A 57,671-nucleotide genomic window follows, 5' to 3' on the forward strand; every position below is an offset into this window, starting at 1 on the left:
AGATGATCAGAGATGTTCAGGTTGTTTTTTTTATGGTATGTTCTTTTACTTGGCGGAACAGATGCTAAAAAATCCTGAAAGCCCATGCTGTTCAGGATTTTTCCATTGGTTCGTATAAGTAACGCTTCTTACGCTTGTGCGGAAAGAGCGTTCAGTTTTTTCGCCAAGCGAGACTTTTTGCGTGCAGCTGCATTTTTGTGAACCAGACCTTTAGTTACAGCCTTGTCCAGCTTTTTGGAAGCAGCTTGAATCGCAGCTTTAGCAGTGTCAACTTCGTTGCTTACCAGAGCAGCATCAGCAGCTTTAACAGCTGTGCGGAGTGCAGACTTCTGAGAAGCGTTGAGTGCGCGGCGCTTGTCGCTCGTTTTTACGCGTTTAACAGCGGATTTGATGTTTGGCATTACATTCACCTCCTGTAAGGCATTCGCATGAATACAAACGTTTCACAACTTAAAATATTCTATCACGCTAGCATGTAAATTGCAACAGATTTTGCATCGTTGTTTGGTATGTTGCATAAAGCCCGCCTTTTTCCCACACAATATGCTCAAATGGAATAAGGGAGGCAGGGACACAGATGACACTGGATTTACAAAATTATACCGTACGTACCGATTTGGCCATTGACTCCAAAGAAATGGCACAAGGCAGTCAGAAACAGACGATCCCCGGATTACGTGAGGATGTAGATAAGAAAGAGGGCATTACGATTACACGGATTGATGTGTTGAATGATGAAGCAGCGAAAGCCATAGGGCGTGTAAAAGGCCATTATGTCACACTTGAGGTGCCCTCCCTTCGCAACGGAGATACTGAACTGCAGGAACGGGTAGCCGCCGAATTCACACGAGAAATGGAAGCGTTTATGACCAAGGCGGGCATCGGCAAGGATTCCAAGGTACTGATCGTAGGTCTCGGCAACCTGAATGTAACTCCAGATTCTCTTGGTCCGTTGGTTGTAGAGAATTTGATGGTTACCCGGCAGTATTTTGAATTGGTACCAGATCAGGTGGCGCCTGGATATCGTGAGGTCAGTGCTATTGCTCCGGGTGTGCTTGGTACAACGGGAATCGAGTCAAGTGACATTGTGCAGGGCATTGTTGAGCGTACCCGTCCTGATGCCATTATCGCCATTGATGCGCTCGCTTCCCGCTCACTTGAACGAGTGAATACAACGATTCAGGTGGCTGATATCGGGATTCATCCTGGTTCTGGTATTGGTAACAAACGTCGCGGATTAACGAAGGAAATTCTGGGTGTTCCCTGCATTGCCATCGGTGTGCCAACGGTATGTTATGCTTCGACCATCGTGAACAACGTCATCGAAATGATGCGTTCTCACTTTCGTCAGGAAACCGATCAGACAAAACAAATCATGGGTATGCTCGATGACATCGGTGAAGAGGATCGTTTGAGTCTGGTAAAAGAAGTGCTTGAACCGCTCGGACATGACCTGATCGTAACTCCGAAAGAAATTGATGAGTTCATTGAAGGCATAGCCAATGTCATTGCAACCGGACTTAATGCGGCTCTTCACGAAGCAGTAAACCCTGATAACGTTGCGGCTTACACACACTAGAGCGAATCCCCTAATATGGAACGGAGAAGAAGGTCCGAATCTATCGGACTTTCTTTTTTTTGTTCACTTTATCTTTCTACTTCCTGTTCTATCAGATTGAATACTCTCATAGAGTTGAAGTATAAGAGTTGTTCTGCAAGGGAAGGAGACATAGGAATGAACAAGATATTGGCATGGAACATTGGTAAGTGGAAAAAAAGATGTCTGCATGTGCTGGCCATGGGCCGTACACTGTTGCTGCTTATGATCATATCTGCCCTCTTTTTTGTTGCACTCGGGCTCGGAGGCATGGCGGAGAAAAGGTTGAATAGTTCCCCGGTTTCTTCCATGAAGGGATTTGCAGGTTCAGTCTCAAGCCGCTTTTTTGTGGACATGTTGGGTATGGAAGTACCTCATCTCACTCAGAAGGAACAGAACACTGCAATTTCCGGTGAAAATCTAACTTCTTTTGTGTTTCAATTGCTCACGAATGTGAATCCTCAAGATCCCAAAAGTTTAATTGCACGTGAAATGCCAGGCATGGGTGCAAATCAGCCCGTTCTGCTTAGACCAGGCTCTGGCAATACCAAGGCAGAAGCACCTGAAGATTATCAGCCAGGTCCAGGCCTGACAGAAACAGCCTCATCAGGTGAAGGTAAGCCAGGAAGTGAACTGCATGTTCCTCCGGGTAAGGATGATCCAGACGTTTCCAGTGAGGATGATCCGGGAAAGGGTACAGTCGATGAAGATCCACCAGCAAAAGGGAATGGGCAAGACAAGGGGAATCCGGCCATTACGAGAAAATCCGTCCTTATCTATCACTCTCATCCGCGTGAAGGATATAATCCACTGCTAGGCACGGATAGCGATAATCCATCTTCCGGTAAAGCGACAGGTAATGTTTTTCAAGTGGGAACCTATCTATCGGATAGCTTGGAGAAGCTGGGCATCGGAGTAGAGCATGCGAAGGAAGATTATCAAACGAAAATCAAAGATTACAATTGGAACTTTTCCTATAAATATTCCAGACAGACTGTCAAAGCGGCGCTTGCTCAGAATGACGATCTGACCTATCTAATTGATATTCACCGCGATTCCCAGCGGCATAAAAAAACGACAACAACCATCGGTGATCAGAGTTACGCCAAGGTATATTTTATTATAGGGCATGAGAATCCAAATTGGCGTAAAAATGAAGCCTTTGCTGCAAAAATTCACAAAAAGCTGGAAGCCAAGTATCCTGGAGTGTCCCGCGGGGTGTGGGGGAAGAATGGCGGAGGAGGCAACAATGGAGAATATAATCAAACGCTTTCCCCGAACAGCATTCTCATTGAAATTGGTGGCATTGACAATACGGCAGCTGAGCTGAAACGAACCTCCAAAATTCTGGCAGATATGATCGCGGAAGTATATTGGGACGAGCAGAACGTAGATAAAGCAAGTGCAAAACCGGTATCCAAGGGCGGATAAATTATAGAAGAAGGGAGATCTGCGAGATGTCCAGATTCGGCAAAAAAATGCTGTCTGTCAGTCTGCTTATGTTACTTGGTGTATTGCTTGGCATGCAGCTGGCAGGCAGTGGTTTTCAGCATAACAACCCTGTGGAAAGTGTCCCCGTAGTGGCGACCACAGAAACCGCACCTGAGAAAAATACAACTGTATCCACTGAGCCTGTGCAGACCGAGGTTAAAAAGCCGTTTGTTCCTGTCCAGACCCCGAGCCAGGTGCTTGGGGCAGACCAGCACAAGGCCCCGGTGGATGTGCTGGCGGAAAAAACGGCTGGATTGCTGCAAAACTTGTCAAACAGCGGCATCAAGTGGGTGGTCTCTCTTTTTGGCGGAGTAGATGAATAGAAGCGGACGGATTAAAGGAAAACTAAACCTCCGGGGCACTCTTCAAGTAACTTTATTATAAAAGTTAAATCATCATGGGATTGATGCACCTTGAAGCAACTGTTATAATGAAGTGATTGACACTAGGCTGTTTCTGGGGGTAAGGAATGACTGACATTCGGGAAAGACAACGTAAAATTCGTAACTTTTCAATTATTGCACATATAGATCACGGTAAATCAACACTTGCGGACCGGATCTTGGAGTACACAGGTGCGCTGACATCACGTGAAATGCAGGAGCAAGTACTGGATCAGATGGATCTGGAACGCGAACGCGGAATCACCATTAAACTGCAAGCAGTTGCCCTGAATTACAAAGCGGACGACGGTGAAGAGTATCTACTGAATCTCATTGATACGCCTGGACACGTAGACTTTACGTACGAGGTATCACGTAGTCTTGCTGCATGCGAAGGGGCGTTGCTTGTCGTTGACGCGGCTCAAGGGATCGAAGCGCAGACGCTGGCTAACGTATATCTTGCGCTGGATAACAATCTGGAGATTTTGCCGGTTATCAACAAAATTGACTTGCCAAGTGCTGACCCTGAACGGGTGAAGCAGGAAGTTGAAGATGTTATCGGACTGGATACCAGCAACGCTGTATTGGCTTCGGCCAAAGCCGGCATCGGGATCAAAGAGATTTTGGAGCAAGTGGTACAGAGTGTGCCTGCACCTGTAGGCGATCCGGATCAACCGCTTAAAGCGCTGATTTTTGACTCGCACTATGACCCTTACAAAGGGGTTATCGTGTATGTGCGTGTTATTGACGGTAAAATCAAGGCGGGTTCCAAAATCAAAATGATGGCAACAAACAAATCGTTTGAAGTCATCGAAGTAGGAGCGTTCAAGCCGCGCATGACCATTGTGGACGAGCTGAACGTTGGTGACGTAGGATTTATCGTTGCGGGTATCCGTCACGTCGGCGATACTCAAGTCGGGGACACGGTTACTGACGCGAAAAATCCGACACTTGAACCACTGCCCGGTTATCGTAAAATCAATCCAATGGTATATTGCGGTCTGTATCCGATTGAGACATCGGACTATGTGGATCTGCGTGAGGCATTGGAGAAGCTGCAGTTGAACGACGCATCGCTCAGCTTTGAGCCGGAGACTTCCAGCGCGCTGGGCTTTGGATTCCGTTGTGGATTCCTGGGATTGTTGCACATGGACGTTATTCAGGAACGGATTGAGCGCGAGTTCAACATTCCGTTGATCACGACAGCACCGAGCGTAATTTACCACGTAACGCTGACTAACGGCGAGCAGATTCAAATTGATAATCCATCCAACTACCCTGAGGTAGGACGGATTGATTACGTTGAAGAGCCTTATGTGAAGGCTTCAATCATTGTACCGAATGATTACGTGGGAACCATTATGGAATTGTGCCAAAATAAACGTGGCGAATTTATCAATATGGAATATATGGACACAACACGGGTTACGATTACCTATGAGATCCCGTTGTCCGAGATTGTATATGACTTCTTCGACCAGTTGAAATCAAGCACCAAAGGTTATGCTTCGTTTGACTATGAGCTGTCCGGTTACCGCCAGTCGAATCTGGTGAAAATGGACATCCTGCTTAACGGCGAACAAGTCGATGCTTTGTCCTTTATCGTTCACAGAGATCGTGCATACAATCGCGGCCGTATCATCTGTGAGAAACTGCGCGAACTGATTCCGCGGCAAATGTTTGAAGTACCGATTCAGGCGTCTGTGGGCACCAAGGTTGTGGCTCGTGAAACAGTTAAAGCGATGCGTAAAAACGTACTTGCCAAGTGTTACGGCGGTGACATCTCGCGGAAACGGAAACTGCTGGAGAAGCAGAAGGAAGGTAAGAAGCGGATGAAGCAGGTTGGTAACGTTGAGGTGCCACAAGAGGCATTTATGGCGGTACTGAAAATTGATGATTAATAATTTAATTTTGGGTACAGCACAGATTGTGCGTATCAAAATTAAATTCTAAAATGCAATCTCTGGGTACATCAAGACCTTGCGTATCAGAGAATGCATTAATAATGCATTTTAGGTACATCACAGATTGTGCGTATCGAATTACTGGTAATCAAACTATATAAAGTGAACTATTTTTACACATTAACGGAGAGGACAGAAAAAACCTGAAAAAGCGGAGCGTTCGCCTTTATCACCGGATTTTTCCCTTTTGGGAAAGGGAATCAAAAAAATCTGGGGATAACCGCTACTCTCCAGGTTATTCTGTCATTGGAGTGGAATGTGTAAATTGTTAGATCACTTTATATAAATTAACATTTTAGCTGAAAGGGAAGCCAACTGGCTTTCCTTTTTTCAAATCAAGGGGGACTTACCGTGACACTTGCAGCACACAACCAGAAAACAGGTGCGCCCCAAGCGGTGTACCTTCACATTCCATTTTGTACAAATAAATGTTTTTACTGTGACTTTAATTCTTATGTTCTGAAAGATCAGCCCGTGATGCAATACTTGGAGGCGCTGGAACGGGAGATGGAGCATACCGTCAAGGCGAATCCGCCAGGCGAAATTAAAACGATCTTTGTCGGCGGCGGAACGCCAACCGCGTTGAAACCGGACGAGATGGCTTATTTCCTGCGTTCGGTCAAAACCTATTTCCCGAATTGGGCAGACGATATTGAATTTTCGATGGAAGCCAACCCGGGAACGACGGATGCCGAAAAGCTGGCCGCGATGAAAGAAGGCGGCGTGAACCGTGTCAGCTTTGGCGTACAGGCTTTTCAAAATGATCTGCTGACGGGCATTGGCCGGATTCATAATACAGATGATGTATATCGCAGTTTAGAGAACGCACGTAAGGCGGGACTGGATAACCTGTCGATTGACCTGATGTTTGGATTACCAAACCAGACGGTGGAGATGTTGAATGAAAGTATCGACAAAGCGCTGGAACTGGATCTGAAACACTATTCAATCTATAGCCTGAAGGTAGAAGAAAATACACTTTTCCATACCCTGTACCAAAAAAATCAATTACCTCTTCCGCATGAAGATGATGAGTTGCAGATGTATCTTCTATTAATGAAGCGCATGAAAGAAGCAGGTTATGAACAGTATGAGATCAGTAACTTTGCCAAACCTGGCTTCGAGAGCCGTCATAATATCACCTATTGGCGCAATGAGGATTATTACGGACTTGGTGCAGGTGCACATGGTTATGTGGGCCGTGAACGCCATATGAACATTAAAGGGATTAATCCTTATGTGGAAGCATCACGTGCGGGACTGCCTCGTTTGGATCATTTCGAGATTGGCCGTGCGGAAGCGATGGAGGATTACTTAATGGTAGGACTCCGTATGTTGGAGGGCGCTTCATCTTCAAGATTCCATAATCAGTTCGGGGAATCCATGGAGGATGTATTTGCGAAACCGCTGGGCAAAATGTTGCATGCAGGATTGCTTGAGCGGACAGCAGACGGCTTTAAACTGAGTGAACAAGGTATTCTGTTCGGCAATGACGTTTTTGCGGAGTTTATCGGCTCTATATCGCTAAATTCGTAGCTTGAAATTCTATACGCTCTGTTGTATATTTATTCATATTGTTTTACAGGGCGTGTTAATTTAAACAACTACGAAGCTAGCTTTCCTCGGAAAGCGTCGTTATAGGAGGAGAGCTGGATGTCGGTTATATGCAGGAAAGCTGTACCGGAAGATGTTGAACCACTGTTTGAAATGATTAAGGGATATGCAGAGCGTGGGATCATGCTTCCGCGTTCACGGGAAGTACTGCATCGACAGCTGGAGCATTTTATTGTGGCTGAGGTGGATGGAGTTGTCGTAGGCTGCGGCTCATTATGTCGTCTGGGCAATGACCTGGTGGAAGTAAGATCACTGGGCATTTCAGAGGGGTATAAAGGGCTTGGCATCGGTTCCCGTCTACTTGACCGGCTTGTAGAAGAGGCGGAGAGACAACAGATTCCAAAGGTGATGGCTCTCACGTATGAAGTTTCCTTTTTTCTGAAAAATGGTTTTGCTGTTGTGGAAAAAGAAATCTTCCCTGAGAAAGTATGGACGGACTGCGTTCATTGCAGCAAGCAGGATTGCTGTGACGAGATTGCGGTTCTGAAAGAACTGAATGTGTCAGCGTAGTTATACGTTTATATGAATAAAAAGATAAAGATCACAACCCAAGAAACCTAAGGTTTCAAAGGGCTTGTGGTCTTTTTTTGGTGCTCGTTTTTTTCATATACTTTTCACACACTTATTCCATTATTCTCACACATCCTCTTGTTAAGATGAACTTACATAAGCGATCTGCAAAAAACTTCACAGTGGAACAGTTGAAGAACACGGATAAAAACAAGGTTTTCAACGTACGAAGCAGGGAGTATTGCAGATAGCTCAATCTTAAGAATGAGGTGACCGATCATGAAAAAATGGACAAAACATGTAGCAGCTTTGGTAACAGCGATGAGTGTAATTGGTGGAGCAGGTAGTGCTTTTGCCGCAACGCCTGTTGTGAATTCCGTAAAACCGTCTGAAACACAAAAAGCTGGAGCATCGGCTAGCTCAACGAGCAAATCTACAACAACAAAATCAACAACCACTCCAGCAGCCAAATCCACTGTAGCGCCGACAAAAACGACAGGAGCCAAAGCGGCCCCTTCCAAAACAACAGCTACAACCAAGAAGGAAACAACAACTCACAAAGCGAGCGCAGTAACGCATAAAGCCAAAAAGGCTGCTCATAAAGCAAAAGTGGCGAAGCATAAAGCGAAAAAAGCTGTGCACAAATCAAAAGTGACTCACAAAGCAAAAAGGGCTTCTCATAAAACAACAGCAATGCATCACAAGGGCAGAAAAACTGCTCATAAAGCAAAAACAGTAACACACAAAGCAAAAACAACGACACACAAAGCAAAAACAACGACACATAAAGCCAAAGATGCGGCTCATAACGCCAAACAGGCTTCACACAAAGCTTCAGCAACAGCAAAGGCTACTGCGCATCAAGCAAAACAAACGGCACACAAAGCGAAAAAAGCCGCTCACAAAATCGCAGCGCACAAAGCAACTTCGCCAAAAACTGGAGTGAAAACAACAACTCCAAAAACAGCAACACATAAAACAGCTACCGTGACAACTCATAAAGCTGCAACATCTGCTACGAAAGCACCAGCCAAAACAAATGTTACAAACAAAAACGAGGCAGCAAAATCAAGCTCATCCCATAAATAAGAAGTTGTGCTCTGATGACCTCACTGTACCAGATCCAGTCCATAATTTAACGCATCAGTGACATTATGATATACGGCGTACACAGGCGGAGCTCTCTTAGGGGGAACTCCGTCTTTTTCATGTTGAATCGGGTGTTTGTAACGTTATATTTAGGCCATTCATGGAAGTTTGGAATCTGAGTACAGACTCTGTTACATTAGTAGTAATATATTTAATAAAAAACATATCAGAAGTGTTATATTCATGCCGAGGTGAACGCCGATGCCGCATATTTTTGTAGTGGATGATGATCCGTATATTTTGCAACTTATTGCAGGTTATTTGAAGAAGGAACAATATGAAGTGACCTCCTTTGCACACGGCAGAGAGCTGGTCGAGGAAGTGCGCTTGAAAAAGCCGGACTGTTTGATTCTCGACATTATGATGCCAGGGGTTGATGGGCTTACACTCTTGACGGAACTGAGAACCTTCACTGAAATTCCCATTATTATGGTCTCGGCTCGAGGAGAGGAAATCGATCGTTTAAATGGGCTGGAATTGGGATGTAACGATTTTCTGAGCAAACCTTTCAATCCTCGTGAGCTGGTTGCGAGGGTAAAAGGTATGCTTCGTTTGATACACAGCAGTCGTTTATCACAAGGGATTGAACTAAAAGAAACGGAGCGGCATCAGCCTAAGGAAGGGTCGTATTTTAGTATAGGCAACGTGCAGATTTCAGAAGAATTCCGACGTGTCAATGTTAGTGGAGAAGAATTGGGGCTAACCGGAAGGGAATACGAGCTTTTGTTATTTCTATCCCAACACCTGGATCGTCCATTCAGCCGCGAACAGTTGATCCAGCAGGTCTGGAATTATGATTTTTACGGTGAAGTGCGTGTAGTGGATGATCTCGTGAAACGGATTCGTAAAAAGCTTGCACAGGTTCAAGCTACACTGACCATTGATACCGTGTGGGGGTTCGGCTATAAAGCAGCTGTACATACACGATGAAGACAATACGCAGCAAGATGCTGCTCGCCTTGTTCGCAAGTATGCTGGTTACTGTGGCGTTTACGGTACTGTTTTTTATACACCTCTTTGATGATATTTTGCTCAATCAGGTCAAAGAGCAATTAAATGGACAAACGAAGAAGGCTGTCAAGATCATTCGTGTAGATGATCTGGAGGATCTGGACAATGACAGTTTTCGTTTTTTTATTAAAGATATTCTCTTTTATGCGGACTATTTTGTAATTGATGGGCAGGATAAAATTGTCGCCTCAAGCAGTGCGGGACGTGTAGGGATGAAATTGGAAGGATTCCCAGGTACACACGAAGGGTATATGATTTTAAATGGAAAAAAGGTCCTATACAGTGAGGCTGAGTTGTCACATAAACAGTTTCGAGTGATCTTGTATTCTCCGCTATCGTCACTCAGGGCAATGTACATTCCGTTGTTCCGAACAACCCTTCTGTCGATTGCCGCAAGTTTTGTTGTCATTCTGTTGATAGGATTATTCGCCGTGTGGCGAACGGTACAGCCGCTCAATCGGTTGAAAGAGGCTGTTAACAAGTATGAGCCAAACATGCCTGACAGAGATCAATTCCTACAGGCTGACCATACAGAAATCGGCGAATTGATTCAGACCTTTCAATTAATGAGTAACAGAATTGATGACCATCACCGGCATCAGCTGGAGTTTTTGCAAAATGTATCCCATGAACTTAAGACACCATTGATGTCCATTCAAGGTTACGTGTATGCCATTCAGGATCAGGTCGTATCCACGGATCAGGGACTTGATATTATTGCTACCCAGTCGCAACGCCTCATTGACATGGTTGGAAAACTGATTCAGCTCTCCAGACTGGAAACTGTGGATGAGGAATGGCCTGTGGCAGTCATTGACCTGAAAAACATGGCCGAAGAAGCAGTGTATCTGCTTATGCCAACTGCGCTTCAGCGAGGAATACATTTGACAGCGGAAGCCAATTCGTTCATCGTGGAAACAGCAGGTGAGCAATTGTTTCAGATTCTGCTAAACTTGTTGCAAAATGCTGTGCGCCATACCGAAACGCAAGTGAAATTAACATTGGAACTCTCTGGCGATGATCACGCGGACTGGATTTTTCATGTCGATGATGATGGGCCAGGCTTGAATGAGCATGATGGACAGCATATTTTCCGTCGTTTTTACACAGGAAATAATGGTGTGACAGGATTGGGGCTAACCATTAGCAAGCAACTGGCAACGCGTCTCCATGCAGATTTGGTGTATAGTGACTCACCGCTAGGTGGGGCACGTTTCAGTCTGAGACATTATCCTGCGGAGCGAGAAATCCAGCATCAAGGTGCATAATATACGTTATAAGTGAAGGTTATTGGCCTATACTATAAATAGATGATCCCATTCCGCAAACTGACTTGACAATGATCATGTCAGTTTGGTATTTTTGTATTACCGATTAGCACTCATCTAACTGGAGTGCTAACGACATGGGACAGTACAGTCAGAAGGAGGGAATACTCACCATGTTAACAGAGCGTCAACGAATGATTCTGAACGCTATAGTGGATGACTATATCCGTTCAGCTGAGCCCGTAGGGTCCCGAAGTATCTCCAAAAGAGGAGATGTTGGATACAGTCCGGCAACGATTCGTAATGAAATGGCCGACCTTGAAGAAATGGGCTTTCTCGAACAGCCGCATACTTCGGCTGGACGTATACCTTCTCATAAGGGTTATCGATATTATGTCGACCATTTGGTTCCCTGGAATCAGGTGGAGCCACAGGAACTGGATGATCTAAAGTCATTTTTTGCAGAGAAGCTGAATGTTATGGAACAGGTTATTCAGCATGCTTCCAACATTTTGTCTCATATGACCAATTATACTTCGATTCTGCTTGGACCTGAGGTGTTCCACACCTCACTGCGTCACTTCCAGTTGCTCCCGCTGAATGAAAATGAAGCTGTAGCTATTATTGTGACGAACACCGGTCAGGTGGAAAACAAGACAGTTCAGATCCCACCCGAGATTTCGGTTGCTGAGATGGAGAATGTGGTTCGTCTGTTAAACAGCAAATTGGTAGGCGTACCAATCTACAAGCTGAAGTCACGTCTTTATACCGAGCTGGGCCAAGAGATGGAGCGTCACATTACACGTTATGAGGAAGTTATGCAGGTACTTAATAGCGCGTTTGACAATGAGCATGACAATCGTCTATTCCTCAGCGGCGCTACCAATATGTTGACACAACCTGAGTTCAGAGATGTAGAAAAGGTTAAGGACATTCTAGACTTGTTAGATGAGACACCAACATTAATGAAATTGATGATGCCAGTGCCCGGCGGGTCTGGGATTCAGGTGCGAATTGGTACAGAGAATGATCATGAGGCCTTTGCGAACTGTAGCTTGATTACAGCGTCATATTCGTTGGACGGCGAAGCACTTGGCTCCATTGGAATTCTGGGACCAACCCGCATGGATTATGCACGTGTCATCCATATTCTAAATACATTATCCCGTGATCTTACAACGATGCTGACGACTCGCTTCAAATAAGCAACGGGAATTACGATTCATCGATTCATTCTTATAAGGAGGTGAACATCTTGAAAGAGGAGCAATCATTCACAGAAGAGCAAGAAGTAACAGCCGCTGAGCAGGAACCGGTCAATGAGGCTGCAGCTGCAGAAGCACAGGCTGAGGAGATAACGGATCAGGAGCAAAATGAGTTGTCACGTTTGAAAGCAGAGGCTGAGGAAACGCAGCAACGTTTTGTACGTGCGCAAGCTGATTTTGATAACTTCCGTCGTCGCACCCAGAAGGAAAAAGAAGAGCTTGCCAAATACGCTTCGATGAAGCTGGTCACCGAACTGGTTCCAGTTATGGATAATTTCGAGCGCGCTATGGCTACTGTACCGGAAGGTACGGAGACTGAATCTTTTGCCAAAGGATTTCAAATGATCTTGCGTCAATTGGAAACCGTGCTGACGAACGAAGGACTGACTCCAATGGAAACCGTTGGACAACCGTTTAATCCTGAATTCCACCAAGCGATTATGCAAGTGGAGAGCGATGAGCATGAAGAAGGCATCGTTGTGGAAGAAGTTCAAAAAGGCTACATGCTGAAAGATAAAGTGCTTCGTCCGGCTATGGTTAAGGTTAGTTCTTAATCTAAGTGTACTAAATGGCGAAGTTTAATATACAGGTTTTATACACATAGAGTAGTTAACTGACTAACACAATAAGGCTGACAAGTGCCTATTCATTTTAAATTGTCGAGGAGGAAATTTTCGGATGAGCAAAGTAATTGGTATTGACTTAGGAACAACCAACTCATGCGTAGCCGTTATGGAAGGCGGCGAGGCTGTAGTTATTCCAAACCCGGAGGGTGCGCGTACTACTCCTTCCGTTGTAGGTTTCAAAAAAGATGGAGAGCGTGTCGTTGGTGAAACAGCGAAACGTCAAGCGATCACGAACCCGGATCGTACGATCATTTCCATTAAGCGTCACATGGGTACATCCCACAAAGAAACGATCGATAGCAAAGATTATTCTCCACAAGAGATCTCTGCAATCATCCTGCAAAAATTGAAAGCTGATGCAGAAGCATACTTAGGCCAAACGGTAACTCAAGCGGTTATTACCGTTCCAGCTTATTTCAATGACAGTCAGCGTCAAGCGACGAAAGATGCAGGTAAAATCGCAGGTCTGGAAGTACTTCGTATCGTCAATGAGCCAACAGCAGCAGCTTTGGCTTACGGTATGGAAAAATCCGAAGATCAAACGATTCTCGTGTATGACTTGGGTGGCGGTACGTTCGACGTATCCATCTTGGAACTGGGCGATGGTTTCTTCGAAGTTAAAGCGACTAGTGGCGACAACCAACTTGGCGGTGACGACTTCGACCAAGTAATTATCGACTATCTCGTAAATGAATTCAAAAAAGATCAAGGTATTGATCTGAGCAAAGATAAAGCAGCGGTACAACGTTTGAAAGATGCAGCGGAAAAAGCGAAAAAAGAGCTTTCCGGCGTATTGACTACAACGATTTCCCTGCCGTTCATCACGGTTGCTGATGGCGTTCCTCAGCACTTGGAATTAAACCTGAGCCGTGCGAAATTCGAAGAGCTTTCTGCTGGTCTGGTTGAACGTACGCTTGAACCAACTCGCCGTGCATTGAGCGATGCGGGCATGACACCTAACGATATCGATAAAATCGTATTGGTTGGTGGTTCCACTCGTATTCCTGCTGTACAGGAAGCGATCAAAAAACTGACAGGTAAAGAGCCGCACAAAGGTGTTAACCCGGACGAAGTTGTTGCCTTGGGTGCAGCTGTACAAGCGGGCGTACTGACAGGTGACGTGAAAGACGTAGTATTGCTGGACGTAACTCCGCTGTCCCTGGGTATTGAAACTGCAGGTGGCGTATTTACGAAAATGATCGAGCGTAACACGACGATCCCTACAAGCAAATCTCAAGTGTTCTCCACTTATGCAGATAATCAACCTAGCGTTGAGATTCACGTCCTGCAAGGTGAGCGAGAGATGGCAGCTGGCAACAAAACGCTTGGTCGCTTCATGTTGGGAGATATCCCTCCAGCACCACGCGGTGTACCGCAAATCGAAGTTAGCTTCGATATCGATGCTAACGGTATCGTTAACGTGTCTGCAACAGACAAAGGTACAAACAAAACACAAAAAATTACAATCACTTCTTCCAGCGGTCTGAGCGATGCTGAAGTTGAGCAAATGATGAAAGATGCTGAACTTCATGCTGAGGAAGACAGAAAACGTAAAGAGCTTGTAGAAGCGAAAAACAGTGCAGACCAGTTGATCTACTCTGTAGACAAAACAATTAAAGATCTTGGTGAAAAGGCAGATGCAGGCGAAGTAGAAAAAGCAAATGCTGCCAAAGAAAAATTGCAAGGCGTACTGGCTTCCGACAATCTGGAAGACATCAAAGCCGCTACAGAAGAACTGACTGAGATTGTTCAACAGTTGTCTGTTAAATTGTATGAGCAAGCTCAAGCTGATGCACAAGCGACTCAAGGTGCTGAAGAGCAACAAGGTTCTGCTAAACGTGACAACGTCGTAGACGCTGATTACGAAGTTGTAGACGAAGATAAAAAATAATTAATTCGCGATAGCCTGCGAGTTAAAACATCGGTGACGTTCGGATTAAAGGGAAAGTCATAGCCGGGGCTCCCGTGCTTTGACTTTCCTTTTGTCACGATGTGCGATAAGGTGAATGTTATGGGGGTGGAAGAGTGGCTGAAAAACGTGATTATTATGAGGTACTCGGGCTAAGCAAAAATGCAAGCGACGAGGAAATCAAAAAGGCTTACCGCAAGCTCGCCCGTCAGTATCACCCTGACGTAAACAAGGCAGCAGATGCAGAGGCCAAATTTAAAGAAGTAAAAGAAGCTTATGATGTCGTAAGTGACAGCCAGAAGCGTGCTCAGTACGACCAGTATGGTCACATCGATCCGAACCAAGGTGGTTTTGGCGGTGGAGACTTTGGTGGCGGCGGATTTGGCGACATCTTTGATATGTTCTTTGGCGGTGGTGGCGGGCGCCGTGACCCGAATGCTCCGCAACGGGGGAACGATCTGCAATACACCATGACCATTGAGTTCAAGGAAGCTGTATTTGGCAAGGAAACGGATATTACTATTCCGCGTACAGAAGGCTGTGACACTTGTCACGGTTCAGGTGCCAAACCAGGAACGAAGCCGGAAACATGTACGGTCTGCAAGGGTAGTGGACAACAGGAAGTCGTTCAGAATACACCATTTGGTCGTATGGTCAATCGCCGCGCTTGTTCGAACTGTAGCGGTACTGGACAGATTATCAAAGAAAAATGTACAACGTGTAGCGGTAGCGGCAAAGTTCGCAAACAGCGCAAAATCAATGTTCGCATTCCAGCTGGTGTGGATGACGGTGCACAGTTACGTATGACAGGTGAGGGTGAAGGCGGTCTGCGCGGTGGTCCTGCAGGCGACCTGTACATTGTTATTCGTGTGAAGTCTCATGACTTCTTTGAGCGCGAAGGCGATGACATCTACTGTGAAATTCCGTTGACGTTTGCTCAAGCCGCGCTCGGAGACGAGATTGAAATCCCGACACTGACCGAAAAAGTGAAGCTGAAAATTCCGGCGGGTACACAAACCGGAACGTATTTCCGTCTCAAAGGTAAAGGCGTGCCACGCCTGCGCGGTATGGGACAAGGAGATCAGCATGTGAAGGTTGTTGTGGTTACACCAAGTAAGCTGAATGACGAACAGAAAGATCTGCTTCGTCAAATTGCTGCACTGGATGGAGAACAAACTCATGAGCATGAGCAATCGTTCTTTGATCGAGTAAAACGCGCCTTTCGCGGCGACTGATTCATATATGAAGTAGTTATGAGGACACCATCGATGATCTTTGATGATCGATGGTGTCTTTTTGTATGTAAATTAGTTTGCTTCGAAGTGTTCCCAAGTGTTCCCACATGTCAGAAATTCGGTATATTCTGGACTCGGTTGCGGAAAGATAGCATGGCGGGATACAGATTGACAGAATTACAGGAAGCAGGTGAAGCGAATGACGGAGAAAAATATTTTGGCCTATTTTCATAGCCCTGAGCAGGCACAGGGAGCGGTCAAAAAATTGGAGGCGCTGCGAGTGGAAGACTTGTCTATTAATCGTTTTAGCCGTTATGCGGGTATTGGGCCAAGCGGAGCCTCCTATAAACCAGGTATCTCCGGCAGTTACTCATCATGGATACCTGATGCGATGCAAATGAGTGGCAGCTCAGGCATTATGGCTGCGGCAGACCCTGCTGCAAGCGGAATGAGTGATGGCGGACAAGGCGGCCCTACAGGCAGGGACATCCTATTAACTGTCGTTGTAGATGAAGAGGTGCATCACCGAGCAATGTCGATTATCGAACAAGCCGGTGGAATGATCTGATTTTGAAAAGGAGGAAGAACAAGATGGCTAATCGACAACGACCAGGTGAAATTTTAACAAAAACGGAAAAGATGAAGCGTCTGCAGTCTGCGAAAAATGAGGATGTGGAGTTCAGCGCAGAATTGGCCGATCACGAGGATATTGAAGCTTTGCGCCGCAGTGAGGCAGCGGATCGTCGTCAAGGAAGGGAAATCAATGACTGAAGATCGCTCTGCGGTCACACTAGAAGCTGTATTCACGAGTTGGTCTGAAGCTGAATCTGCTCGCAGAGCTCTGGAGTTGCTGCATCCGAACCAGTTACGCATCGAGAGTCTGCGTGAGCATGAAGGAACAGGTGGCTCAACTGATAATAAGGAAGAAGAGCATTCACCAACAGCGGTTGTTGGCGGCTTCAGCGGCGAGCTAAATGTACTCGCTCTAATCAGTGATGAGACCGAGATGCTATCGGGAGGACAGGTGTATGAGCATACACCAGAAGATGCAACGCGAAGTGTGAAGCAGGGCATTTTGCTGACGGTATCCGTTTCTCACGATTCTTTACCGCAAGCTGCAGAGATGATCACACAGAACGGCGGACGTTTTTATTAGTTGTGTTCATGAGAAAGATCGACAGCACCGAAAAATGGGACAGGATATTCGAGCGGTTTCACTGCGGATATCCTGTTTTGTTTTCTTTTACGAGTATGCTTTGTGCTTCGGCTCGCAAGTGTAGTACAATAGTTGGGATGTTTGAATAATGAGGAGGCAAAACCACGTATGTTATGGCATGAACTAACAATACATACCACAGAAGAAGCTGTGGAGATGATTTCGAATTTTTTGCATGAAGCGGGTGCTGGAGGGGTGTCGATTGAAGAGTCCGGTACTTTAAATAAAAAACGGGATACGACGTATGGCGAGTTATATGACGTTCCTTTGAATGATATTCCCGAAGGTTTTGCGGTCATCAAAGGTTATTTCTCCGAAGGTACAGACATGACTGCCTTGCAGGCAGAAGTAAATCCGAGAATTGAAGAATTGCCCGACTTTGGAATTAATGTCGGAGAGATTCGTTACGAAACACGTACGGTGGATGAAAATGACTGGGCAACGGCTTGGAAACAATACTTCAAACCGGTGCGCATATCCGAGCGTCTGACGATCAAGCCAACGTGGGAGGAATATACACCGGAGAGCCCAGATGAAAAAATTATTGAACTTGATCCAGGAATGGCTTTTGGTACCGGGACGCATCCAACGACAACGCTCTGTTTACGTACACTGGAAAAGGTCATTCAGGGTGGCGAGGAAATGATTGATGTGGGTACAGGTTCCGGTATCTTGGCCATCGGCGCGATACATCTAGGTGCTAAGCATGTGCTGGCACTTGATCTTGATCCGGTTGCGGTAACAAGTGCGATGGAAAACGTGGAGCTGAACAAGATGCAGCAGCAGATCACGGTCAAAGAAAGTGATCTATTGTCTGTGCTTGGAAGTCAAGACCCCGCTCTAGGTGTCAAGCTGCCAGTCAAAATTATTGTAGCCAACATCTTGGCTGAAATTATTTTGCTATTCGTTGATGATGTGTATAATGCACTGGAGTCTGGTGGGATCTATATCGTTTCGGGCATTTGGAAGAACAAGGAGCAGGTTGTACATGATGCACTGGTGGCATCAGGATTTGAAGTTCGTGCGATCGAGCGTGAAGAGGACTGGCTAGCCTTTGAAGCCAGAAAGAGGTAGTCTATGGACTTCTTAGATCGGATTTTCCGCCTTCCGCTGGATCAATTGCCGTTTTTCCTGGTGACCATTTTGATTGCATTTACGATTCATGAATTTTCGCATGCGTATTTTGCTAATAAATTCGGTGATCCAACAGCCAAGTTGCTTGGAAGGGTCACCTTGAATCCGGTGGCACACTTTGACCTGCTTGGGGTGCTTTTGCTTGTGATTGCAGGTTTTGGATGGGCACGTCCTGTACCTGTAAACCGTGCGAACTTTGACAAACCAAGACTCATGGGAACGATTGTTTCTGTAGTAGGTCCACTCAGCAATCTGCTACTGGCTATTATTGGGGCAGTAATCTATGGAATATTGTTTGGATCAGGCGTGCTGGGGAACATTGAAAATGAGCGGGTAGTCACAGCTGTGATGACATTTTTGCCGATGTTCAGTGTTACGAACTTTTTCCTGTTTATGTTTAATCTCATCCCGTTACCACCACTGGACGGTTATCGTATTCTTGAAGATGTGTTGCCGCCTTCAATCAGTCGCAAGCTGCAAGGTGTGGAACAATGGTCCATCATTGTCTTTCTATTGATCTTAATTATTCCGCCATTACAGGCAGTCACAATTCAACCCCTATATTTGTTTGCTAATGACATGTACCGGGATTTAGTTGGTCTCGTTATTGAATTATATCTTTAATATAAGCTCATAAATGGTCAGTAATCGAACCGTAGTGCTGGTCATAAGCACATAAAAGTTGTATGATCATCTGTGGCGATTGGATTCTTGCCTGCTTCCAGCAGGAAGAATTCCATTCATAACAGGAAAGAATGGGTGGACAACATATGCAGCGATATTTTGTATCTGCAGAGCAGTTCAGTGAACATGCAGTGGTGATAACAGGCGATGATGCCCGTCATATCGGCAAAGTCATGCGTGGCAAACCCGGAGACAAGCTGATTGTCAGCGACGGAAGCTCCAAAGAAGCATTGGTCGCCATCGATAGTATTGAGGCAGGGGAAGTAAAAGCGACTATCCTGGAACCGCTGGTTATGGATCGCGAAGCAAAGTTGAATGTAACGGTAGCACAAAGCTTGCCCAAAGGGGACAAGATGGAGACGGTCATTCAGAGATGTACGGAGATCGGCGCCGTATCCTTTGTGCCTTTTCTATCCGAACGTACGATTGTGCAATACGACGCTAAGAAAGAAGGCAAACGTCTGGAGCGTTGGCGGAAAATCGCCAAGGAAGCTGCTGAACAAAGCCATCGTAACCGCATTCCAACCGTTGAGCAGCCGCTTTCCTGGAAAGGGCTGTTATCTTCTTTTGGGGACTACGATCTTGTATGTTATTGTTATGAAAAAGAGGACGGCAAACATCTTAGAGATGTTCTGAAGCCGTTTGTGGGAGAGCTTGCTCCTGATGCAGGGGCAAATGTGTTGATTGTTGTTGGACCTGAGGGCGGATTTTCCGAGAAGGAAACGGCTCAGGCCGATGAGGCAGGTGCGATATCTGTTGGACTGGGCAAGCGCATTTTGCGAGCCGAGACGGCTGGTATGGCTGCACTAACTTGTGTTTTATATGAATCTGGAGAAATGGGGGGAATGTAATTATGCCATCCGTGGCGTTTTACACCTTGGGCTGCAAAGTTAACTTTTATGATACAGAGGCGATTTGGCAATTGTTCAAAAACGAGGGCTACGAACAGGTAGACTTCGACGAACAGACAGCCGATGTCTATTTGATTAATACGTGTACCGTAACGAATACAGGTGATAAAAAGAGTCGTCAAATTATCCGCCGTGCCATCCGTCGCAATCCGGATGCGATTGTAGCGGTAACCGGATGTTATGCACAGACATCTCCTGCCGAGATTCTGGATATCCCTGGCGTGGACCTGGTCATCGGAACCCAGGATCGGGATAAAATTTTGCCATATGTAAATGAAATTCAGGAATCCCGTCAGCCCGTCAATGCGGTCCGTAACATTATGAAAACACGTGTATTTGAAGAAATGGATGTACCGGATTTCGCGGACCGTACGCGTGCGTTCCTCAAAATTCAGGATGGTTGCAACAACTTCTGTACCTTCTGCATCATTCCGTGGTCCCGTGGTCTTTCGCGTAGCCGTGAGGCAAACAGCATTGTTCAGCAGGCACATCAGCTCGTACAAGCGGGTTATAAAGAGATTGTCCTGACAGGTATTCATACAGGCGGGTACGGAGATGACATGGATAATTATGATCTGACCGACCTGCTGTGGGATTTGGACAAAGTGGAAGGTCTGGAGCGTATCCGGATCAGCTCGATTGAAGCTAGTCAGATTGATGACCGGATGCTGGATGTAATCAAACGTTCGGATAAACTGGTTCGTCATTTCCATATTCCGTTGCAAGCAGGAGATGACACTGTTCTGAAACGCATGCGCCGCAAATATACAACCGAAGAATTCTATAACAAAATGTTGCGTATACGTGAGGCCATGCCGGATGTTGCGATCACGACCGATGTTATCGTTGGTTTCCCAGGCGAAACAGATGAGATGTATCGTAACGGTTACGAGTTGATGCGTAAAATCGGTTTCTCGGAAATGCACGTATTCCCATACTCTAAACGTACAGGTACTCCGGCAGCACGCATGGAGGACCAAGTGGATGACGAAATCAAAAATGCACGTGTGCATGAGCTGATTGAACTGTCAGAGCAGATGCAACTGGAGTATGCTGAGAAATTCGTTGGGCAAGTGCTAGAGGTTATTCCTGAAGGTGAAGCAAAAGGCCGCGAAGGCAGTGGCAAGTTGCACGGATACAGTGACAACTACATTCAACTGGTGTTCGATGGAACGCCGGATATGGTAGGCAAGGTTTGCCGCGTGAAGTTGACTGAAGCCGGTGCCAATGAAAGCCAAGGTACGCTGGTTCGTGTACTGGAAGAGAATGTGAAACCCGCCGCGATGTAATTCAGGCGCTATGTACAAGGATTTCATTTCCTTGGGGAAAATACCCGAGGAGATGAGGTCCTTCTTTGCCAAGAAAAGAAATTGAAGTCAGATGGGGGAAAACATTATGAACAAAAAAGAAATTTCAGCAGGCGGCGTTGTATACAGAACAGCTGAGGATGGCCAGATTCAAATCCAGCTCATCGTAGACCGTTATGGTAAAACGACACTTGCCAAGGGCAAAATGGAAGATGGAGAAACGATCGAACAGACGGCGCTCCGAGAAATTTTGGAAGAAACGGGTATGGTGGGCCGCATTGTGGAGCCTATTAATATCATTGCCTATACGTACCAGCATGCCGAGTTTGGTCCAGTGGACAAAGAAGTGCACTATTACCTCGTGGCAGCAGAAAGTGGTGACTTGCAGCCCCAGATCGAAGAGATTAAAGGTGTGGATTGGTATGCTCCGGAAGAGGCATGGTCCAAACAGTTGCAGAATGGATACGATAATAACGATGACATTTTGCGCATTGGCCTGAACAAACTGGGCATTAACGTATAAAACAGCATGACATTACGTTTGAATGATGGTCTACTGACCTACACGTTCTGTCGCCAATAATGCGGATATCGTGAGGACTTATTAAGCGACAGGTTTCTTTGCCGACGGGGCAAGCACAGGTGTTTTTTTGTGCCAGATGGGCAAGTAACAGAACGGTAAAGCCAGCAATGAACTGATGATGTTAAAAAGGGTCTGGGCATGCGCAATCTGTGCCCCATGGTCCGCTGACAGCCAGGCTGACGCTGCATGCAGCTGGCTGATCAGCGGCATAAACAGCAGTGCTCCCGCAATGTTGAGTACAACATGGGAGGCTGCTACAAATTTGCCTGCGGAAGCTCCGCCCGCGGCTGCAATAACAGCGGTGATACAGGTCCCGACGTTAGACCCGATCACAATGGCGATGCCGATCTCTACAGGTAGCACGCCTGTCGCTGCTAGTGTAATCGCCATGCTGATAACTGCGGCACTGCTGTGAATCAGCGCAGTCAAGCACGCACCGGCAAGAAAACCCCACCATAGGCTATCGGTCGAACGCTCCAGAAACCATTGGAATACACCCATGCTCCGAAGTGGAACGGCGATGGATTGCATGACTTGAATGCCCGTCATGACGAGAGCAAAACCTGCTGCTGCAAGAAAGTTGAATTGGATCGTCGCTAAAGTACGGCGAGTACGTTCAGGAGCAATCTGGTTGCGTTCACCTAGGACAACAAAAATAGCCCAGCCTGTTAGAGATATAAGCAACAACGGCAGTGAGGCACGTCCGATCTGCAGACCGACAAGCTCTGTCGTTAAGCAAGTTCCAATATTGGTTCCCAAGATAATGCCGAGTGTGCGTCCGTAGGTAATTAAGCGCGTATTAGCTAGTCCTATGGTGAGTACCGTTACGGCAGTGCTGCTCTGTAGTAGAGCGGTCGCGCCTGCACTGAATGCCATGCCCTTCCATGGGGCAGAAGTGGCTCGGTTTAACCAGCCTGCCAGCATCGGTCCCGCCATGCGCTGTAGCGCTGTCTCCATCAGCTTCATACCGCCAAAAAAGATTATAAGCCCATATAACAGAGGCAGAATTACTTCTCTGAACATTCCGAATCATTCCTCCCGTCCCATTCCTTATCACTTATCCTATGAGGAAGCAGAGACAAGCATGACAAGCACAAGAGGAATTGAAACTGCCAGCCCCCAATTCAAAAGGTACGGTGATTCGGCAAACGTAGCGGAGGGGACGAAATTGAATTCGAAGAAGCGAAGCGCTCGCCTGAAAGCTTTCTGAAAGAAAGCTACATCGGAAGCATAGGCTTGTCCTCGGATTTTCCCTTTGGAGAAGGGAATCAGAAAAATCCGAGGACAACAGCGATCGTAGAATCAATTCGTTCCTGGAGCGTCTCGTTGCCGCCCAAACCTATCTTTTCAACTAACTTACGAAAGAAGTGGATCAATCTTGCCATCCGTAACACTGGAACGAAGCCGCAAAAAGCGGCTGGAACATGCGCATCCCTGGATTTTTAATAATGAAATTGCATCCGTAGACGGCAACCCGGAACCGGGTGATATCGTCAATGTACTGAATCATCAAGGTCGCTACTTGGCGACAGGGTATTACAATCCGGCTTCCCAGATTACCGTTCGTGTAGTCTCGTACCAGCCTTTGGAGTTTGAACAGATGGATACCGCCTTTTTTGCGGCTCGTTTCCATGACTGTCTGCGTCACCGGGAACGCTTCATTCAGGATGGCGAAGCCTACCGTCTTGTTTATGGTGAAGCTGATTTCCTACCTGGATTGATCGTTGACCGGTTTGGTAGCATTTTAGTTGTGCAGATCCTTACACTAGGTATGGACCGTTGCCGTGAAGCGATTGTCCAGGCTCTCATTGAAGTGATGCAGCCGGAAGGTATCTTTGAGCGCAGTGATGTATCGATCCGTGAACTCGAAGGCCTGGAGCAGATCAAAGGACCACTCTATGGGGAATGCCCGCGTCATGTGACTGTGACTGAAAATGGGCTACTTATCAAGGTGGATATCGTGGAAGGACAGAAAACAGGTTACTTCTTCGACCAGCGTGAAAACCGGGCTGCCATTGAACCATTGATGAAAGGCTGGGGGTACAAAAGCGGCATCACAGTGCAACAGGTCGAGCATGAAGGAACAGAACAGCTGTTGCCTGTGAACAAGGGTGGCAAAGTGGTTACTTTCCCGTATTGGGACGGTGCCACCGTGCTTGAATGTTTCTCTCATACCGGCAGCTTTACGCTGAATGCGTGCAAATATGGAGCGAAAAAAGTAACCTGCCTCGATATTTCCGAGCATGCGATCGAGAGTGCGCGAACGAATGTGGAGCTAAATGGATTCACGGATCGGGTCGAATTCGTGGTAGCCGACGCTTTTCAATATCTGCGTGAGCAAGTCAAAGGACTTGATGAGCGCAATGCGCGAGCACGAGCATCTGAGCAAAAGGTAGATACTTCCAAAGCGTTGTCCAGTGCTGGAAAAACGTTTGATGTCGTTATCCTTGATCCACCTGCCTTTGCCAAAACAAAATCAGCTGTCAAAGGGGCATGCCGCGGCTACAAGGATATCAACTTGCAGGGCATGAAATTGGTCAACGAGGGTGGATATTTGGTAACCGCAAGCTGTTCCTACCACATGCGTCCTGACCTCTTCCTGGAAACGATTGCGGATGCAGCTGAAGATGCAGGTAAGGTATTACGTTTAATCGACTGGAAAGCAGCCGGTAAGGATCACCCGCAAATTTTGGGCGTAGATGAAGGGCATTACCTGAAATTCGCTATTTTTGAAGTGAGAAGCAAAAAAAATTAAGAATACTCTATTTATAGAATGACACATGTACCCTGTGAGATAGACACTTTAAAAAGTCCATCTTATAGGGTATTTTATTGATGAAGAAAAGCTTGCTCTTGGCGAACAGCTTATATTATTGATTGAAAAGGATACAGTGTTCAGTCTTCATCCCGACTCATTTATATCTAGGTTGGCAACCGCAGGATTTAGTTTGAAAAAAGGAGGAGGTCTGCTCGCTATGGTTACGGGTATGTTATTTGAAACGCGTAATTATAGACGTAGCAGGCGTACATTGATATGAGGAATTTAAAAGAAGGTATTCGAAAACAATTTTATACTGAATTGGGGAAATTCATTGCACCGGAAGGGTATGTAGAACATAGAGAGGCTGATTCCAGCCCGACGGACTATACGTTCAAAAAAAATGTTAAGCCGGGTGTAGTTTGGAGCTTACATAGCCATCTTGGTCATTCAAAACCGCCGTATGCTGTATATACAATCATGGCCTGCCGTTATGAAGCTGCCACTGAACGTTTACGTACTTTTCTTGAAAAGCATCAAATAACGTTGATCTCAAATGCTCCGGTCGGCTTCGGCAATAGTGTTGAAAGGTATACACAGCAAAAACATTCTGTTCTTGTTTCCTCTGAAAATATACAAGAAGCGGCCCAGCAAACAGCAGACAGATTCAAAGAAGCTGAAAGCAAGTATTTGCTGCCGCGCATAGATCAAGCTGTTGCTGTTGATGAATATTTGACCAAACGACCGCATCACTGGCCTACGGGTGATCTTTTTAACTGTTGCGTAACGATTTTAAGCTACGGATTGCTAACCAATGATCAGGCATTAGTGCAAAAGGGGATCGAACGTACATTTGAGATTTTGAATAAGCCTGGATATAGCCAGAGAAACCGGGATTTTTTCGAGGCCTTACAGAAGGCTGTAGAGCATGAATTCATTTAACGAAATTGTAAACTTGAAAACAAATACTAGGCGTATCTGTCACCGAGTTTGGTAATAAACGTCAATCCATAGGGAGCTGCTGGCTGTATTGAACAGGCGGCGGCTCTTTTTAATAGCCATATTGTGTTCTTATTAGGTGGATCATGGCAAACGTATGTTCCGAAGCGGAGAAGGTATGGTATACTGGAAATTAAAATCTTGTACGTGCAGTTTGGAGGATGACACATGTCCGTACGCTTTGTTATTGGCCGGGCAGGCAGTGGTAAGAGCACACTGATTACCCGAGAAATCACATCTCTGCTTAGACAGGAGCCCCAAGGAAAACCGTTGATTTTACTCGTTCCCGAACAAAGCTCGTTCCGGACAGAGCAGGCGTTGGTATCTTCGGGAGATATCAAAGGTACGATGCGTGCCGAAGTTCTTGGATTTCGTCGTCTGGCTTATCGCATCATGCAGGAGGCTGGCGGTTCTGCTCGCGTTCCGATCGGAGCCGAGGGCAAAAAGATGCTTTTATATAAAGTCATTCAGCGTAGGAAAGAAGAACTGAGACTGTTTGCTGCTTCAGGAAGCCAGCTTGGTTTTATCGGGGAATTGACTAATTTATATAGTGAGTTTAAACGTTATGAAGTTCATGCTTCGGCACTCGAAGAAGGGCTTGCAACGTGGAGCATCGCATCGGCCTCACCTATTTTGGAGGATAAGCTCCATGATTTGAATCTGATCTACCATGATTATGAGCAGGAATTGGCGGATTTATATATAGATGATGAAGATACACTGAATGAACTGACAGGTCGTTTGCCAGAAAGTACATGGTTGCAGGGGGCCGAGGTCTGGATTGACGGATTCCATGGATTCACTCCGCAGGAGATGAGTGTAATAGGACAGCTCATGTTACAAGCTTCGTCAGTAACGATTTCCCTGACGCTTGATCGCACGTACGAACAAGGTGTGCTCCCTGGGGAACTTGAATTATTTTATCCAACGGCAAGTGCATATGTGCGTCTCAAAGGAATGGCTGAACATTTGGGTGTGTCTGCCGATACAACTGTTCTCCATGATGAAGTCTTGCCGAGATTCAAGGAGCGGCCAGGGCTTGCCCATCTGGAGGCCGGTTTTGATCGGCGTATTCGCTGGAGAAGTCAGGGTGAGGATTCAGGTATACGCTTGATGGCTGCGGAGAATCGCCGGGCAGAGCTGGAGGGTGCACTACGTGAGATGCGTCGCCTAACCCAAGAAGAAGGAGCAAGATATCGGGATATGGCGGTATTGGTTCGCGGATTGGAGACCTATGCTGATATTGCGGAACCGTTATTCAGGGATTATGATGTTCCGGTCTTTCTGGACCGAAGACGAAGTGAGTTACATCATCCATTATCCGAATTTATTCGTGCTGCATTAGATATCGTCCGCCGTAACTGGCGTTATGAGGATGTTTTTCGCTGTGTCAAGACAGATCTGCTGCTTCCGCTCGATGGTTCCATCACGCGTGAGGATATGGATCAGCTGGAGAACTACGTGCTTGCTTGCGGTATTCATGGATATCGGTGGAACGATGGAAAGCCGTGGAAATATGTGCCGAGTCTCTCACTGGAGGATAATGCACAGGAAGAACGAAGCCGAGGACGAGATGCGGTGTTATCGCTGATGGAAAGCTGCAGAACCTTGATTACGTCGGCACTCGGCACGTTTGAGAAACGAATGAAAAAAGCAAAAACGGCTACTGCTCAGTGTGAGGCATTATTCAGACTGTTAGAGGATGCAGATATTGCGCATAAGCTGGATCAGATGTCTGCTGAAGCCAAGGCGCAGGGAGACCCGGAGCGTTCTAGAGAGCATCGTCAAATGTGGGGGGCCGTGTTGGATCTTCTTGACCAGATGGTCGATATGATGGGCAATGAACGCCTGGACATCACTTTGTTTGCGGGCATGATGGAGACAGGACTGACTGAGCTCAAGCTGGGGCTTGTTCCCCCGGCCCTTGACCAGGTGCTGTTTGGTTCGATGGATCGTACTCGTCTGCGTGATATGAAATATGTATTTATTCTTGGGGCGGTTGATGGGGAATTGCCAGCGATCCCTCAGGACAACGGAGTACTAACGGAGCAGGAAAGATTGTTGCTGACAGAGAGAGGTATGGGTCTGGGACCTGGTGCAACGAGACTGATGCTGGATGAACGTTTTCTCATCTATACCGCTCTGACCGCTGCCAGCAAGCAGTTATGGCTGAGCTATCCTGTCGCAGATGATGAGGGTAAGTCGTTACTCCCTTCCGAGATTGTGCGCCATGTACGCAAAATGTTTGGATTGCAAGAGCAGCCTTTGCTTGCTCAGCCGCCCGTCTCGGATCTGGAATCCGTGCACCTCTCTTACGCGATTCATCCAGAACAAAGCCTCTCCATGCTGATTGGACAATTGCGCAGATGGCGTAGAGGAGAAGACATTCCTGAAATATGGTGGGCCGTCTACAATTGGCATGTGAACCGGGAAGCGAGTCGTCCTCAGCTGGAGCGGTTGCTGGGTTCTGTCTTTTATCGTAACCGTGCGCGGCGACTGGATACTTCGACCAGCCGCAGGCTGTACGGTACGGAGGTGAGAACGAGTGTTTCACGGATGGAGCGGTTTGTAGCCTGTCCATTCTCTCATTTTGCATCACATGGACTGAAGCTGAAGGATCGGCAATTATATCGCCTCCAAGCTCCGGATATCGGGCAACTATTCCATGCTGCACTGAGTCAACTGGCGATGCGCCTGCGTGAGGAAAATCGGAGCTGGGGCAGTCTGACACCCGAACAATGTCGCCAGGAAGCCGAGCAGACGGTGGAGCAGATCGCTCCGCAACTCCAAGGAGAAATTTTGCTTAGCACAAAGCGTTATGGGTATATCTTCCGCAAATTAAAAGATATCGTCAGCCGGGCATCCGTTATTTTGGGCGAACAGTCCAGACGCGGTAGTTTTGAACCGATTGGATTGGAGCTGGATTTTGGTCCAGGGAAACCTTTGCCGCCGTTGCGTTTTGAACTGGAGAATGGGTGTGTACTGGAGATTGTCGGCCGGATCGACCGCGTGGATGTCGCTGAAGGAGAGAACGGTCTGTTGTTAAGAGTAATTGACTACAAATCAAGTCAGACCGATCTCAAGCTTCATGAAGTCTATTACGGGCTATCATTGCAAATGCTCACCTATCTGGAGGTGTTGCTTAGCGCTGCTGAAGAGTGGTTAGGGGAAACGGCGATGCCAGGAGGCACCCTCTATTTCCATGTGCATAATCCACTATTGCAATCCGCAAACGGCATGACATCGGAACAGGCAGAACAAGAACTTCTGAAACGTTTTAAAATGAAGGGTTTGCTGCTCGCTGACCGTGATGCTGTTGCTCAAATGGATAATACCCTTGATAAAGGACATTCCACCATTATTCCGGTGGCATTAAAAGCAGATGGCAGCTTTTATAGCAGTGCTGCTGTCGCGACGCCAGAACAATGGGATACGCTGCTTGCTGCTGTTCGCGGCAATATTCGTGAGATTGGAACTCGTATTACAGATGGAGATACAGCCATTGAACCGTATCGGATACAGCAGGAGATCGCCTGTACGTTCTGTTCATATAAATCACTCTGTCAGTTTGATGAAAATATTGAGGGGAACGACTATAAACTGCTGTCCAAACCGGGCAAACAGCAAGTTTGGGATATGTTGTCTCACAGCAAGGAGGGGGAAACGTTATGATGCATATGCCTAAACCGGAAGGCAGCTTCTGGAGTGATGATCAGTGGAGCGCCATTGCTGAACATGGAGAAGATATTCTGGTCGCCGCGGCTGCAGGATCGGGAAAAACGGCTGTTCTGGTGGAGCGGATTATTCGCAAAATCGCAGACCCTTCCCAAGGATTCAGCGTGGACCGCTTGCTGGTAGCCACGTTCACGAAGGCGGCGGCGGCTGAGATGAAACAGCGTATTCGGGAAGCGCTGGAGCGTGCGCTTGAGGAGCAACCGGAGGAGGAGCATTTGCGCAGGCAGTTGTCGTTGCTTGGACGAGCATCCATTACAACGCTGCACTCCTTTTGTATGGAAGTCATTCGCAAGTATTATCAGCAGATTCCGCTAAATCCGGCTTTTCGAATTCTGAATGAAAATGAGGCTGAGATGCTTCGTCAGGAATTGCTGGAGGAGTTGTTTGAAGAGAAGTATGGCGGAGAAGACGAGGGCAGTACGTTTCGCGAACTGGTGGACTGGTTCAGTGGAGAGCGAAATGATGATGCAATGCACCGGCTAGTACAGCGTTTATACGATTTCTCGCGAAGCCATTCCTGGCCAGATCACTGGCTGATGGAGATGGGTGAAGCTTTTCAGGTGGAAAGTGTAGAGGCACTGGGGCAATCGGCATGGGTACAGAGCATTTTACGGGATGCGGCTCTCGCTTTGAGCGGGGCGGCGGGTTTGTTGCGGCAAGGGGTTCAGATTTCGTTGCAACCGGAGGGTCCTGCACCTTATGCGGAGACACTCAAAGAGGATTTGGCGATGGTTGAAGAGCTTTTATCCGCTGTTGAGGTCATGCCTTGGGATAGGTTGCCTGAGGTGTTCCAGCCAGCTGCATTTGGCAAATTGAAGCCTTGTAAAAAAAATCAGACCGATCCTGGGCTGCAGGAACAGGTGAAGGAGTTGCGGGAAACGGCCAAAAAGGCTGTTGCCGATCTGAAAGGTTCACTTTTTGGAAGGAGTGCCTTCTCCTTCTGGAAGGAGCTGGAACAAGCTGCACCGCTGATGCAGGAGCTTTCCCGTCTGGTTAGCACCTTTGGCGAGCGTTATCTTCAGGCGAAGCAGGAACGCGGACAAGTGGATTTCAACGATCTGGAGCACTATTGTCTGCACATTTTGCGCCATGAGGATTCCACACCTGGACATTCGATGCCTTCGGATGCGGCGATGGAATATCGTGCACGTTTTGATGAAGTACTGCTGGATGAATACCAGGATACCAACACGGTTCAAGAGGATATCGTTAGGCTGATCTCCAGAGAGAATCCAGGTAACCGATTTATGGTCGGTGATGTTAAGCAGAGCATTTACCGTTTTCGCTTGGCTGAACCCGGCCTGTTCATGAACAAGTATCGTAACTATACTCCAAGTATTCATGTGGATACGGAGAACAACGGAGAGAATGGTACAAGAACAGGGATAGCAACGGGAACGGGGAAACGAATCGACCTTGCCCGCAATTTCCGTAGTCGTGCTGAGGTGGTGCATTCCGTCAACGTCATATTCAGACAGTTGATGAATGAAGGGGTCGCTGAGATCGCTTATGATGAACGAGCTCAGCTGGCTTACGGGGCTTCCTTTCCAACAGATACACTTGGAAGTGAGGCCTACACACCTGAGCTTGTGTTAATTGATCGCCAAGGCAGCGGAATCGATGTATCGGAAGGTACGGAAGACGGTGTGGATGCAACCGCAGTTGCAGAACTGGAGAGTGCCGAACTCGAAACGGCTCAATTGGAAGCGCGCGCCATCGCCGGGCGTATTCGAGAGATGGTCGGAGAGACAGACAAGCCTGCGCTGAGTGTGTATGACAAGGCTTTGCAAACGATGCGTCCGGCACGTTATGGAGACATTGTTATTTTGTTGCGTTCCACGCTGATGTGGGCACCGCTGATGATTGAGGAATTCAGACAGCAGGGTATCCCTGCAGGTGGAGAGCAGAGCAAGGGATATTTTCAAGCTACGGAAGTGGAAGTGATGTTATCTCTGTTGCAGCTTGTGGACAATCCAAGACAGGATATTCCTCTGGCCTCCGTACTTCGTTCTCCCATGGTTGGGTTAGATGAAGAAGAGCTTGCTCAGATTCGTCTGGGGGATAAAAGACAGTCCTTCTATGATGCCGTTGTCTCTGCTACAGGAGAGTGGAGAAGTGCCTCCGATATGACTGGTCAACGTTCTCAGCCTGGACAGGGTTCGAATGTGGACGATTTGGTTCAGATGCAGTGGCCAGAAGGCTGGTCAGAAATCGAACAGGCTCAGCGCCAATCAGCCGTTACTGTGGAGATGAATTTTGATTCGGGAGTTGATCTGCACACGGAAGCGAGTGAACAAGAGGCAGGCTTTACGGGTGGAAAAGAAGGAAAAGAACTCGCGCACTCGCAGTTGCAACAGAAACTCATTCATTTCATGCGTCAGTTGGAACAGTGGAGACTCGAGGCAAGACAAGGCAGTTTAAGTGAGCTGATCTGGCGCATTTATAGGGAAACCGGATATTTGGATTGGGTTGGCGGGCTTCCTGGTGGGCAGCAGCGTCAAAGTAATCTGAAGGCTCTGTATGATCGGGCGCGTCAGTATGAGGAAGCAACTGCAAACCGCGGGCTGTTCCGGTTCCTGACATATGTCTCACGACTACGGGAAAATGGCGGGGACTTAGGCACCGTAGCCAGCGGTTCAGGGGAACAGGATAATGCGGTCCGAATTATGACGATCCATCGAAGCAAAGGGTTGGAGTTCCCTATTGTGTTTGTTGGCGGTATCTCCAAAATGTTTAATCAACAAGATCTGCATGCACCGTTTCTGATGCACAAGGAACTTGGCTTTGGGCCGAGGTTTGTGGATCGTGACAACAGGGTGGCCTATCCTACATTAGCCAATCTGGCTATTCGTCGCCGTGCTCAGTTTGAACTGCTGGCGGAAGAAATGCGAGTGCTGTATGTGGCTTTAACCCGTCCAAAAGAAAAGATGGTGCTGGTAGGCACCGTGAAGGACGCTGCCAAAAAGGCACAAACCTGGTCACAGGTTAAAGACAGTCCAGAGCTTGCGCTACCCGATTATCTGCTTGCTGCGGGACGAAATTATCTGGATTGGATCGGGCCAGCTCTGATCAGACACCGGGACGCAGCGGTGTTGCGTGAGCTAGCAGGTGATCGTGATTCTTATGCGGCTTGCCTTGCGAGTGATGAATCACGCTGGAGCATATCCGTGGTTGCTGCGGATCGGGTATCTCTCCAGCAACACGCCGACCTTCTGGAGCGTGAAGAAGATGAATTAACTGAATTGCGGAGAGAACGATTGGATGCTCTGCATGCGGCGAAACCCGTCAGATTAAACCCATCGACAGAAGTGATCGATCATACCGAGGGCGTACAAGCCAATCCGGTTTCAGAGATTGAATCGGTAACGGCAGATCAGAAGACGGATGAACTAGTGGATCTAAAAGCGAACAGTGAAGGGGTTCTGGATGTTAATGCTCAAAATGCGCTTGTACGGGAGATAGATAAGCGGCTTTCCTGGACATATCCGTATGAATCAGCTTCACAAGTGGCGGCGAGCACCTCGGTAACCGAAATCAAGAGTCTGTTATCGACGCAGGAGGATACTTCATACCCCGTTATGGAAGAGCTGCAGGAGCAAGCTTGGACTGGAGGCAGTGATAGTAAGTGGAATGGAAGCAATGATAGTAAGACGAGTCCAGCGACACAAGCTTCGTTCAAACTACACTTGCGTCGTCCCAAATTCATGGGAGAGCGGCAACTGACAGGAACAGAACGGGGAACGGTGTACCACACGCTCATGCAGCATCTCCCTGTAGACGGATCTGTTGTGGATGAAGCGATTGTTGATGAGACGATTTCGCGCCTGCTGGCGATTCAAATATTGCTTCCTTATCAAGCAGAGGCGATTGAACGAAGTGAACTGATTGCTTTTTTTGATACACAACCAGGAATGGAAATGTTGCGTGCGGCGTGGATTCGAAGGGAAATCCCGTTCACGTATGGTCTCCCGGCAGATCAATCTCCTGAGGAATGGATTCGTGGGTTACGGCCAAACGAGGAGCAGGAGATACACAGTGAAAACGATAGAGTACAGGCTGTGCTGCAGGATGAAACGGTGCTCGTCAGGGGGATTATTGACTGTCTCTATGAGGTTGATGGTGAACTTGTTCTGCTAGATTACAAGACGGATCGAGTGCTTGAACATCGCGGAGGAGTGGAACCTCTGGTTGAAAACTATCGTTTCCAGCTACGGCTGTATAAACGGGCAATTGAAGATATATTGGGTCGCCAAGTCGACCACATGTGGCTTTATTTTTTCGATGGCGGTCATGCGGTTAAATTATAAAAGGTTTAGAGAGTTTTTGTGTTTTGAATACCTCTTGTTCAATGAGCGACGGGCGAGAGATGTAATGATAGAAGATGTAGTGGAAAGAGGTGGAGCGGACGATGCGTATCTTGCATACGGGAGACTGGCATCTGGGGAAAACACTGGAGGGACGAAGCCGTCTTCGTGAACAGGAGGATTTCGTCGATGAACTCGTCAAACTAGCCGACGATCAGCAGGCTGATGCCATTTTGATGGCTGGAGATGTGTACGATTCGGTAAATCCGCCTGCGTCGGCGGAACAGCTGTTTTATGAGGCGGCAGCACGTTTGACTGAAAACGGCAGGCCACTTGTTGTCATTGCAGGCAACCACGATCAACCCGAACGTGTAGCCTCGGTAACTCCGCTTGTGAACAGACAAGGAATTACGTTAGTAGGCACACCGGTGTCAGAGGCTGTGACTATTCATACTCGTCGAACCGGGGAGACAGCACATATTGCGGCTTTGCCCTATCCATCAGAAGCGAGATTAAATGAGCTGTTAACTACAGATGGTGACGAAAATGTACTACGTCAAGCATACAGCCGCAGAGTAGGGATGTTAATGCAACGATTGGCTTCTTCCTTTCGTCCGGATACAGTGAATCTCGCTATGAGTCATATATATGTACTAGGCGGAGTAGAGAGCGACTCTGAACGGCCTATCCAGGTGGGGGGAGCGTACACTGTAGATCCTTCTTCCCTGTCTATAGGGGCTCAATACACGGCTCTGGGACATCTCCATCGTGCGCAAGCCGTCAAAGGGGACGGTGTGATTCGGTATAGTGGTTCTCCCCTGGCGTACAGCTTCTCGGAAGCAGGGCAGAGCAAATCCGTTACAATGGTTGATCTTACGCCAGGCGGAGTTGCACAAGTAGAAGAAGTATTGCTTACCTCAGGCAACCCACTTGTTCGTTGGAAGGCGAGAGGTGGCCTGGCAGAAGTGTACCGCTGGCTGGATGAGGGGCGTGACTCACAGGCATACATTGATATGGAGGTCTGGTTGGAGGATGCAATGTCTCTAAAAGAGATTCAGCAGTTGCGTAAAGCTCATGAGGGCATTATCCATATTCGTCCAGTATATCCGGAGATGGAGGCCGCAGGGTTCATAGAACAGCGTTCAGAATTGCCTGTGCATGAACTTTTTCGCAAGTTTTACCAGCGCCAAACGGGTGGAGCCCTACCAGAAGATAGTCTGGTACAGCTTTTCCTGGAGCTGGTCGATGAAGATGAGCCAGGCGTGCGTGAGGAGGTCGAAGGCCGATGAGACCGATTTTATTGAAAGTCGCCGGGCTACAAAGTTATCGTGAGATGCAGGAGATTGATTTTACGGTACTGACCGAAACAGGTTTGTTTGGTATTTTCGGCCCTACCGGTAGCGGAAAATCTTCTTTGCTTGATGCGATCACCCTTGCCATGTATGGCAAGGTGGAACGGGCAGTCAATGGTACACAAGGCATTATGAATCATGCTGAAGATTCGCTATCGGTTGCTTTTACATTTGAGCTTGCTTCGGCAGCGGGAACTCGTAGATTTCGGGTCGAACGGCGTTTTAAGCGTAACAATGAAGTGTCCGTTAGTAATACGGTCAGCAAGTTTATTGAAACGATTGATGGGGAAGATCAAGTGCTTGCTGATAAGCTGGCAGAAGTCAATCGGTGCGTTGAAGACGTCATTGGTCTGAAAATGGATGATTTTACGAGAGCCGTAGTATTACCGCAAGGGAAATTTGCCGAGTTCCTTTCCCTGAAAGGCAGTGAGCGGAGGCAGATGCTGCAACGTCTCTTTCATCTGGAGAAGTATGGGGATCAACTCGCCATTAAATTAAGTCGGCGGGTCAAAGATAATGATATGGCTCATCAATCCCTTGCTGCGGAGCAGCAGGGACTTGGCAATGCCAGTAAAGAAATGCTTGAAGAAACAAAACATTTGCTTAAGGCAGCGGTTCAGCACGCCGAATCCTCACGGAAAGAGCTGGATTCGGCGGTGAAGGAAGCAGAACAATTCGGCCGGATTCGTGAGCTGAGTAAGGAACAACAAGTGCGATTGCAAGAACAGCAACAACTCCATGCCAAGGCGGAACAGATTGAAGCCGATGAGGAGCGTTTGAAACGGTCGGGAGCAGCCGAGAAGATGCTACCTGCGCTTCAGTCAGCTCGGGACGCGTCAGAAGCCCACCAGCAGCGACAGTTGGAGGCAGAAACTGCTGGAAAACAGGCAGCGGAGCATGAACGTTTGGCTGTGCAGGAAGCTGAAAAGGCAGAAGAGGCAAGGCAACAGCTTGGAGCAGAAGAGCCCAAACTGCTCCTGCGTCTGGATCAATTGGAACAGGCCAAAGAGCTGCAACGGGAACGTGATGTTTTGCAGGCGGATTGTTCACGGCTTGCGCAGTTGATGGAGAAAGGGCAGGCCGAACAGGCAACGCTGAGACAACAGCTGGATAAAGAGCAGGAACTGCAAATGCGTGGACGCAAACGGCGTGAGGAATTGCAGGAGAGTCTCAAACCGAATGAAGTGAAGTCTGATGAGCGCAGACGGCTACAAACATCACTTGAGCTGAAACATCGGATCGATACAGCATTCGAGCAGGTGAAACAGCATAAAGCGGACATGCAGACCTATCAACAGTCTGCAGAACAAGGGGCTGCCAAACTGGAGGCGGCGGCTGCGGAAGAGGGACGCCTGACCGAACAGCGCCAGCAATTGGTGGAACAGGCGTCAGCAGGTCTTGAGGCCTTGCTTGCCTGTGAGCAGGATATTAACAGCGAACAGCGCTTGCTGGCCCGTGCGGAGGAGCAACTACGCCGTTCGATGCGTGAGCAGGAGATGCACCGGCTGTCCGCTGCCTTGCGTGCCGAACTGCGGGACGGCGAGCCATGCCCGGTGTGCGGATCCGCACACCACCCGCTCCCGGCTACGCCGCCGGGAGATGGTCCGCACGCAGACGATGCGGACCTGGAACTGCTGCGCAGCCTGCACGCGGAGCTGCAGGAGCTGCGCTTTGGGCTGCGCCAGCAGCTGCACGAACGTCGCAGCCTGCTGACGCAGCTTGGCGCCGCGGCCGGCGATGCCACGGCCGCAGCCGAGGCCGCGCCTGCGGCAGCGGAGCCCGAGCCTGCCGGATCGCCCGAGGATGGGCGATCTCCGGCGGGCTGGGCAGCGCGTGCCGCTGCGCTGCGCGAGGCCGCGCAGGCGCTGGCTGCCGCAGCAGCGCCGCTGCAGAGCGAAGCCGCAGCGTTGCAGCAGGCGGCTTCAGGCGCGCAGCAGCGCCGCATGGAAGCGGCAGCTGCGCAAGAGGCCGGCCGTGCCGGGCTCGCCCAGGCGGAGCGCAAGCTGGCCGAGAGCGAAGCCGCGGCGGCTGCATTGCAGGGCCGCTGGGCCGCGGAACTGCCTGACATCGCACAGGAGGAGGCCGCAGGCCTCTATCAAGCGATGCAGGAGCGCGATGCACGCGCCGAAGACATCAAGGAACGTCTGGCCAAAAGCGTGACGTTCCTTGAGGAGAAAGAGCAGCTTGTCCAGTCATTGCAGCAGAAGCTGGTGGAACTCGACAAGCAGCTGATCCAGTGGCAGACCGAATGGCAAGGCGGCAGCAAACAACTGGCAGAGAAAGAAGAGCGTTTGCGCCAGTGGGTAGGAGAGCAACGGGTAGAAGATCTGATCCGCGAGACACAGGCTCGCCTGGATGGACTGCGCAAGACTGCTGAGCTAGCTGCACAGCGATTCAAACAAGCGGATGCACAGAAGCAGGAATCGGTGAAACGTGACGTAATGGCTGGGCAGGCCGCCGCATCAGCTGCAGAACATCTGGAGCTGGCACAGGAGCGCTGGCGGCTGCTCTTGGAGCAATCCGCGTTCGAGACAGATATCGCTGTCACTCAGGCGGCGCTGGCTGCCGAGGAAGCAGAACGGCTACAGAAAGAAATTCAGCATCATCGTGAACGAGAACGTGAACTTGCTTCTCAGTTACGTGAACTGGAGCGGAAACTGGATGGTGCGGTTGTGACCGAGGAACAGTGGATCGCTTGCACAGAACGTTTGAAACAGGCCAGATATGAGGATGAAACTGCCTTGCAAGTGAAAGCACGTGCCGAAAGGGATCTGGAGGATGTACAGCAACGTCATGTTCGCTGGACGGAGCTGGAGACGAAACGGCTGGAGATCAGTCACCAGGGCGAGTTGCTTAGCAAGTTGCAGACCGCGTTCCGGGGGAATACATTTGTGGAGTACATTGCCGAAGAGCAGTTGATGCAGGTAAGTCACGCGGCTTCACAGCGTCTGCGCTTCCTTACCAAGCAGAGGTATTCCCTTGAAGTGGATTCGGGCGGCGGCTTTGTGATCTGTGACGATGCCAACGGTGGTGTGAAACGTCCGGTATCAACCTTGTCTGGTGGAGAAACGTTCCTGACCTCGTTGTCGCTGGCGCTGGCACTATCCGCCCAGATTCAGTTGCGTGGGCAGTATCCGCTACAATTTTTCTTCCTGGATGAAGGGTTCGGCACATTGGACCCGGAACTGCTGGATACGGTCATTACTTCACTGGAAAAATTGCATGACGATCGATTGGCTGTGGGCATCATCAGTCACGTTCCTGAACTGCGTGCGCGTTTGCAACGCAAACTGGTCGTGATTCCGGCTGGTGATGCGGGGACAGGCTCCAGGGTTGTAATGGAAAACTTATGAGTCCAGGAAGTTAATAAATAATTCATTTGTAAAAATATTTCTTTTTTTGATATCTCACGATAACAAGTGAGTTTCATCACAGATACAGGTTCAACCTGCTGTTATACTACAGCTAAGCCGACAAACTTGTTTTAAGCCCCCCGACGGACATCTGTTCAGGAAGCTTCCTGTATAGATGTCCGCGTAGCCGGACTTCTTCGGAAGGCCGCTCACGAGGGGCTTCTTTTTTCATTCTTTTTCAAATCGTCTTTAACACAGTGTCAATCCGCCCAGAGTTGAATAGGATGAAGGGTGAAGAAGAACTGAACTGGGAGGCGATTAGGCATGGATAAAAGTACGGCAAAGAAACTGTGTAAGGATCATATCCATCGTTATGTATGTATTCAGATGAATGATGGTTCACATTATGATGGCATTGTAGAGAACGTGGATGATGAGATGATTTATTTGGCTGTTCCGGTTGGCAATGAAGTCATGGCAGGCCATGCAAATGGAGCTCCAAATATGATGCCGATGGTTCAGTATCCGGCGACAACTGCTCGTGGATTTTATCCTGGATACGGGTACCCTGCTCCTTACCCTTATTATGGATATGGCCGCAGACGCTTCAACAGGCTGGTTCTGCCTTTATTTGCCCTGACGGCGTTAACCTTACTGCCGTACTATTAAAATGGTTTAAATTCCTTTTTAATCCGTATCAAAGAAATCATAATACAATCACGGTCATACCTCGGCAATGGGATACCCCTGCCTTCAGGTGTGGCTTTTTCTTTTACAGATGATTACAGAGAGGAAAGAAGTTATCTACCAGGCATTGGACGTACGATTTTACTTTTAGTATGATATAGGAGTATACATAATTTGAACTCATAGGAAGGAGGGATTGTACGATGGATTGCTTATTTTGCAAAATTGTAGAGGGCACCATTCCCTCCAACAAAGTACTGGAAAACGATCATGTAGTCGTATTTCACGATATTCATCCTGCGGCACCGACCCATGTGTTGATTGTTCCGAAGAAACATATCGCTTCCATGAATGATGTAACCGCAGAGGATATGCTCTTGATCGGAGAAATCCATATGGCTGCACAGGAGGCTGCCAATCGGCTCGGCGTGCAACAATCTGGATACCGCCTGATTAACAATTGCGGCCAAGATGGCGAGCAGACGGTGCACCATTTGCACTACCATTTGCTGGGCGGAACCAGACTTGGGGCGCTCACAAGTTTGTCTGATTCACACCAATAAGATCACGATATGATGCACTCAGGTTGCAATATTGTTTTTGCACTTGATAAATTGCTGTAGCTCAGCTAATATTAAGGGATCACGTTAAGGTTGACACTTTTATTGCCTTTCGCCTATAATGAAAGATGATGAACCGTGTTATTGCTCTTGGACGGTCTGGTCGGAGGGAGGGAAAACTGGTGTCTGAAACTAAAGTTCGCAAAAACGAGACTATTGATGCTGCACTTCGCCGTTTTAAACGTTCCATCGCTAAAGATGGCGTCTTGGCTGAGGTGAAGAAACGTAAGCATTATGAGAAGCCAAGCGTAAAGCGCAAGAAAAAGTCCGAGGCTGCTCGTAAGAGAAAGTTTTAGGAGGATTTTAACTACATGAATCTTAGCGAACGATTGAACGAAGATATGAAGCAAGCGATGAAGAGTAAGGACAAGTTCAGACTCTCCACCATTCGGTTGATTCGTTCGACGATCAAGAATCTTGAAATAGATTTGAAAAGAGATTTGGATGACAACGAAGTGCTTGATATCCTGAGTCGTGAAATCAAACAGCGCAAAGATGCCCTCCAAGAATTTGGCAAAGCAGGTCGCGAAGAACTCGCGGCAAATGCCGAAGCGGAAATTGAAATACTTATCCAGTATCTTCCTGCACAGCTTACCGAAGAAGAAATTAAAGTTATTGTACAGCAGACCATCCAGGAAACCGGTGCTTCTTCGAAAGCCGAGATGGGGAAAGTGATGGCGGCCCTTATGCCGAAAGTTAAAGGCAAAGCGGACGGCAAACTGGTTAATCAAGCAGTTCAACAATTTCTGCAATAAAGCAAATTCAATAAACACCTCCTGACTTGTCAGGGGGTGTTTTTTCATGCTCCATTCTATCTCTTCCTATCCCATCTCAGTTCATTACCTGTTCATCGACACGTGAGACTGCGGAATAGCTCTTTTGAGAGCGAGGTTTTAAAAAGATGGCAGATAAATAGTCATATAAAATTCTAAATAGGAGGCACTTTTATTTAGATTGCTCTTATCCACTTCTCATCGAATGTACATAAAGATTATAAATATTGGTTATAAAACATGATTTTGGATATATATTTCTTGCATTTGCTGGAGTATTCAAATATAATTTTAAGTTTTTGAAACGTAATGTTGCATTGTACGTAATAAATACCATAAGCTGGACAGTATAACATTATTGGAAAAGGGGGGACTAATGTGAGGGGAAAGCGCCGGAAGAAGCTTACGGGGTCAATGATGCTCTTGATGCTGCTGACGCTTTTACTTCCTGTCTGGATTGGAATACCGTCAGCACATGCAGCTGAGAAAAACGGCGCCGTATACGTAATTCCGGTGGATAAACCAATCGAGCAGGGATTAGGCAAATTCATGGAGCGTGGGTTCAAGGAAGCAGAGGAAATGAATGCTGGTTTGATCATTCTTGATATCAATACGCCTGGAGGCCGTGTGGATACTGCAGATGCGCTAGGCACGATGATTAAAGACAGCCCTATCGAAACGTTGGCATTTGTTCGGGGCGATGCTGCATCGGCAGGGAGTTTTCTTGCGCTAAATGCAGATAAGATCGTAATGTCACCAGGCAGCATGATTGGTGCTGCCGCCATGGTAGACAGCACAGGCAAACATGTTGACGATCCCAAGCTGGTTGCATTCTGGAAGAGCAAAATGCAAGGAGCGGCAGAGAAGAGCGGCCGTGATGGCGAGATCGCAGCTGGCATGACTGACGTCAATATGGTTGTAGAGATGCCGGAGATCAATAAAACCAAACAAAAAGGTGAAATTATTGCTCTCTCTGCTGAGGAAGCGCTGAAAGTGGGTTATGCAGACCATATCAGCAATACACCTGAAGAAGCAGCAACATGGCTTGGGTATAGTCAAGGAGATGTGTTCAAATTGGAACGCACTGCTGCAGAGAATATTTCTACCTTTTTGACCAATCCAATTGTGATGACCATACTGCTGTTCCTTGGTATTGCCGGTGTCATTATTGAACTGATTGTGCCTGGGTTTGGCGTTCCGGGAATCGTTGGGATTGTATGTTTTGTGCTTTATTTCTCTGGAAACTACATTGCGGGGTTTGCAGGGGCTGAGACATGGGTATTATTTACGGTCGGACTTGTCATGATGATTCTGGAGATGTTTATCCCGAGTTTTGGTATCCTGGGCATTTTGGGTTCCATTGCGCTGGTGGCCGGGGTTGTCAGGGCGGCTTACGACACAAGTGATGCATTCGTGTCCTTGGGAATTGCTTTTGGAGCTGCACTGGTCGTAATCGCAATTATCGCTGTAGTCTTTAAGGATCGAGGAATATGGAATCGATTCATATTAAGCGATAAGTTATCAGCTGATCGAGGATACTCCTCGGCGGCAGAGCGTAAAGAGCTGATCGGCTTGCAAGGCATCAGTCTGACACCTCTTCGTCCAGCAGGAACGGCGATGTTTGATGGTGAACGTGTCGATGTGGTCACAGATGGTGCATTTATTCCTGTGGATACACCCGTAATTGTCATCAAAGCGGAAGGTTCCCGGATTGTCGTACAACAGGCTTTGCCGGTGTAATTCTGCGTTTGCCGGAGTGATGATATCGCTTCGGCAAAGTACATAACCTTTTGCCAAGCTGCGGGCAATGTGGTGGAGTAATGTTTCAGCAGCGGATTAATCAGCGTCATTTCTGATGCTCTCTTTTACAAAAAACATATTGCAAACGGAGGAATTAAATCTATGGATCCAATGATCACGATTTTGCTCATCGCGGTGCTGGCTATTATCGTACTGAGCGTCTTTTTCAGCTTTTTCCCGGTTATGCTCTGGATTTCGGCCATTGCATCCGGCGTACGTGTAGGTATCATTACGCTGGTGGCGATGAGATTGAGACGTGTAACACCAAGTCGAATTGTTAACCCGTTGATCAAAGCAACAAAAGCAGGTCTTGGTTTAAATATTAACCAACTGGAAAGTCACTTCCTAGCTGGTGGTAACGTTGACCGCGTTGTTAATGCTTTGATTGCTGCGCAACGTGCAAACATTCCACTCGAATTCGAACGTGCTGCTGCGATTGACCTGGCAGGCCGTGACGTATTGCAAGCCGTGCAAATGAGTGTTAACCCACGTGTTATCGAAACACCAATCGTATCTGCCGTTGCCAAAGACGGTATCGAAGTTAAAGTTAGAGCACGAGTTACGGTTCGTGCCAACATTGATCGCCTCGTCGGTGGTGCTGGTGAAGAAACGATTATTGCTCGTGTCGGCGAAGGTATTGTAAGTACGAACGGTTCTTCGAACTCTCACAAAGATGTCTTGGAAAATCCGGATTTGATCTCTCGTACTGTATTGTCCAAAGGATTGGATGCAGGTACTGCATTTGAAATCCTGTCTATTGATATTGCGGACGTAGACGTAGGTAAAAACATTGGTGCCTTCTTGCAAACCGAGCAGGCGGAAGCAGATAAACGTATTGCGCAAGCAAAAGCGGAAGAGCGTCGTGCGATGGCCGTAGCACAAGAACAAGAGATGAAAGCGCGCGTTGTTGAGATGAGAGCGCGTGTCGTTGAGTCCGAGTCCCAAGTACCACTCGCCATGTCCGAAGCGCTTCGTAGTGGCAAAATTGGCGTAATGGACTATATGAACCTGAAAAACATTGAAGCGGATACTCAGATGCGTAACACTTTGGGGAAACCTGCTGAAAGTTCGAATTCCAATGATCAGGGTGATTCCAAAAACGGAAGATAGGCGGTGAATGTAAATGAGCCTATTTGAATGGATATTTAACAATCTCTATGTTGTAGCAGTTATTGCTTTTGCCCTCTTTTCATTCCTCGGAAAGCTTGGGAAGTCTGCAAAACCGAATCAGAAGCGTCCTGGTAACGGGATGCCCACATTTGGCGGTGGCGAAGATGCGAATCGTCGCTCAGAAAATGACTCTCAGCAACAGTCATCCAGACCGGATGAACGCCGTTATGAGGAGCAATATGATGAGCGTTACGACGAACGGTATGACCAGCCGTACTCTGAACCAGCAACATCCTCTAGTCCAGGAGATGAGTTTAGAGGTGACCAATCACTGGATAGCATGCGGAGTTCGGTAGATGAGCAGATGAGATTGATGGAAGAGCAGCAACGTATGATACAGGACAGACTGAATCGTATTTCTTCAGCGACTTCTCCATCTGTATCGAATTCAAGTATAGAAGAGGCAGATACAACGGATTCAGTGCCCTCTCTTCTTCGTCAAGAGGAGATTCGTACGGGAGTGCTTTGGGCGGAGGTACTGGGTTCTCCTCGTTCGAAGCAACCTTTTGGAACGAGAGGGAAGTTGTAAAAGTAAGTGAGAATAAAGACGATAAGCGATTCGCCCGTTTTAAAATAGAACGAAGCCTTTTCTGGGAGCATAAAGCCTCCAGAAAAGGCTTTTTTCGTATGCCTTTATTTTCAGCAAAATATGTACGTAACCGCTCACCAATTCTTCATAATTTCCTGAATTTGCGCATAAGTTGAACTGTAGAGGAAGGGGGAAGACCTTCGAATGACCCGGATCAGCCGCAAGCTGCGCAGATGGACCAGTGAGGTGCTGGATCTGCCGCAGGATGTGCTTTATGATATGCCACGGTTAACCCTGATCGGCAGTAAGCAACTGTATATAGAGAATCATCGCGGTGTCATCCATTTCACGCCGGATCGCATCGTACTGGCTCTTTCACAAGGTCAATTGGAGATTAGAGGTAACGCTTTGGTCATACGTAACATTTTGCCAGATGAAGTAGCTATAGAAGGTACGATTCTGGATATTCATATGAATGGAGTGGAGGGGAACGGATGAAGCAGCCTAGTCTGTATAAATTGCGTGGAGCTGTGCGAATCAAAGTTACAGGCGGAGATATCGAGACATTAATTAATACGATAACAGAGCAGAGACTGAGTGTATGGGATCTACGTGCACAGGATGGACGCCAGGCGGAGATGAGCATTTTGCTTCCGCACTTTTTCAGACTGCGTCCTATTGTAAAAGGGACAGGCTGCAGAGTGAAAATTGTGCACCGTAGCGGTTTTCCTTTTTTTCTGGCTCGTCTGTTTCGCAGAAAGTTTTTTGTAGGGGGCATGCTGTTCTTTGTAGCGGCATTATTTGCGCTATCGTCTATGATCTGGAATGTAGAAGTGAAAGGGAATGTAACGATTCCGACAGACGAAGTGCTGGCCGCGGCTAAAAAAGAAGGCATCTACCCCTTTCAATGGGGGTTTCGAATGAAAAGTCAGGACAAGCTCTCCAGACAGCTGGCGCTGGCATTGCCCGATGTGACCTGGATTGGCGTAACGAAAGAGGGGACAAGGGTTACGATTCAAGTCGTTGAGTCAGCACAGCCTAAGCGCGAGCCTCTACTGAATCCAAGACATCTCATCAGTAAATCAGATGCGGTGGTCACTCAGATCTATGCTGAAGAGGGTCGCCCCGTAGTACAGAAGAACGCGCGTGTAAAGAAAGGACAAGTGCTGATCTCAGGCATTCTGGGTGATGAGGAAAATACAAAAACGATTGTTGCCAAAGGCGAAGTCCGGGGCATGGTCTGGCGGGAATATGATATACAGGTTCCCTTGATTCAGAAACATCAGACGATGACTGGAGAAAGCAAAGAGCGGTTTTACGTGGTGCTGGGAGATTGGGCAATTCAATTATGGGGGTACGGAAAAACTCCTTTTAGTTCATATGACACGGATACGTATCACAAACCTCTGACCTGGCGTTCATTTACCTTGCCGATGGGATGGATGACGGAAAAGGATATGGAAACGAATTTCCATCAGGAAGAGCAAGGTGTGGATTGGGCTAAAACGAAGGGATTGGAAGGGGCAAGAAATGATATTTTAGCCAAAAACGGTAAAGGCACAAAAATTTTAAGTGAAAAAATTTTGCATGAGAAGAAAGAGAATGGTAAAGTTTATATGAAAGTATTATTTGAAGTGGAAGAAAGCATCGCGGAAGAACTTCCGTTAGTCCATAGTCAAGGAGAATGAGGATATTTGTCAGAGCAAACACGCAGTATACAAATCTCGCTCCAAAGTGCGGGAGAGGGGCAATCTCTGTTTGGACCCCAAGATATTTTTCTGAAACTGATTGAATCCGAGATTCCAGCCCAGATCGCTTCACGCGAAGCAGAGATTAATATCTTTGGTACTGTGCAACAGGTGGAATCACTTGAACAACTATTTGATGTATTACTGCAATTGATTCGCAATGGGTATGTGTTGACTGAAAGAGATGTCCAATATGCGATAGAGCTTGCTAAAGATTTGCGTGCGGATCAGCTGCTGGATCTGTTTAAAGGTGAAATTACGACGACATACCGTGGTAAACCGATTCGTGTAAAAACGATTGGACAGAAACATTACGTAACCACGATTAAAAAACGGGATATTGTATTCGGGATTGGTCCTGCCGGAACCGGTAAAACGTATCTGGCTGTTGTGCTGGCTGTAGCCGCTCTTAAAGAGGGGAGTGCCAAACGCATTGTGCTTACACGGCCTGCGGTTGAAGCGGGCGAAAGTCTGGGTTTCCTGCCAGGTGATCTGCAGGAGAAAGTAGATCCGTACCTAAGACCTCTGTATGACGCTCTATACGACGTTATGGGACAAGAACAGACGGCTAAGGCTCTAGAACGCGGATTAATTGAAATCGCTCCCTTGGCCTATATGCGTGGGCGTACGCTCGATGATTCCTTTATCATTCTGGATGAGGCCCAGAACACAACGCCTGAACAGATGAAAATGTTTTTAACCCGTCTTGGGTTTGGTTCCAAGATGGTCATCACCGGAGATGTGACACAGATTGATTTACCGCGTGGCAAAAAATCAGGACTTGTGGAAGCGAGTACGATCCTGGGTGAAGTTCAGGAAATTGGATTCGTGCATTTCGCCGAACAGGATGTCGTGCGTCACTCCCTCGTTCAGAAAATCATTGTGGCTTACAACCACGCCGCAGAAAATCAAGCATAGAAAGGGATTGTCTAAAGTGACCTCGAAAGAAATGTCAAAAGGCAAATCTTTTCAAAATAGAGCGACAGGATGGAAGTATAGCGTGTGGGCGCGCTATCTTCTCTTTTTGTTTTTAGTGATCCTCTTTTACGTGAGTCTTTCTTCCAAACTGTTGCCTGAGCGCTACGACATTCAGGAAGGTACTCGCAGTGAGGTAGACATTGTTGCGCCAATGCAGATTCCGAATAACAAGGCTACACTGAAAGCACAGGAAGAAGCGGCCGAACGTGTGCAGCCGATATATCAGATCGTGCAGATGCGTAACGAAAACCTGATGACAACGCTACTGGATCGCATTGACCGTTTGAATCAGGACGACCAGATCTCAAGCCAGGATAAGATTGATATCTATCGGGATGAGATCCCGCAACGTCAGAAAGATTTTGTGTCTAACTATATTAATAACAATCGGAAAACAGGTACATACTCCGACACTTTACTGGAAGAGATCCGAAACGTCGTACAGGAACAAAGTTACCGTATTCCTGAAGAAACGTATATCAAAATCTCACGTCTGACTTCAGATGATATTCAGGAAATGAAACCTGTTGCACGAGACATTGTGGCGAGATTGATGACAGACCAGGTTAGCGAGGCTACAACTGCTCGAGCGAAAGTGGCGGAGATGGTCAGCGCAAGCTCGCTTAGCAAACGTACGCAGCGTGAAGTGGTACAGGAACTTACGCGGCTGGTGGTAACGGCTAACCGTTTTTATGATGAAGAGGGTACCAAGGAAGCGAAGGTCCAAGCTCGTGAGAATACACCGACGGTGTTTATCAAGCAAGGGGACGCGCTTGTATCTAAAGGGGAGATGATTACCCCGGAAATGTATACGCTGCTTAATGAAAATGATTTGCTGAAAAACGAAGTCAACTACTGGCCACAGCTGGGATTGCTTTTGTTCTCCTGTATGCTGTCGGCAGCGATTTTAATGTTTATTCAGCAAGGCAGTGGAACACATTTTAAATATAATAATGCCCAACTGCTTATGCTTGTTCTCATCTTTATTATTTCGATTGTTGTCATGCATGTGACAGCCTTAATTCAGACCAATGAACGTCCATTTATCGGGTTTCTAGCACCGGTGGCTGTTGGAGCGATGCTGATCGCGCTATTACTGGATACATCCCTTGCATTTGTGTGCTCGATTCTTATCGGTATGCTGTCCAGCATTATTTTGAATACACACCAGGGTCAGCTTTTTGACTTTGAACTTGGCTTCTTTGCAGTTGTCGTTTCGTTTGTGGCAATTTTTGCAACGCACCGAGCGAGCCAGCGGTCAACCATCTTAAAAGGAGCTATCATGGTCTGTCTGTTCGGATCTCTGGCTGTCTTTACACTGGCTTTAATTGATACAGGGGACTGGAACAGAACAACAACGCTGTACGGCATTGGATACGCATTTGCAGGCGGGGTACTGACAGCTATTCTGGTTATCGGGCTGATGCCGTTTTTTGAAACGTCGTTTGGCATTCTATCCGCACTTAAACTGGTTGAGCTTTCGAATCCGAATCATCCATTACTTCGCAAGCTGCTTACAGAGACACCGGGTACGTATCACCATAGCGTTATGGTTGGCAATCTATCCGAAGCGGCTGCCGAGGCTATAGGTGCCAATGGATTGCTCTGTCGCGTAGGGTCGTATTATCATGATATCGGGAAGACCAAGCGGCCTATCTATTTTATTGAGAACCAAAACAATATGGAGAATCCGCATGATTCGATTGATCCCAAGCTCAGTAAGTCCATTATCGTTGCGCATGCGCGGGATGGCGTTGAGATGCAGAAGGACTATAAGCTACCGAAGCCGATACGGGATATTGCCGAACAACATCATGGTACTACATTCCTCCATTACTTCTACCACAAGGCGCTGCGTCAGGCGGAAGAAGCGGGGATTGAACCGGATTTCACGGAAGAAGATTTTCGTTATCCGGGACCGAAAGCACAATCGAAGGAGTCTGCTATTGTAGGGATTGCCGACAGTGTTGAAGCGGCCGTTCGTTCGTTACGCAAGCCTACGGTGGAGCAGGTAGAGTCTATGATTGAAAAAATTATCAAAGGTCGCCTGGATGATCATCAGTTTAACGATTGTGACCTTACGATGCGTGAGCTGGATATCGTGGCCAAAACATTAAAGGAAACGGTTATGGGCATTTTCCACTCCAGAATCGAGTATCCGGAAGAGATCAAGAAACCTAAACCGACGGCACCTGAAGCCGGTTAATCAATATTACGAGCAGACAGGAGTTATGAAAGAATGAGTCTTAACCTCGCATGGAATAATGAACAACAGGATAAAGAAATTACAGAACCGATGATCGCGATGCTGGAGCAATTGTTGACTCTCGCAGGTGGAGCTGAAGGAATCACGGAAGGAGAAGTTGCGCTCACGTTTGTTGATGATGAGCAGATTCACGAACTGAACCGTGATTATCGTGGTATCGACCGTCCTACAGACGTATTGTCTTTTGCGATGAACGAATCAGTGGATGAAGAGCTCGACATTATTTACGAGCTTGATGAGGACGAGGAAATGGAAGAAATGCCAGATGTCCTTGGAGACATCATCATTTCTGTTCCACGGACGATATTGCAGAGTGAAGAATATGGACACTCATTTGAGCGTGAGCTTGGTTTCCTGTTTGTTCATGGTTTCTTGCATCTCCTTGGTTATGACCATCAGGATGAAGCAAGTGAGGCAGAGATGATGGGGAAACAGGAAGCTGTTCTTGCTCAAGCCGGGTTGACACGATAATGAAGAGGCGCTCCTGGGGTCTTGTATTTCTCAACGCTCTGGAAGGAATTGCTTACGGCTTGCGTACGCAGCGGAATGTTAGAGTTCACACAGGAGTAGCTATTTTGATGTGCGCAGCCGGATTTTTTTTCCACATCTCCAGAACGGACTGGATGTTTGTGTTGACAGCTGTATTTATGGTGCTGGTCACTGAATTGATGAACACAGCCGTAGAAGCCGCGGTTGATTTGGCCCAGCCTGATATTCATCCGCTCGCAAAAGCGGCAAAAGACACCGCGGCTGGAGCAGTTTTACTGGCTGCGGTGTTCGCTGTGATCATAGGATGTATTGTTTTTCTCAAACCAGTGCTTGCTTGGTTGAGAGTTTTGTTGGGATAACAACCATCGAAAGGTTATTCTGTCATCGGAGTGAGTTAGTGTAATCTTAAGGTTTGAATGTTTTATCTGCACACCACCAATAAAAGTGTGCCTCTGCTTTTAAGTTGGTTTCCTAGAGATTACACGATAACGGAGAGGACAGAAAAAACCTGGAGAAGCGAAGCGCTCGCCTTTATCATCGGATTTTCACTTTGAAAAAGTGATTGAAGAAATCCGAGGATAACAGCGATCGGAAGGTTATTCTGTCATCGGAGTGCCCCAGTGTAATCCCCAAAGGTTCGAATCAACTTAACTCAAAGAGCACACCTTTATACACACCCTAAGGGAGAGAAAAATAAATGGACAATGGTTTGTTAATGCAGGAAGCAATAAAGGCGCGTACAAAGGCGTACACGCCATATTCCCATTTTGGGGTAGGCGCAGCTTTGCTGGATAGCGAAGGACATGTGCACCATGGTTGCAACATTGAAAATGCAGCATATACACCGGGTAATTGTGCTGAGCGTACCGCGATGTTCAGTGCTATTGCCGGGGGGCATAAGCCACGCAGTTTCAAAGCGATAGCTATCGTGGGAGATACCGAAGGGCCGATTGCCCCTTGTGGTGTATGTCGTCAAGTGATGTATGAATTGTGTGAACCAGACATGAAAGTCATTTTGGGTAATTTAAAAGGTGACTTGTTAGAAACAACAGTTGCTGAATTGCTACCATGGGCATTTGGTCCCTCAGATCTGAACTCTGCCAAAAAATAAAATTTCAGGCCTAGGCGCCTGAGGAGGAACATATGAAAAAACAAGCATTTAAATCCGGATTCGTTGCAATTATTGGACGTCCTAACGTGGGTAAGTCTACTTTAATGAATCAGGTGATTGGCCAGAAAATTGCAATTATGTCTGACAAGCCGCAAACCACGCGTAACAAAATTCATGGGGTTTACACATCCGAAGAACAACAAATCGTATTCCTGGACACGCCGGGTATTCACAAACGTCAATCCAAGCTCGGGGATTACATGAATGAAACAGCATTGAACACACTTGGTGAGGTTGAAGCTGCCTTATTCCTGATCGATGCATCTGAAGGTATGGGGGGCGGAGATCGATACATTGCGGAACAACTGAAAAGTGTACGGACACCTGTCATTTTGGTCATGAATAAAATCGACAAAATTGCACCGGAGGCGTTGCTGCCACTGATTGAGGAATATCGCAAACTGCATGATTTTGCAGAAATTGTGCCTGTCTCAGCTATGCTTGGTAGCAATGTGAGCACGCTACTGGAGCAAATCGGTAAGTACTTGCCGGAAGGGCCTCAGTACTACCCTGAAGACCAAGTGACGGATCACCCTGAGCAGTTTGTCTGCGCAGAGCTTATTCGTGAGAAAATTTTGCAAATGACACGTGAAGAAGTGCCTCACTCCATTGCCGTGACGATAGAAGATATGAAAGTTCAGGATAATGGTGTCGTTTATATATCCGCAGTCATCTTTGTAGAACGTGATTCACAAAAAGGGATCATTATCGGCAAGCAAGGGGCGTTGCTCAAAGAAGTAGGTAAGCGTGCTCGTCAAGATATCCAAAATCTGCTTGGCTCCAGAATTTTTATGGATCTGTGGGTTAAAGTGAAAAAAGACTGGAGAAATCAGGATCGCGTTTTGCGTGACCTTGGTTTCGGACGAGAGTAGTCGTTACTACGTAATGTAATATCAGCTTAATGTTTATCCATTAATTGCAACACATAGTTTTCCTTGCAGGACTCCATCCTATCGGGTATAACCAGACGTCATTTCCGAAGAGAGGATGAATTTCCGATGCGGGATTTTTCATGGAAGGTATTTTCAATGACAGGGGATGTAGAATCCTATTTGTTATATACCGAGACGTGTAACTCGTCAGGACAGGAGTCAGACACTGCAAGGGAAGTGAGTGAAGATGAAGAAGCGAAAGAATAAAGAGCTGATTCAGGAATGGTTAGGTGACGAGGCATGTTATATAGGGTGGAAGGCATTGTCATCCGCAGCATGGACTACGGTGAGGGAAATAAAATTGTAACGCTTTGCACTGAAAGTGGTGGAAAAGCGGGTGTACTCGTTCGGGGTGCCAAAAAGCCCAAAAGTCGGCATGCTGCACTGGTGCAGCCCTTTACTTATGGTCAATATGTTTATTTTCGCAACACAGGTCTCGGTACACTGAATGCTGGAGAAATTATCGAATCCAATCATGAGCTCAGGGAAGATTTGGTGAAGGCGGCTTATGCTTCCTATGCATGTGAACTGCTCGATCGAGTGCTTCAGGATGAAGAGACGGGAGCGTTTTGGTTCAAGCAACTAAAAGCCTGTTTGCAGGCTTTGAAAGAAGATAAAGATCCGTTAGTCATTATAAGTCTGTATGAGATGAAAATATTACAGGCAGCTGGTTACGGACCACAGCTGGATGAGTGTATCTCGTGCAACCAAGAGCGGCCGGATGAGCAGTTATTTATCAGCCCCAGACTTGGTGGTGTCTTATGCAGGGCATGTAAACATTTTGATCCGCCAGCGATGTCCGTTAGTCCAAAGACTTTAAAGTTGCTTCGGTTGTTTGTACAGCTGGATCTACAGCGGTTGGGAAATATATCGGTAAGTGACTCTACCCGTAATGAAATTAAAAAAATAATGCGTGCCTTCATGGATCACCAGTTAGGTTTGCATCTCAAGTCCCGTTCTTTCCTGGATCAAATGGAAAAGTACGGGATTTGAACTGTGGTCACACTTGAAAATAGTTATTGACTTCATCTTTAAATTTATATATTATGAAATATAAATTCTCTTTTTGGAGACATGCATTGAACGAGAAAGTAGGAAACTCGATTTAAAATATGATTGATACACGTATGAGCTGATAATTTGCTTGTGCATCAATGATAAGCGAGTCAGGGACGGTGAGAGCCTGATTGAATCGGTTTGTGAACAGGGCACTCGGGAGCATGAATGGACACGGAAAAGTGGGCCGGGATCAGACAAGGATTTGTTTGACTCAGGCCAAGTAGGGTGGAACCGCGGGAATAGCTCTCGTCCCTACGTCTGTACATCAGGCGTAGTGGGGCGAGGGCTATTTATTATTGCCTGCACACCTCCTATGCTTGCTAACAAACTACCCGAAAAGGAGCATGATTATGAATTTTCAGCAGATGATCTTGACGCTGCAACAATTCTGGGCCGAGCATAACTGTATTATCGTTCAGCCATATGATACGGAAAAAGGGGCAGGCACGATGAACCCGATGACCTTTTTACGTTCACTTGGACCAGAGCCTTGGAAAGTGGCTTATGTTGAGCCTTCCCGCCGTCCATCCGATGGACGTTATGGCGAGAACCCTAACCGGTTGTATCAGCATCACCAGTTTCAGGTCATTATCAAGCCTTCTCCGGATAATATCCAGGAAATCTACTTGGAAAGTTTGAATCGTTTGGGAATTGATCCGCTCAAGCATGATATCCGGTTTGTTGAAGACAACTGGGAGAACCCTTCGCTTGGTTGTGCAGGTCTTGGTTGGGAAGTGTGGCTTGACGGGATGGAGATTACGCAATTTACGTATTTCCAGCAGGTCGGTGGAATCGAAACGAATCCAGTAGCAGTGGAGATCACGTATGGTATGGAGCGTCTTGCTTCTTACATACAGGAAAAAGAAAATGTATTTGATCTTGAATGGGTCGAAGGTATTGCCTATGGCGACGTATTCCGTCAACCTGAATATGAGCATTCCAAGTATACATTTGAAATCTCTGACGTAAAAATGCTATTTACCCTTTTTAATATGTATGAAGAAGAAGCGAACAAAGCGATGGCACAGCACTTGGTATTCCCGGCATATGACTATGTGTTGAAGTGTTCCCATACGTTCAACTTGCTCGATGCGCGCGGGGCGATCAGTGTTACAGAACGCACAGGGTACATTACCCGTGTCCGCAACCTTGCTCGTCAAGTGGCAGCAACATATGTGGAAGAGCGTGAGAAGCTGGGCTTCCCGCTGATCAAGAAAGGGGGAGCCGAGAATGTCTAAGGATCTGTTGTTTGAGATTGGTCTGGAAGAAGTGCCTGCTCGTTTTATGCGCGCAGCTATCGCACAACTTCAGGAACGCATTGTGAAATGGCTTGATTCATCCCGTATTGCCTATGGTGAAGTGCAGGCTTACGCGACACCACGCCGTCTAGCCGTTCTGATTCAGAACGTAGCCGACAAACAGGAAGATGTGGAAGAAGAGGTAAAGGGGCCTTCCCGCAAAATAGCGCTGGATGACAGCGGTAACTGGAGCAAAGCAGCACTCGGATTTGCACGCAGTCAAGGTGTTGAGCCTGATCAATTTACCTTCAAAGAACTGAACGGTGTTGAATACATTTATGCAACGAAAAGTAGCAAAGGTGTAGAGACAGCATCCGTTATTGGCGAAGGTTTGTTATCCGTATTACACGCAATGACATTCCCGAAATTTATGCGCTGGGCGTCCTACGATTTCAAATTTGTTCGTCCTATTCGCTGGATTGTTGCATTGTTTGGCACGGAAGTGATTGATCTTGAAGTAACGGGTGTAAAAGCGGGTAACGTAACTCGTGGGCATCGTTTCCTGGGCAATGAAGCTGTGGTATCTGAGCCTTCGGTGTACGTAGATGTGCTTCGTGCTCAGCATGTCATTGCAGATATTTCTGAACGTGAGCAGATGATTGTATCCCAGATTGAGGCGCTGGCTGCCGAGAAAAACTGGAATATTGCAATCAAAGAAGATTTGCTTGAAGAGGTACTATTCCTTGTCGAAACACCAACCGTACTGTTTGGTACATTTGATTCCTCGTTCTTGAACATTCCGCAGGAAGTTTTGATTACTTCAATGCGTGAGCATCAACGTTACTTCCCTGTGTTGAATCAGGAAGGTCAGCTGTTGCCTTACTTTGTTACGGTTCGTAACGGGGGCGCTGATTCCCTTGATGTTATCGCCAAAGGAAACGAGAAGGTGCTGCGTGCCCGTCTGTCAGATGCAAAATTCTTTTATGAGGAAGATCAGAAGCTGGAGATTAAGGACGCATTGTCCAAACTTGAAAGCATCGTATTCCAAGAAGAACTTGGCACAGTGGGAGATAAGGTTCGCCGCATTCGCAAAATTGCTGACAGCCTGGCTACGAAATTGCAAGTATCTGGTGATGTGGCTGAATCGGTTAGCCGGTCCGCAGATATCTGCAAGTTCGATCTGGTTACGCTGATGGTTGGCGAATTCCCTGAGTTGCAAGGTGTGATGGGTGAGGATTACGCTCATAAAGCTGGTGAAAAAGAAGAAGTTGCTAAGGCTGTATTCGAGCATTATCAACCTCGTTTTGCTGGTGATCAATCTCCTGCATCTCTTGTGGGTGCGATTGTTAGTGCGGCAGATAAAATGGATACAATTGTAGGATGTTTCTCTATTAATATTATTCCTACAGGTTCTCAGGATCCGTACGCACTTCGACGCCAGGCAGCAGGTATTGTACAAATTTTGCTGGATCATCAACTTCCGCTGACCTTGTCTGATGTCTTCGGCGCAGCACTTGAAGTTCACGCTCAGATGAATCTGTTGAAACGTGCAGATGCAGAGGTGCGTAAAGATTTACAGGACTTCTTCGCATTGCGTGTGAAAAAATTGCTGTCGGAAACGGTTCGTTATGACGTTGTTGATGCAGTGATTGCTTCCGGATTCGATGATATTAGTGCAATCGTTCCAAAAGGTGAAGCGTTGATGAAAGCTGTGCTGGCAGCGGAAGAATTCAAAACAACACTGGAATCGTTCAACCGTGTAGGAAACTTGGCTAGCAAAGCATCGAACGCTTCGGTACATCCTGAACTGTTTGTAGAAGATGGAGAGCGTCAGCTATTTGATGCCTGGAATCAAACAAACGAAGCCTATCGCGATGCATTGTCCAAACATAACGCTTCAGAAGCTTTGGCTATCGCTTCAGCATGGAAGAAAGCCATCACGGTGTTCTTTGATTCTGTTATGGTCATGGCCGAAGATGAAGCGGTACGTGCGAATCGACTGGCTCTTCTTGCTGCCATAGATCAAGATTTGAAAGGGTTTGCTGATTTCTCCAAACTGGTTGGATAAGTACTGCAGTTCAATGATTATCTTTGTACAATTCAGCAAAACATAAATACAGTATTAAAGAACGAAATATGAGGGTATAAATATACGGAACGGGTTGCTCAATGATTTGGACAACCGCTCCGTATTTTTAGCCTCTGTTTTTTCTCCATTAGACTCAGAAGGATTTTCAATGACTGAGGTCGTATATTACAATATGCAGATATTTTATGAAACCGGGTGGTATAGGTTTGAGTGAATTGAATATACGTCACATCGTAGTTGATGGAGATGCTTGCCCGGTCAAGACGGAGATCGCTAACACTGCACGTCTCTTTCAGGTTCCTGTATTACTTGTTTCTTCCTTTGATCATTTGTTGCAAGGAGGGGAAGGTGTACGAACCGTGCAAGTGGATCGTAGTGATCAGAGCGCAGATCTGTACATCGCGAATCATATTAAGCCATATGATGTGGTTATTACGCAGGATTATGGACTCGCGGCGCTGGCTCTTGGCAAACGTTGTTATGTTTTATCTTTTAGAGGCCGAGAATTTAACGATCGAGATATTGATTTTATGCTCGATTCCCGCCATACTGCGGCCAAAGCTAGGCGCAGAGGGCATTATGGGAAAGGCCCAAAACCCTTTACAGAGCAGGATCGAGAAATTTTTCAACATAAACTGACAAAACTTTTGAAAGATTTGCAGGAGAATGTGTAAGTTTATCGAATTATATTTACGTGTTAGAAGAGATGAAGGTGGCCGAGATGAGTACCGGACAAGGCGGAATACCCGAAAGTATTATTGAATCGGTATTGCAACAGCATGATATCGTCGATACGGTAAGCCGATTTGTGCATCTGACCAAGCAGGGGAAATATATGAAAGGCCTCTGCCCTTTTCATTCCGAGAAGACGCCTTCGTTCACCGTTACACCTGAGAAACAGATTTTCTATTGCTACGGTTGCGGCACGGGCGGAAATGCCATCAAATTTAGGATGGAAATCGAAGGGTTATCCTTTCCCGAGGCTGTCAAAACGATGGCAGAAGAAAGTCATATCTCCATGGGTGACTGGCAGGGTCGTGAATCTGCTCATGTAAATCCGGAGACGGCGCGTCTGCTGGAAGCTTATGAGCTTACCTCGAAGCTGTATCATTTTCTGTTGAAAAATACAGAGCATGGCAAAGTGGCAATGGAATATTTACGCTCGCGAGGTATTGGTGACAAATTGATTGATCAGTTCCAGATTGGTTATGCGCCAAATCGTTGGGACACGCTCGTACAATTTCTGGAGAAGCGCACTTATCCACTCGATGAGATGGAACGAGGCGGACTTCTGTCAGAACGAAGTGAAGGTCACGGATATGTGGACAAGTTCAGAGATCGAATCATGTTTCCGATCCATGGTAGAAGTGGCAAGCCGATTGCATTTGCAGGGCGGATCTTGGGGGATGGACAGCCGAAATATTTGAACTCGCCAGAAACCAGGTTGTTCAACAAAGGCCGTGTTCTCTACAATCTGCACCAAGCTAAAAATGCAATACGGAAACAGAGACAGGTCATTTTGTTTGAAGGCTACGGTGATGTGATCTCCGCGTGGGATCAGGACGTTCAGAATGGTGTCGCAGCCATGGGAACGGCGCTTACGGAGAATCAGGCTTTAATGATCAAGGGCATGTGTGATGAGGTTATCCTCTGTTATGACGGCGACCGAGCCGGACAGGCTGCCGCAATGAAAAACTTCCCCATTTTGGAGGAGGCTGGATTGCAGGTTAAGGTGGCACTCATTCCTGAGGGACTTGATCCAGA

50 protein-coding genes (1 of these 50 cut by a window edge) are annotated in these 57,671 nt (G+C 47.2%); 48 read left to right on the plus strand and 2 right to left on the minus strand.

Annotation, left to right across the window (positions count from 1 at the left end; genetic code table 11):
* Window positions 1–128: 128 nt before the first annotated feature.
* Window positions 129–401: a 30S ribosomal protein S20 gene (rpsT, locus tag J2T16_RS11030; RefSeq protein WP_024628504.1), complete on the minus strand. Its 273-nt coding sequence runs from the start codon at window positions 399–401 to the stop codon at window positions 129–131.
* Window positions 402–577: 176 nt separating this feature from the next.
* On the opposite strand from rpsT, the gene gpr reads away from it, so the two are divergent.
* From gpr to J2T16_RS11135, 21 genes are all read left to right on the plus strand, one after another.
* On the plus strand, window positions 578–1,579 hold the full coding sequence (gene gpr / locus J2T16_RS11035) for a GPR endopeptidase (RefSeq protein WP_154887994.1): 1,002 nt from the start codon (window positions 578–580) through the stop codon (window positions 1,577–1,579).
* 156 nt (window positions 1,580–1,735) lie between these two features.
* Window positions 1,736–3,028 carry a stage II sporulation protein P gene (locus tag J2T16_RS11040; RefSeq protein ID WP_499018341.1) on the plus strand — a complete coding sequence of 431 codons (1,293 nt, stop codon included), beginning with the start codon at window positions 1,736–1,738 and terminating at the stop codon, window positions 3,026–3,028.
* A gap of 26 nt (window positions 3,029–3,054) precedes the next feature.
* The gene (locus tag J2T16_RS11045) at window positions 3,055–3,411 is read left to right on the plus strand and encodes a DUF3679 domain-containing protein (protein ID WP_499018342.1); all 357 of its coding nucleotides are present in this window, start codon (window positions 3,055–3,057) and stop codon (window positions 3,409–3,411) included.
* A 146-nt stretch (window positions 3,412–3,557) separates the two neighbouring features.
* A complete protein-coding gene (lepA, locus tag J2T16_RS11050) occupies window positions 3,558–5,372 on the plus strand; it encodes a translation elongation factor 4 (RefSeq protein ID WP_090914807.1) in 1,815 nt (604 codons plus the stop codon).
* A gap of 414 nt (window positions 5,373–5,786) precedes the next feature.
* The gene (gene hemW / locus J2T16_RS11055; protein WP_145332173.1) at window positions 5,787–6,971 is read left to right on the plus strand and encodes a radical SAM family heme chaperone HemW; all 1,185 of its coding nucleotides are present in this window, start codon (window positions 5,787–5,789) and stop codon (window positions 6,969–6,971) included.
* A 117-nt stretch (window positions 6,972–7,088) separates the two neighbouring features.
* Window positions 7,089–7,559 carry an N-acetyltransferase gene (locus J2T16_RS11060; protein WP_090914803.1) on the plus strand — a complete coding sequence of 157 codons (471 nt, stop codon included), beginning with the start codon at window positions 7,089–7,091 and terminating at the stop codon, window positions 7,557–7,559.
* Between the two features lie 279 nt (window positions 7,560–7,838).
* Complete coding sequence (locus tag J2T16_RS11065; RefSeq protein ID WP_154887999.1) at window positions 7,839–8,648, plus strand: hypothetical protein; 810 nt, start codon at window positions 7,839–7,841, stop codon at window positions 8,646–8,648.
* A 261-nt stretch (window positions 8,649–8,909) separates the two neighbouring features.
* Window positions 8,910–9,638, plus strand: a complete 729-nt coding sequence (locus J2T16_RS11070; protein ID WP_154888001.1) for a response regulator — start codon at window positions 8,910–8,912, stop codon at window positions 9,636–9,638.
* A complete protein-coding gene (locus tag J2T16_RS11075) occupies window positions 9,635–10,987 on the plus strand; it encodes an ATP-binding protein (protein WP_154888003.1) in 1,353 nt (450 codons plus the stop codon). Before J2T16_RS11070 ends, J2T16_RS11075 begins: the two co-directional genes overlap by 4 nt.
* A 173-nt stretch (window positions 10,988–11,160) precedes the next feature.
* Window positions 11,161–12,192 (plus strand): heat-inducible transcriptional repressor HrcA, encoded by a 1,032-nt coding sequence (gene hrcA, locus J2T16_RS11080; protein ID WP_090914795.1) that lies wholly within the window; start codon window positions 11,161–11,163, stop codon window positions 12,190–12,192.
* 23 nt (window positions 12,193–12,215) lie between these two features.
* Window positions 12,216–12,806, plus strand: coding sequence for a nucleotide exchange factor GrpE (gene grpE, locus J2T16_RS11085; protein WP_139168822.1), 591 nt, complete (start codon window positions 12,216–12,218; stop codon window positions 12,804–12,806).
* A gap of 124 nt (window positions 12,807–12,930) precedes the next feature.
* Window positions 12,931–14,769: a molecular chaperone DnaK gene (dnaK, locus tag J2T16_RS11090; RefSeq protein ID WP_090914791.1), complete on the plus strand. Its 1,839-nt coding sequence runs from the start codon at window positions 12,931–12,933 to the stop codon at window positions 14,767–14,769.
* A gap of 134 nt (window positions 14,770–14,903) precedes the next feature.
* The gene (gene dnaJ / locus J2T16_RS11095; protein ID WP_090914789.1) at window positions 14,904–16,022 is read left to right on the plus strand and encodes a molecular chaperone DnaJ; all 1,119 of its coding nucleotides are present in this window, start codon (window positions 14,904–14,906) and stop codon (window positions 16,020–16,022) included.
* A 199-nt stretch (window positions 16,023–16,221) separates the two neighbouring features.
* Window positions 16,222–16,590, plus strand: a complete 369-nt coding sequence (locus J2T16_RS11100) for a hypothetical protein (RefSeq protein WP_090914787.1) — start codon at window positions 16,222–16,224, stop codon at window positions 16,588–16,590.
* 23 nt (window positions 16,591–16,613) lie between these two features.
* Entirely contained in the window at window positions 16,614–16,793 is a 180-nt protein-coding gene (locus J2T16_RS11105; RefSeq protein ID WP_090914785.1) for a YfhD family protein, read from the plus strand.
* Entirely contained in the window at window positions 16,786–17,178 is a 393-nt protein-coding gene (locus J2T16_RS11110) for a hypothetical protein (protein ID WP_339831651.1), read from the plus strand. The genes J2T16_RS11105 and J2T16_RS11110 overlap by 8 nt, the downstream gene beginning before the upstream one ends.
* Window positions 17,179–17,346: 168 nt before the next feature.
* Window positions 17,347–18,312: a 50S ribosomal protein L11 methyltransferase gene (prmA, locus tag J2T16_RS11115; protein WP_221788917.1), complete on the plus strand. Its 966-nt coding sequence runs from the start codon at window positions 17,347–17,349 to the stop codon at window positions 18,310–18,312.
* A 3-nt stretch (window positions 18,313–18,315) separates the two neighbouring features.
* On the plus strand, window positions 18,316–18,996 hold the full coding sequence (locus J2T16_RS11120; RefSeq protein ID WP_090914779.1) for a site-2 protease family protein: 681 nt from the start codon (window positions 18,316–18,318) through the stop codon (window positions 18,994–18,996).
* A 146-nt stretch (window positions 18,997–19,142) separates the two neighbouring features.
* Complete coding sequence (locus J2T16_RS11125; protein ID WP_499018345.1) at window positions 19,143–19,907, plus strand: RsmE family RNA methyltransferase; 765 nt, start codon at window positions 19,143–19,145, stop codon at window positions 19,905–19,907.
* A gap of 2 nt (window positions 19,908–19,909) precedes the next feature.
* Window positions 19,910–21,256 carry a tRNA (N(6)-L-threonylcarbamoyladenosine(37)-C(2))-methylthiotransferase MtaB gene (gene mtaB, locus J2T16_RS11130; protein WP_090914775.1) on the plus strand — a complete coding sequence of 449 codons (1,347 nt, stop codon included), beginning with the start codon at window positions 19,910–19,912 and terminating at the stop codon, window positions 21,254–21,256.
* Window positions 21,257–21,359: 103 nt separating this feature from the next.
* Window positions 21,360–21,797 (plus strand): NUDIX hydrolase, encoded by a 438-nt coding sequence (locus J2T16_RS11135; RefSeq protein ID WP_221788921.1) that lies wholly within the window; start codon window positions 21,360–21,362, stop codon window positions 21,795–21,797.
* 81 nt (window positions 21,798–21,878) lie between these two features.
* Here J2T16_RS11135 and J2T16_RS11140 read toward each other — a convergent pair whose 3' ends face one another.
* Entirely contained in the window at window positions 21,879–22,880 is a 1,002-nt protein-coding gene (locus J2T16_RS11140) for a Na/Pi cotransporter family protein (RefSeq protein WP_221788923.1), read from the minus strand.
* Between the two features lie 355 nt (window positions 22,881–23,235).
* On the opposite strand from J2T16_RS11140, the gene J2T16_RS11145 reads away from it, so the two are divergent.
* From J2T16_RS11145 to dnaG, 27 genes are all read left to right on the plus strand, one after another.
* Complete coding sequence (locus J2T16_RS11145; protein ID WP_090914767.1) at window positions 23,236–24,612, plus strand: class I SAM-dependent rRNA methyltransferase; 1,377 nt, start codon at window positions 23,236–23,238, stop codon at window positions 24,610–24,612.
* 279 nt (window positions 24,613–24,891) lie between these two features.
* The gene (locus tag J2T16_RS11150) at window positions 24,892–25,557 is read left to right on the plus strand and encodes a hypothetical protein (RefSeq protein WP_221788924.1); all 666 of its coding nucleotides are present in this window, start codon (window positions 24,892–24,894) and stop codon (window positions 25,555–25,557) included.
* A 225-nt stretch (window positions 25,558–25,782) separates the two neighbouring features.
* Window positions 25,783–29,286 carry a helicase-exonuclease AddAB subunit AddB gene (addB, locus tag J2T16_RS11155; RefSeq protein ID WP_499018348.1) on the plus strand — a complete coding sequence of 1,168 codons (3,504 nt, stop codon included), beginning with the start codon at window positions 25,783–25,785 and terminating at the stop codon, window positions 29,284–29,286.
* Window positions 29,283–33,656, plus strand: coding sequence for a helicase-exonuclease AddAB subunit AddA (gene addA / locus J2T16_RS11160; protein ID WP_499018349.1), 4,374 nt, complete (start codon window positions 29,283–29,285; stop codon window positions 33,654–33,656). The genes addB and addA overlap by 4 nt, the downstream gene beginning before the upstream one ends.
* A 101-nt stretch (window positions 33,657–33,757) precedes the next feature.
* Window positions 33,758–34,942 (plus strand): exonuclease SbcCD subunit D, encoded by a 1,185-nt coding sequence (locus tag J2T16_RS11165; RefSeq protein WP_499018350.1) that lies wholly within the window; start codon window positions 33,758–33,760, stop codon window positions 34,940–34,942.
* Window positions 34,939–38,358, plus strand: coding sequence for an SbcC/MukB-like Walker B domain-containing protein (locus tag J2T16_RS11170; RefSeq protein WP_221788928.1), 3,420 nt, complete (start codon window positions 34,939–34,941; stop codon window positions 38,356–38,358). The genes J2T16_RS11165 and J2T16_RS11170 overlap by 4 nt, the downstream gene beginning before the upstream one ends.
* 324 nt (window positions 38,359–38,682) lie before the next feature.
* Complete coding sequence (locus J2T16_RS11175) at window positions 38,683–39,027, plus strand: hypothetical protein (protein WP_221788929.1); 345 nt, start codon at window positions 38,683–38,685, stop codon at window positions 39,025–39,027.
* Between the two features lie 221 nt (window positions 39,028–39,248).
* The gene (locus tag J2T16_RS11180) at window positions 39,249–39,608 is read left to right on the plus strand and encodes a histidine triad nucleotide-binding protein (protein ID WP_154983206.1); all 360 of its coding nucleotides are present in this window, start codon (window positions 39,249–39,251) and stop codon (window positions 39,606–39,608) included.
* A gap of 179 nt (window positions 39,609–39,787) precedes the next feature.
* Window positions 39,788–39,961, plus strand: coding sequence for a 30S ribosomal protein S21 (gene rpsU / locus J2T16_RS11185; RefSeq protein WP_005547957.1), 174 nt, complete (start codon window positions 39,788–39,790; stop codon window positions 39,959–39,961).
* Window positions 39,962–39,976: 15 nt separating this feature from the next.
* Window positions 39,977–40,420 (plus strand): GatB/YqeY domain-containing protein, encoded by a 444-nt coding sequence (locus J2T16_RS11190; protein WP_090914751.1) that lies wholly within the window; start codon window positions 39,977–39,979, stop codon window positions 40,418–40,420.
* Between the two features lie 432 nt (window positions 40,421–40,852).
* The gene (locus J2T16_RS11195) at window positions 40,853–42,178 is read left to right on the plus strand and encodes an NfeD family protein (protein WP_221789132.1); all 1,326 of its coding nucleotides are present in this window, start codon (window positions 40,853–40,855) and stop codon (window positions 42,176–42,178) included.
* A 162-nt stretch (window positions 42,179–42,340) separates the two neighbouring features.
* Window positions 42,341–43,348, plus strand: a complete 1,008-nt coding sequence (floA, locus tag J2T16_RS11200) for a flotillin-like protein FloA (RefSeq protein WP_154888033.1) — start codon at window positions 42,341–42,343, stop codon at window positions 43,346–43,348.
* 13 nt (window positions 43,349–43,361) lie between these two features.
* Window positions 43,362–43,937, plus strand: coding sequence for a YqfB family membrane protein (locus J2T16_RS11205; protein ID WP_221788930.1), 576 nt, complete (start codon window positions 43,362–43,364; stop codon window positions 43,935–43,937).
* A 204-nt stretch (window positions 43,938–44,141) separates the two neighbouring features.
* The gene (gene yqfC / locus J2T16_RS11210; protein ID WP_154888036.1) at window positions 44,142–44,435 is read left to right on the plus strand and encodes a sporulation protein YqfC; all 294 of its coding nucleotides are present in this window, start codon (window positions 44,142–44,144) and stop codon (window positions 44,433–44,435) included.
* Complete coding sequence (yqfD, locus tag J2T16_RS11215) at window positions 44,432–45,625, plus strand: sporulation protein YqfD (RefSeq protein WP_221788931.1); 1,194 nt, start codon at window positions 44,432–44,434, stop codon at window positions 45,623–45,625. The genes yqfC and yqfD overlap by 4 nt, the downstream gene beginning before the upstream one ends.
* 6 nt (window positions 45,626–45,631) lie before the next feature.
* Window positions 45,632–46,603 carry a PhoH family protein gene (locus tag J2T16_RS11220; RefSeq protein ID WP_090914740.1) on the plus strand — a complete coding sequence of 324 codons (972 nt, stop codon included), beginning with the start codon at window positions 45,632–45,634 and terminating at the stop codon, window positions 46,601–46,603.
* Window positions 46,604–46,619: 16 nt separating this feature from the next.
* Window positions 46,620–48,869 (plus strand): HD family phosphohydrolase, encoded by a 2,250-nt coding sequence (locus J2T16_RS11225; protein ID WP_336120591.1) that lies wholly within the window; start codon window positions 46,620–46,622, stop codon window positions 48,867–48,869.
* Between the two features lie 33 nt (window positions 48,870–48,902).
* A complete protein-coding gene (ybeY, locus tag J2T16_RS11230) occupies window positions 48,903–49,400 on the plus strand; it encodes an rRNA maturation RNase YbeY (RefSeq protein ID WP_090914736.1) in 498 nt (165 codons plus the stop codon).
* Window positions 49,400–49,777, plus strand: a complete 378-nt coding sequence (locus J2T16_RS11235) for a diacylglycerol kinase family protein (protein ID WP_090914734.1) — start codon at window positions 49,400–49,402, stop codon at window positions 49,775–49,777. The genes ybeY and J2T16_RS11235 overlap by 1 nt, the downstream gene beginning before the upstream one ends.
* A gap of 338 nt (window positions 49,778–50,115) precedes the next feature.
* Window positions 50,116–50,529: a cytidine deaminase gene (locus tag J2T16_RS11240; RefSeq protein ID WP_336120587.1), complete on the plus strand. Its 414-nt coding sequence runs from the start codon at window positions 50,116–50,118 to the stop codon at window positions 50,527–50,529.
* 32 nt (window positions 50,530–50,561) lie between these two features.
* Window positions 50,562–51,461 carry a GTPase Era gene (gene era / locus J2T16_RS11245; RefSeq protein ID WP_090914730.1) on the plus strand — a complete coding sequence of 300 codons (900 nt, stop codon included), beginning with the start codon at window positions 50,562–50,564 and terminating at the stop codon, window positions 51,459–51,461.
* 126 nt (window positions 51,462–51,587) lie between these two features.
* Window positions 51,588–51,728: a YqzL family protein gene (locus J2T16_RS11250; RefSeq protein ID WP_090914728.1), complete on the plus strand. Its 141-nt coding sequence runs from the start codon at window positions 51,588–51,590 to the stop codon at window positions 51,726–51,728.
* A 33-nt stretch (window positions 51,729–51,761) separates the two neighbouring features.
* Window positions 51,762–52,514 (plus strand): DNA repair protein RecO, encoded by a 753-nt coding sequence (recO, locus tag J2T16_RS11255; protein WP_090914726.1) that lies wholly within the window; start codon window positions 51,762–51,764, stop codon window positions 52,512–52,514.
* Between the two features lie 416 nt (window positions 52,515–52,930).
* The gene (glyQ, locus tag J2T16_RS11260) at window positions 52,931–53,818 is read left to right on the plus strand and encodes a glycine--tRNA ligase subunit alpha (RefSeq protein ID WP_090914724.1); all 888 of its coding nucleotides are present in this window, start codon (window positions 52,931–52,933) and stop codon (window positions 53,816–53,818) included.
* Complete coding sequence (glyS, locus tag J2T16_RS11265; protein WP_154888044.1) at window positions 53,811–55,886, plus strand: glycine--tRNA ligase subunit beta; 2,076 nt, start codon at window positions 53,811–53,813, stop codon at window positions 55,884–55,886. Before glyQ ends, glyS begins: the two co-directional genes overlap by 8 nt.
* A gap of 206 nt (window positions 55,887–56,092) precedes the next feature.
* Entirely contained in the window at window positions 56,093–56,581 is a 489-nt protein-coding gene (locus J2T16_RS11270; RefSeq protein WP_186331730.1) for a YaiI/YqxD family protein, read from the plus strand.
* Between the two features lie 47 nt (window positions 56,582–56,628).
* On the plus strand, window positions 56,629–57,671 hold the 5' portion of the coding sequence (gene dnaG, locus J2T16_RS11275; RefSeq protein WP_090915624.1) for a DNA primase. The gene runs 778 nt beyond the window's last position; only the first 1,043 of its 1,821 coding nucleotides appear in the window; it begins with the start codon at window positions 56,629–56,631; its stop codon lies beyond the right edge, outside the window.

It is taken from the genome of Paenibacillus intestini (genome assembly GCF_030803945.1).
GTDB classification, from domain to species: Bacteria; Bacillota; Bacilli; order Paenibacillales; family Paenibacillaceae; genus Paenibacillus; species Paenibacillus polysaccharolyticus.

What these genes read in the sequence shown, in the direction of transcription:
- J2T16_RS11190 (WP_090914751.1), top strand. Translation starts at nt 39,977, where the DNA reads ATGAATCTTAGCGAACGATTGAACGAAGATATGAAGCAAGCGATGAAG.
- glyQ (WP_090914724.1), top strand. Translation starts at nt 52,931, where the DNA reads ATGAATTTTCAGCAGATGATCTTGACGCTGCAACAATTCTGGGCCGAG.
- J2T16_RS11250 (WP_090914728.1), top strand. Translation starts at nt 51,588, where the DNA reads ATGCGGGATTTTTCATGGAAGGTATTTTCAATGACAGGGGATGTAGAA.
- J2T16_RS11120 (WP_090914779.1), top strand. Translation starts at nt 18,316, where the DNA reads ATGGACTTCTTAGATCGGATTTTCCGCCTTCCGCTGGATCAATTGCCG.
- addB (WP_499018348.1), top strand. Translation starts at nt 25,783, where the DNA reads ATGTCCGTACGCTTTGTTATTGGCCGGGCAGGCAGTGGTAAGAGCACA.
- J2T16_RS11060 (WP_090914803.1), top strand. Translation starts at nt 7,089, where the DNA reads ATGTCGGTTATATGCAGGAAAGCTGTACCGGAAGATGTTGAACCACTG.
- J2T16_RS11165 (WP_499018350.1), top strand. Translation starts at nt 33,758, where the DNA reads ATGCGTATCTTGCATACGGGAGACTGGCATCTGGGGAAAACACTGGAG.
- J2T16_RS11150 (WP_221788924.1), top strand. Translation starts at nt 24,892, where the DNA reads ATGAGGAATTTAAAAGAAGGTATTCGAAAACAATTTTATACTGAATTG.
- era (WP_090914730.1), top strand. Translation starts at nt 50,562, where the DNA reads ATGAAAAAACAAGCATTTAAATCCGGATTCGTTGCAATTATTGGACGT.
- J2T16_RS11045 (WP_499018342.1), top strand. Translation starts at nt 3,055, where the DNA reads ATGTCCAGATTCGGCAAAAAAATGCTGTCTGTCAGTCTGCTTATGTTA.
- J2T16_RS11180 (WP_154983206.1), top strand. Translation starts at nt 39,249, where the DNA reads ATGGATTGCTTATTTTGCAAAATTGTAGAGGGCACCATTCCCTCCAAC.
- J2T16_RS11100 (WP_090914787.1), top strand. Translation starts at nt 16,222, where the DNA reads ATGACGGAGAAAAATATTTTGGCCTATTTTCATAGCCCTGAGCAGGCA.
- J2T16_RS11075 (WP_154888003.1), top strand. Translation starts at nt 9,635, where the DNA reads ATGAAGACAATACGCAGCAAGATGCTGCTCGCCTTGTTCGCAAGTATG.
- rpsT (WP_024628504.1), bottom strand. Translation starts at nt 401, where the DNA reads ATGCCAAACATCAAATCCGCTGTTAAACGCGTAAAAACGAGCGACAAG.
- yqfD (WP_221788931.1), top strand. Translation starts at nt 44,432, where the DNA reads ATGAAGCAGCCTAGTCTGTATAAATTGCGTGGAGCTGTGCGAATCAAA.
- floA (WP_154888033.1), top strand. Translation starts at nt 42,341, where the DNA reads ATGGATCCAATGATCACGATTTTGCTCATCGCGGTGCTGGCTATTATC.
- J2T16_RS11175 (WP_221788929.1), top strand. Translation starts at nt 38,683, where the DNA reads ATGGATAAAAGTACGGCAAAGAAACTGTGTAAGGATCATATCCATCGT.
- J2T16_RS11235 (WP_090914734.1), top strand. Translation starts at nt 49,400, where the DNA reads ATGAAGAGGCGCTCCTGGGGTCTTGTATTTCTCAACGCTCTGGAAGGA.
- J2T16_RS11240 (WP_336120587.1), top strand. Translation starts at nt 50,116, where the DNA reads ATGGACAATGGTTTGTTAATGCAGGAAGCAATAAAGGCGCGTACAAAG.
- J2T16_RS11270 (WP_186331730.1), top strand. Translation starts at nt 56,093, where the DNA reads ATGAAACCGGGTGGTATAGGTTTGAGTGAATTGAATATACGTCACATC.
- J2T16_RS11125 (WP_499018345.1), top strand. Translation starts at nt 19,143, where the DNA reads ATGCAGCGATATTTTGTATCTGCAGAGCAGTTCAGTGAACATGCAGTG.
- J2T16_RS11070 (WP_154888001.1), top strand. Translation starts at nt 8,910, where the DNA reads ATGCCGCATATTTTTGTAGTGGATGATGATCCGTATATTTTGCAACTT.
- ybeY (WP_090914736.1), top strand. Translation starts at nt 48,903, where the DNA reads ATGAGTCTTAACCTCGCATGGAATAATGAACAACAGGATAAAGAAATT.
- J2T16_RS11205 (WP_221788930.1), top strand. Translation starts at nt 43,362, where the DNA reads ATGAGCCTATTTGAATGGATATTTAACAATCTCTATGTTGTAGCAGTT.
- J2T16_RS11195 (WP_221789132.1), top strand. Translation starts at nt 40,853, where the DNA reads ATGATGCTCTTGATGCTGCTGACGCTTTTACTTCCTGTCTGGATTGGA.
- addA (WP_499018349.1), top strand. Translation starts at nt 29,283, where the DNA reads ATGATGCATATGCCTAAACCGGAAGGCAGCTTCTGGAGTGATGATCAG.
- glyS (WP_154888044.1), top strand. Translation starts at nt 53,811, where the DNA reads ATGTCTAAGGATCTGTTGTTTGAGATTGGTCTGGAAGAAGTGCCTGCT.
- J2T16_RS11040 (WP_499018341.1), top strand. Translation starts at nt 1,736, where the DNA reads ATGAACAAGATATTGGCATGGAACATTGGTAAGTGGAAAAAAAGATGT.
- dnaK (WP_090914791.1), top strand. Translation starts at nt 12,931, where the DNA reads ATGAGCAAAGTAATTGGTATTGACTTAGGAACAACCAACTCATGCGTA.
- recO (WP_090914726.1), top strand. Translation starts at nt 51,762, where the DNA reads ATGTTATATAGGGTGGAAGGCATTGTCATCCGCAGCATGGACTACGGT.
- J2T16_RS11105 (WP_090914785.1), top strand. Translation starts at nt 16,614, where the DNA reads ATGGCTAATCGACAACGACCAGGTGAAATTTTAACAAAAACGGAAAAG.
- J2T16_RS11140 (WP_221788923.1), bottom strand. Translation starts at nt 22,880, where the DNA reads ATGTTCAGAGAAGTAATTCTGCCTCTGTTATATGGGCTTATAATCTTT.
- hrcA (WP_090914795.1), top strand. Translation starts at nt 11,161, where the DNA reads ATGTTAACAGAGCGTCAACGAATGATTCTGAACGCTATAGTGGATGAC.
- yqfC (WP_154888036.1), top strand. Translation starts at nt 44,142, where the DNA reads ATGACCCGGATCAGCCGCAAGCTGCGCAGATGGACCAGTGAGGTGCTG.
- gpr (WP_154887994.1), top strand. Translation starts at nt 578, where the DNA reads ATGACACTGGATTTACAAAATTATACCGTACGTACCGATTTGGCCATT.
- lepA (WP_090914807.1), top strand. Translation starts at nt 3,558, where the DNA reads ATGACTGACATTCGGGAAAGACAACGTAAAATTCGTAACTTTTCAATT.
- J2T16_RS11110 (WP_339831651.1), top strand. Translation starts at nt 16,786, where the DNA reads ATGACTGAAGATCGCTCTGCGGTCACACTAGAAGCTGTATTCACGAGT.
- J2T16_RS11170 (WP_221788928.1), top strand. Translation starts at nt 34,939, where the DNA reads ATGAGACCGATTTTATTGAAAGTCGCCGGGCTACAAAGTTATCGTGAG.
- J2T16_RS11065 (WP_154887999.1), top strand. Translation starts at nt 7,839, where the DNA reads ATGAAAAAATGGACAAAACATGTAGCAGCTTTGGTAACAGCGATGAGT.
- prmA (WP_221788917.1), top strand. Translation starts at nt 17,347, where the DNA reads ATGTTATGGCATGAACTAACAATACATACCACAGAAGAAGCTGTGGAG.
- mtaB (WP_090914775.1), top strand. Translation starts at nt 19,910, where the DNA reads ATGCCATCCGTGGCGTTTTACACCTTGGGCTGCAAAGTTAACTTTTAT.